The 57671-nt window shown below is 65.7% G+C and carries 40 protein-coding genes (2 of these 40 only partly in view); 28 read left to right on the top strand and 12 right to left on the bottom strand.

Going from position 1 to position 57671, the window contains the following annotated elements; translation table 11 throughout:
- Positions 1-794, top strand: the 3' portion of a protein-coding gene (gene hisG, locus CH274_RS08920) for an ATP phosphoribosyltransferase (protein ID WP_032398069.1). Its footprint begins 58 nt before the window's first position; the window shows 794 of its 852 coding nt (coding positions 59-852); the start codon falls outside the window, past its left edge; it ends in the stop codon at positions 792-794.
- Positions 795-863: 69 nt separating this feature from the next.
- On the opposite strand, the gene CH274_RS08925 is transcribed toward hisG, so the two are convergent.
- Complete coding sequence (locus CH274_RS08925) at positions 864-1676, bottom strand: thioesterase family protein (RefSeq protein WP_094629986.1); 813 nt, start codon at positions 1674-1676, stop codon at positions 864-866.
- Positions 1673-2512 (bottom strand): RecB family exonuclease, encoded by an 840-nt coding sequence (locus CH274_RS08930; RefSeq protein ID WP_094648007.1) that lies wholly within the window; start codon positions 2510-2512, stop codon positions 1673-1675. The genes CH274_RS08925 and CH274_RS08930 overlap by 4 nt, the downstream gene beginning before the upstream one ends.
- A gap of 358 nt (positions 2513-2870) precedes the next feature.
- Here CH274_RS08930 and CH274_RS08935 point away from each other — a divergent pair, with 358 nt between their 5' ends.
- Positions 2871-3737, top strand: a complete 867-nt coding sequence (locus tag CH274_RS08935; protein ID WP_045199744.1) for a tRNA (adenine-N1)-methyltransferase — start codon at positions 2871-2873, stop codon at positions 3735-3737.
- Between the two features lie 34 nt (positions 3738-3771).
- Here the strand turns inward: CH274_RS08935 and CH274_RS08940 are convergent, their stop codons facing one another.
- Complete coding sequence (locus tag CH274_RS08940; RefSeq protein WP_094657288.1) at positions 3772-4257, bottom strand: hypothetical protein; 486 nt, start codon at positions 4255-4257, stop codon at positions 3772-3774.
- A 184-nt stretch (positions 4258-4441) separates the two neighbouring features.
- Here CH274_RS08940 and arc point away from each other — a divergent pair, with 184 nt between their 5' ends.
- From arc to prcA, 5 genes are all read left to right on the top strand, one after another.
- The gene (arc, locus tag CH274_RS08945; protein WP_045199741.1) at positions 4442-6205 is read left to right on the top strand and encodes a proteasome ATPase; all 1764 of its coding nucleotides are present in this window, start codon (positions 4442-4444) and stop codon (positions 6203-6205) included.
- 82 nt (positions 6206-6287) lie between these two features.
- The gene (dop, locus tag CH274_RS08950; protein ID WP_032398070.1) at positions 6288-7787 is read left to right on the top strand and encodes a depupylase/deamidase Dop; all 1500 of its coding nucleotides are present in this window, start codon (positions 6288-6290) and stop codon (positions 7785-7787) included.
- 194 nt (positions 7788-7981) lie between these two features.
- Complete coding sequence (locus tag CH274_RS08955; RefSeq protein WP_094657158.1) at positions 7982-8176, top strand: ubiquitin-like protein Pup; 195 nt, start codon at positions 7982-7984, stop codon at positions 8174-8176.
- Positions 8173-9114, top strand: coding sequence for a proteasome subunit beta (prcB, locus tag CH274_RS08960; RefSeq protein ID WP_032398071.1), 942 nt, complete (start codon positions 8173-8175; stop codon positions 9112-9114). The genes CH274_RS08955 and prcB overlap by 4 nt, the downstream gene beginning before the upstream one ends.
- Positions 9111-9884, top strand: coding sequence for a proteasome subunit alpha (gene prcA, locus CH274_RS08965; protein WP_094657159.1), 774 nt, complete (start codon positions 9111-9113; stop codon positions 9882-9884). Before prcB ends, prcA begins: the two co-directional genes overlap by 4 nt.
- Before the next feature lie 33 nt (positions 9885-9917).
- Here the strand turns inward: prcA and CH274_RS08970 are convergent, their stop codons facing one another.
- Entirely contained in the window at positions 9918-11387 is a 1470-nt protein-coding gene (locus CH274_RS08970; protein ID WP_094657160.1) for a bifunctional phosphatase PAP2/diacylglycerol kinase family protein, read from the bottom strand.
- A 98-nt stretch (positions 11388-11485) separates the two neighbouring features.
- On the opposite strand from CH274_RS08970, the gene pafA reads away from it, so the two are divergent.
- The 7 genes from pafA to CH274_RS09005 all read left to right on the top strand — a co-directional run bounded on the left by pafA (position 11486) and on the right by CH274_RS09005 (position 20130).
- Positions 11486-12844: a Pup--protein ligase gene (gene pafA / locus CH274_RS08975; RefSeq protein ID WP_179275671.1), complete on the top strand. Its 1359-nt coding sequence runs from the start codon at positions 11486-11488 to the stop codon at positions 12842-12844.
- A gap of 61 nt (positions 12845-12905) precedes the next feature.
- Positions 12906-13898, top strand: coding sequence for a helix-turn-helix transcriptional regulator (locus tag CH274_RS08980; RefSeq protein WP_032398075.1), 993 nt, complete (start codon positions 12906-12908; stop codon positions 13896-13898).
- Positions 13895-14890 carry a helix-turn-helix transcriptional regulator gene (locus tag CH274_RS08985; protein ID WP_094629982.1) on the top strand — a complete coding sequence of 332 codons (996 nt, stop codon included), beginning with the start codon at positions 13895-13897 and terminating at the stop codon, positions 14888-14890. Before CH274_RS08980 ends, CH274_RS08985 begins: the two co-directional genes overlap by 4 nt.
- Positions 14891-14976: 86 nt before the next feature.
- Positions 14977-15243: a Sec-independent protein translocase subunit TatA gene (gene tatA, locus CH274_RS08990; protein WP_032398077.1), complete on the top strand. Its 267-nt coding sequence runs from the start codon at positions 14977-14979 to the stop codon at positions 15241-15243.
- A gap of 110 nt (positions 15244-15353) precedes the next feature.
- The gene (tatC, locus tag CH274_RS08995; protein WP_094657162.1) at positions 15354-16325 is read left to right on the top strand and encodes a twin-arginine translocase subunit TatC; all 972 of its coding nucleotides are present in this window, start codon (positions 15354-15356) and stop codon (positions 16323-16325) included.
- Positions 16326-16352: 27 nt separating this feature from the next.
- Positions 16353-19127: a DEAD/DEAH box helicase gene (locus tag CH274_RS09000; RefSeq protein ID WP_094657163.1), complete on the top strand. Its 2775-nt coding sequence runs from the start codon at positions 16353-16355 to the stop codon at positions 19125-19127.
- Positions 19128-19221: 94 nt separating this feature from the next.
- A complete protein-coding gene (locus tag CH274_RS09005) occupies positions 19222-20130 on the top strand; it encodes a DUF4333 domain-containing protein (protein WP_094657164.1) in 909 nt (302 codons plus the stop codon).
- A gap of 19 nt (positions 20131-20149) precedes the next feature.
- On the opposite strand, the gene CH274_RS09010 is transcribed toward CH274_RS09005, so the two are convergent.
- On the bottom strand, positions 20150-21127 hold the full coding sequence (locus tag CH274_RS09010; protein ID WP_032398473.1) for a 5'-3' exonuclease: 978 nt from the start codon (positions 21125-21127) through the stop codon (positions 20150-20152).
- 27 nt (positions 21128-21154) lie between these two features.
- Here CH274_RS09010 and CH274_RS09015 point away from each other — a divergent pair, with 27 nt between their 5' ends.
- Together CH274_RS09015 and CH274_RS09020 are read left to right on the top strand one after the other, a co-directional pair.
- Entirely contained in the window at positions 21155-22297 is a 1143-nt protein-coding gene (locus CH274_RS09015; protein WP_045195192.1) for a M24 family metallopeptidase, read from the top strand.
- Positions 22294-22872 (top strand): nucleotidyltransferase family protein, encoded by a 579-nt coding sequence (locus CH274_RS09020; protein ID WP_094657289.1) that lies wholly within the window; start codon positions 22294-22296, stop codon positions 22870-22872. The genes CH274_RS09015 and CH274_RS09020 overlap by 4 nt, the downstream gene beginning before the upstream one ends.
- Before the next feature lie 18 nt (positions 22873-22890).
- Here the strand turns inward: CH274_RS09020 and CH274_RS09025 are convergent, their stop codons facing one another.
- The gene (locus CH274_RS09025) at positions 22891-23304 is read right to left on the bottom strand and encodes a TIGR03618 family F420-dependent PPOX class oxidoreductase (protein WP_045195190.1); all 414 of its coding nucleotides are present in this window, start codon (positions 23302-23304) and stop codon (positions 22891-22893) included.
- Positions 23305-23349: 45 nt separating this feature from the next.
- Here CH274_RS09025 and CH274_RS09030 point away from each other — a divergent pair, with 45 nt between their 5' ends.
- Genes CH274_RS09030 through CH274_RS09040 form a run of 3 tightly spaced genes read left to right on the top strand, consistent with a single transcriptional unit; the run spans position 23350 to position 26098 of the window.
- Entirely contained in the window at positions 23350-24108 is a 759-nt protein-coding gene (locus CH274_RS09030) for an SDR family NAD(P)-dependent oxidoreductase (RefSeq protein ID WP_256993505.1), read from the top strand.
- Positions 24081-25355 (top strand): precorrin-6y C5,15-methyltransferase (decarboxylating) subunit CbiE, encoded by a 1275-nt coding sequence (gene cbiE, locus CH274_RS09035; protein WP_256993506.1) that lies wholly within the window; start codon positions 24081-24083, stop codon positions 25353-25355. Before CH274_RS09030 ends, cbiE begins: the two co-directional genes overlap by 28 nt.
- Positions 25316-26098 (top strand): cobalt-precorrin-6A reductase, encoded by a 783-nt coding sequence (locus CH274_RS09040; RefSeq protein WP_094657165.1) that lies wholly within the window; start codon positions 25316-25318, stop codon positions 26096-26098. Before cbiE ends, CH274_RS09040 begins: the two co-directional genes overlap by 40 nt.
- On the opposite strand, the gene cobJ is transcribed toward CH274_RS09040, so the two are convergent.
- The 3 genes from cobJ to cobG form a co-directional block, all read right to left on the bottom strand.
- Entirely contained in the window at positions 26081-27574 is a 1494-nt protein-coding gene (gene cobJ, locus CH274_RS09045) for a precorrin-3B C(17)-methyltransferase (RefSeq protein WP_094647905.1), read from the bottom strand. The two genes, CH274_RS09040 and cobJ, sit on opposite strands and share 18 nt — an antisense overlap.
- Positions 27571-28197 (bottom strand): precorrin-8X methylmutase, encoded by a 627-nt coding sequence (locus CH274_RS09050; protein WP_094647904.1) that lies wholly within the window; start codon positions 28195-28197, stop codon positions 27571-27573. Before CH274_RS09050 ends, cobJ begins: the two co-directional genes overlap by 4 nt.
- A gap of 68 nt (positions 28198-28265) precedes the next feature.
- Complete coding sequence (cobG, locus tag CH274_RS09055) at positions 28266-29396, bottom strand: precorrin-3B synthase (protein WP_094657166.1); 1131 nt, start codon at positions 29394-29396, stop codon at positions 28266-28268.
- Positions 29397-29628: 232 nt separating this feature from the next.
- On the opposite strand from cobG, the gene cobN reads away from it, so the two are divergent.
- From cobN to CH274_RS09070, 3 genes are all read left to right on the top strand, one after another.
- On the top strand, positions 29629-33231 hold the full coding sequence (gene cobN, locus CH274_RS09060; RefSeq protein WP_094657167.1) for a cobaltochelatase subunit CobN: 3603 nt from the start codon (positions 29629-29631) through the stop codon (positions 33229-33231).
- Between the two features lie 18 nt (positions 33232-33249).
- Positions 33250-33630: a PPOX class F420-dependent oxidoreductase gene (locus tag CH274_RS09065; RefSeq protein WP_032398086.1), complete on the top strand. Its 381-nt coding sequence runs from the start codon at positions 33250-33252 to the stop codon at positions 33628-33630.
- 83 nt (positions 33631-33713) lie between these two features.
- Complete coding sequence (locus CH274_RS09070; RefSeq protein ID WP_032398478.1) at positions 33714-34139, top strand: VOC family protein; 426 nt, start codon at positions 33714-33716, stop codon at positions 34137-34139.
- A 16-nt stretch (positions 34140-34155) separates the two neighbouring features.
- Here the strand turns inward: CH274_RS09070 and CH274_RS09075 are convergent, their stop codons facing one another.
- From CH274_RS09075 to CH274_RS09085, 3 genes are read right to left on the bottom strand one after another with little or no spacing between them, the layout of a single operon-like run.
- Positions 34156-35532, bottom strand: coding sequence for a metallopeptidase TldD-related protein (locus tag CH274_RS09075; RefSeq protein ID WP_094657168.1), 1377 nt, complete (start codon positions 35530-35532; stop codon positions 34156-34158).
- Positions 35529-37055: a TldD/PmbA family protein gene (locus CH274_RS09080; RefSeq protein WP_256993508.1), complete on the bottom strand. Its 1527-nt coding sequence runs from the start codon at positions 37053-37055 to the stop codon at positions 35529-35531. The genes CH274_RS09075 and CH274_RS09080 overlap by 4 nt, the downstream gene beginning before the upstream one ends.
- 11 nt (positions 37056-37066) lie before the next feature.
- On the bottom strand, positions 37067-37834 hold the full coding sequence (locus CH274_RS09085; RefSeq protein WP_094657170.1) for a TSUP family transporter: 768 nt from the start codon (positions 37832-37834) through the stop codon (positions 37067-37069).
- 17 nt (positions 37835-37851) lie between these two features.
- Between CH274_RS09085 and CH274_RS09090 the strand changes: the two genes are divergently transcribed.
- The 6 genes from CH274_RS09090 to CH274_RS09120 all read left to right on the top strand — a co-directional run.
- Entirely contained in the window at positions 37852-39015 is a 1164-nt protein-coding gene (locus CH274_RS09090; RefSeq protein ID WP_094657171.1) for a sensor histidine kinase, read from the top strand.
- A gap of 16 nt (positions 39016-39031) precedes the next feature.
- A complete protein-coding gene (locus CH274_RS09095) occupies positions 39032-39688 on the top strand; it encodes a response regulator (RefSeq protein ID WP_094647900.1) in 657 nt (218 codons plus the stop codon).
- Positions 39689-39769: 81 nt separating this feature from the next.
- Positions 39770-40306, top strand: coding sequence for an FxsA family protein (locus tag CH274_RS09100; RefSeq protein ID WP_094657172.1), 537 nt, complete (start codon positions 39770-39772; stop codon positions 40304-40306).
- A gap of 17 nt (positions 40307-40323) precedes the next feature.
- Entirely contained in the window at positions 40324-41919 is a 1596-nt protein-coding gene (locus CH274_RS09105; RefSeq protein ID WP_256993509.1) for an amidohydrolase, read from the top strand.
- 19 nt (positions 41920-41938) lie between these two features.
- Complete coding sequence (lnt, locus tag CH274_RS09110; RefSeq protein WP_094648001.1) at positions 41939-43501, top strand: apolipoprotein N-acyltransferase; 1563 nt, start codon at positions 41939-41941, stop codon at positions 43499-43501.
- Positions 43502-44167: 666 nt separating this feature from the next.
- Positions 44168-57671 carry the 5' portion of a non-ribosomal peptide synthetase gene (locus CH274_RS09120; protein WP_094657173.1) on the top strand. 13271 nt of this gene lie beyond the right edge of the window, so the window shows 13504 of its 26775 coding nt (coding positions 1-13504); the start codon lies at positions 44168-44170; its stop codon lies beyond the right edge, outside the window.

Consider the following 57671-nt stretch of genomic DNA (forward strand, 5'->3'; position numbering starts at 1 on the left):
TCAGTGAAGCCGGCTACCGACGCCGAAGCGACTCGAAGGACCTGACGGTTCTCGATCCGGCGAACGGCGTCGAGTTCTTCTTTCTCCGCCCCAAGGACATCGCGATCTACGTCGGATCCGGGCAATTGGATCTGGGTATCACCGGACGCGACCTGGCGCTCGATTCCGGTGCCGCGGTCGAGGAACGGCTGGCACTCGGGTTCGGCCGATCGACCTTCCGCTACGCCGCACCCGCGGGCAAGCAGTGGGCACCCGAGGACCTGGGCGGACTGCGCATCGCCACGTCCTATCCCAACCTGGTGCGTAAGGATCTGGCCGCCAGAGGACTCGAGGCTACGGTCATCCGCCTCGACGGTGCGGTCGAGATCTCCATCCAGCTCGGTGTGGCCGACGCGATCGCCGACGTGGTGGAGTCGGGACGTTCGTTGCGTCAGAACAATCTCGTGGCCTTCGGCGAATCTCTCTGCGATTCGGAGGGTGTGTTGATCGAACGAGCAGGCGCTCCGGGCACCGACTCCGCACGCAAGCAACTCATCGCCCGTGTCCAGGGCGTCGTCTTCGCGCAGCAGTACCTGATGCTCGATTACGACTGCCCCAAGGCGATCCTCGACGAGGCCGTGAAGATCACCCCGGGAATCGAATCGCCGACCCTCGCCCCGATGGTCGACGACAACTGGGTTGCCGTGCGCGCCATGGTTTCTCGCAAGGTCCACAACAACGTCATGGATCAGCTCGCCGAGCTGGGTGCCAAGGCGATCCTCGCGTCCGACATCAGGTCCTGTCGAGCATTCTGAGTCCGGGTAGCCGACGGGTCGTGTCGCGCGTTGCGTGCGCGCCGCGGGTGCCCCGATCGTTGTCGCTCGTCAGGTGCGACGCCGAACCAATACCGTCTGCGCGATGCGCCCGACCGGTCCCAGTTCATCGCTGAGCGTGCCTGCACACATGGCGATACCGTCGGGACCGGTGGAGGTCTCCGCCGAGACTCCTACCCATTCACCCTGCGGCACCCTGAACACGTGCACGGTCAGGTCGGTGTTCAAGAACGTCCATTCGTCGATCGGCAGTTTCGCACCGATGCCGTTGGCGATATCCGCAATCGAGAAGAGTCGTTCCAGGGGTGTCATCGATTCACCCTGCACGAGAACGGGTGTGGGCCTGGCCCAGATCTCACCCGGTCCGTCGGCTCCGAGTCCGGTGAGGATCTTGAACTCGACGGCGTCGAGATAACCCGACGACCAGGTGCCACCGAAGGTGTAGTCGACACCGTCGCTCACCGGTCGCATCACCGGATCGCCCGAGTGAGCCACGTCGTCCGTCGGCGTGGTGCGCATACGCCATGCGCTGCCCCGGGCGACAGCGCGCGCAGTTCCCGAGGCACCGGCCGCCCAGAGTTCCGCCACGACGAGCTCGATGTTGGTACCGGGACGCTCCGTCCATGCTCGGATCTCGATGTCGCCGACCGGAACCGGTCCGAGGATGTCCACGGCCACCCGACTGATCCGGGTGTCCTCGCGCGCGTCGACGCGCTCGAGTGCACGGACCAACAGGGCGGACGGCGGTGCCCCGTGCTGCATCGTCGGTGCCCACAGGCTGACGGTGTGCTCGGTGGCGGTGACCCTCTCGTGGCCTTCACTGCCGACACCGGCGGGGACGAAGAAGGCGTTCGGAATCGTCACTGCTCGGACACCGTAGAAGCCTGGGCCGTCTGCGGCCAACCCGGATACGGCGGGGGAGTGCCGCCGAACTCGGGGCACAGGGCCTGGTGGTCGCACCACTTGCACAGTGCGCCCTTCTTGGCGCGGAAGTCGCCGGTCTCGCCTGCGGCCAGAATCGCTTTCCAGATGGCAGACAGCATGCGCTCGAACCTGCGCAGCTCGTCTTCGTCCGGAGCGTAGGTCAGTTCCTGCTTGTCGGCCAGATACATCAATTTCAGTTGCGCCGGAACGACGCCGCGCATGCGCATGATCATCAGGGCGTAGAACTTCATCTGGAACAGCGCCTTGGACTCGGTGAACTCCCGCGGAGCCCGGCCCGTCTTGTAGTCGACGACGCGGATCATGCCGTTGGGTGCGACGTCGATTCGATCGATGAATCCCCGAAGCGGCGTGCCGTCGTCCAGATCGATCTCCACCCGTTGCTCGCAGGACTCGGGCTCGAAGTGAGTCGGGTCCTCGAGTTCGTAGTATCCGGCGACCAGAGCCCGAGCGCGATCGAGAAAAGCCGTCCGCTCGTCGGCAGGAACCAACGACTCGATGGCGGGCGACTGGGCAACCACTCGCTCCCACGCCGGATCCACCAGGTCGCGCGCAGTCGTCGGCACTCGGTCCTGCGCAGGCAACGCGTAGAGAGCCTCCAGTGCGGCATGCACCACAGTTCCCTTGACCTGAGCTTCGGTGGAGACCTCCGGAATGCGGTCGACCGCGCGAAAGCGGTAGAGGAGAGGACACTGCTTGAAATCGCCTGCGCGGGAGGGCGACAACGCCGGCGTGCTGCGGGGGCTCGGCACCGCCAGCGGCGGTCGCGCGCTGTCGCCGAGGTCGAGTAGAGGCAAGTCGATGGGCGTCGACACGGAAATACTCACGACTGCGAGACTATGCCGTTGGTCCGACATCTTCGGTCAAGGCCGTAGTCTGGCACGTCGAGTCGTCCCAGGTGTCGGACCAACAGGTCGGGCGTCGAACAGAGCAACGAAAGCAGGTTCCGCTGTGCCGTCCGGTGATGCTGTGTCCTTCGGTGATTCCGCGTCCGCGGCGAGCGACGGTTCCGAGGTCGACGCGATCGTCGACGTTCCGGCTCCAGGTGCAGACGAGGTGGTCACCGCGACCGTCGACGAGATCGAACTCGACGACGCTACGACGATCGACGACGGGATGCCCGTCGAGCCGGTACCGACCGGACCCGCCCGCAGCGGTCCGTTCCGCGTCGGAGACCGAGTCCAGCTCACCGACGGCAAGGGCCGTCACTACACGGTGGTGCTCGAGGCGGGCAAGGAATTCCACACGCACCGGGGCGGGATCACCCACGACAAACTGCTCGGGGCCGACGAGGGCAGCGTCGTCACGTCCGTCAACGGCACCCCCTACCTCGCGCTTCGGCCGCTGTTGACCGACTACGTGCTGTCGATGCCGCGTGGCGCGCAGGTCATCTACCCCAAGGATGCAGCCCAGATCGTCCACGAGGGCGACATGTTCCCCGGAGCCCGCGTACTCGAGGCCGGTGCCGGATCGGGCGCTCTGACGTGCTCGCTGCTGCGTGCGGTGGGTACGGAAGGAACGGTCATCTCCTACGAGATCCGCCAGGACCATGCCGACTACGCGATCAAGAACGTCGAGACGTTCTTCGGCGAGCGGCCGTCCAACTGGCACCTGACGGTGGCCGACGTGGATCGGTTCGGTGTCGATCGACCGGGGGAGCAGGTGGATCGGGTGGTTCTCGACATGCTGGCCCCCTGGGACGCACTGCCCGCCGTATCGAAAGCTCTCGTTCCGGGCGGAGTGCTGTTGGTCTACGTCGCGACGGTGACGCAGCTGTCCAAGGTCGTCGAAGCCCTACGCGCACAGGAATGCTGGACCGAACCCCGTTCGTGGGAGTCGATGGTGCGCGGGTGGCACGTCGTGGGACTGGCGGTTCGGCCCGAGCATCGGATGCAGGGGCACACCGCATTCCTCGTGAGTGTTCGACGCCTCGCCGAGGGCACTGTCACGCCGAAGCCGCAGCGTCGATCCGGCAAGGGATGACGATCGGCGTCGGCGAGGATTCCGACCTCTCGGTCTAGGCGCAGGGAGCCTGTCCCATAGCGAGAATCTGGCAGGTGCTGGCATCGGAGAGCTTCCAGTCGCCATCGATCAGCACCCAGGTCTGAGGGGACGGAGCTGCCGTTCCCCGAGGGGTGGCGATCGCGACGTCGGCGGTCGACGTCTCGCCCTCGACCGTCGGTTCGGCGACCTCGAACGTGATCGCGCCGTAGTTCGCCAGGGCCGCGGTCATCGTTTCGAGGTTGGTCAGGCGTGCCTGCCCGTTCTCGACCGACGCCGCCTTCGTCGCCGCGTCGACGTTCGGGGCCACCAATTGCAGCAGAGATGCTTCGAGTTCACCGGATGTCGGCGGCGCGACGGCGGGCGCATCGGCTGCCGGAACGCTGCTGTCGGCGGCCGACGTCGAATTGTGATCGGTCTGATCGGATTCATCGGCCGAGCTGCACCCGGCTACCGACATCACCGCCGTCGCGAGCGCGACAGCTACCGAGAAATTACGCATCTTCACTGGTGAAGCCCCTGATTCCGTGGTCGGTCCGCCGTTTGGTCAGGTGAGGCTAACATGAATTCGACCGACGCTCGGCGCGGTCGAGACGCAGTGCTCACACGTCCCGATCGTGGTGTCGGTCCGCACATTCGGGCCGGTGCCGGTAGCGTTGATAGATCGTCACTGGGAGGAGTCGCTCATGAGCTCAACAGACAATCCGGATGTGGCCGCGGCCAGAGCCGAACTGGACGCCGTGCGAGCCGAAGCTGCTTCGCTGCGCCGTCAACTGGGGGAGTCCCCCGAGCAGGTACGCGAACTCGAAGGTCGCGTCGATTCACTGTCTCTGCGCAACGCGAAACTGATGGACACCCTCAAAGAGGCGAGACAGCAGCTCATCGCGCTCCGGGAGGAGGTGGATCGCCTCGGCCAACCACCGAGCGGCTACGGCGTTCTGCTGAGCGTGTTCGAGGACGGCACGGTCGACGTGTTCACCTCGGGACGCAAGATGAGGCTGACGTGTTCACCGAACATCGAGGCCGATTCACTCGCACCGGGACAGACGGTGCGACTGAACGAAGCGTTGACCATCGTCGAGGCCTGCACCTTCGACCAGGTCGGCGAGATCAGCACTCTGCGTGAGCTTCTGGGCGACGGGTCGAGGGCACTCGTCGTCGGTCACGCCGACGAGGAACGAGTCGTGTGGCTGGCCAAGCCGTTGATCGACATGGTCAACGACGAGGGTCCGATCGACCCGGACGAACCGTCCCGCAAACTTCGCCCCGGCGACTCCTTGCTCGTCGACACCAAGGCCGGCTACGCCTTCGAACGTGTCCCCAAGGCCGAGGTGGAGGACCTGGTCCTCGAAGAGGTGCCGGACGTCGGATACGAGGACATCGGTGGCCTCGGGCGACAGATCGAGCAGATTCGCGACGCCGTCGAACTTCCGTTCCTGCACAAGGATCTGTTCCGCGAGTACTCCCTGCGTCCGCCCAAGGGTGTGCTGCTCTACGGCCCTCCCGGTTGCGGAAAGACGTTGATCGCCAAGGCCGTTGCCAATTCGTTGGCCAAGAAGATCGCCGAGGCCCGCGGGCAGGACGCCAAGGAAGCGAAGTCGTTCTTCCTCAACATCAAGGGCCCCGAACTGCTCAACAAGTTCGTCGGCGAGACCGAGCGGCACATCCGCATGATCTTCCAGCGCGCACGGGAGAAGGCGTCCGAGGGCACCCCGGTCATCGTGTTCTTCGACGAGATGGACTCGATCTTCCGAACCCGCGGTTCGGGCGTCTCGTCCGACGTCGAGACGACGGTCGTTCCGCAGCTGCTCGCCGAGATCGACGGCGTCGAGGGGCTGGAGAACGTCATCGTGATCGGTGCCTCCAACCGTGAGGACATGATCGACCCCGCGATCCTGCGGCCCGGTCGCCTGGACGTCAAGATCAAGATCGAGCGGCCCGACGCCGAATCGGCACAGGACATCTTCTCCAAGTACCTGACCGATTCGCTGCCGGTCAACGCCGACGACGTCGCGGAGTTCGCTGGAGACCGCGCAGCCTGCATCCGAGGGATGATCGACCGCGTCGTCGAGCGCATGTACGCCGAAAGCGACGACAACCGCTTCCTCGAGGTGACGTACGCCAACGGCGACAAGGAGGTTCTGTACTTCAAGGACTTCAACTCCGGGGCCATGATCCAGAACATCGTGGACCGCGCGAAGAAGTACGCCATCAAGTCGGTACTCGAAACCGGAAACAGCGGTCTGCGGATTCAGCATCTCTTCGACTCCATCGTCGACGAGTTCGCCGAGAACGAAGACCTGCCGAACACCACGAACCCGGACGACTGGGCTCGAATCTCCGGCAAGAAGGGCGAACGGATCGTCTACATTCGCACGCTGGTCACCGGCAAGAACGCCAGCGCGAGCCGGGCGATCGACACCGAGGCCAACACCGGCCAGTACCTGTAGCTTCGTCGAACACCACTTTCGGGGCGCGTCCGCACAGGGCGCGCCCCGAAAGCGCTCTTCGGTCGACGTCTAGGCTCGACACATGCAGCGCATCATCGGTATCGAGGTCGAGTACGGCATTTCTTCGCCCACCGAACCCACCGCCAACCCGATCCTGACGTCGACCCAGGCAGTGCTCGCCTACGCGGCGGCCGCCGGAGTTCCCCGGGCCAAGCGCACGCGCTGGGACTACGAGGTCGAATCGCCCCTGCGTGACGCTCGCGGCTTCGACCTCGGACGCTTCAGTGGCCCCGCACCGGTGATCGACGCCGACGAGATCGGCGCAGCCAACATGATTCTCACCAACGGTGCTCGCCTGTACGTCGATCACGCCCACCCCGAGTACTCGGCTCCGGAGGTACGTGACCCGCTGGACGCAGTCATCTGGGACAAGGCAGGCGAGCGCGTGATGGAAGCCGCAGCCCGCCATGCGTCGAGCGTCCCGGGAGCGCCGCGCCTGCAGCTGTACAAGAACAACGTCGACGGTAAGGGCGCGTCGTACGGCACTCACGAGAACTACCTGATGTCGCGCGAGACGCCGTTCTCGGCGGTCATCGCGGGTCTGTCGCCGTTCTTCGCCTCGAGGCAGGTCATCACCGGGTCCGGACGCGTCGGAATCGGCCAGTCCGGCGACGAAGCAGGCTTCCAGCTCTCGCAGCGGGCGGATTACATCGAGGTGGAGGTGGGCCTCGAGACCACCCTCAAACGCGGCATCATCAACACGCGCGACGAACCGCACGCGGACGCGGACAAGTACCGCCGCCTGCACTGCATCATCGGCGACGCCAATCTCGCCGAGATGTCGACCTACCTCAAGGTCGGCACCACAGCGCTCGTGCTCGACATCATCGAAGCCGGCGTCGACCTGTCCGATCTGCAGCTGGCCAGGCCGGTGACCGCAGTCCATCAGATCAGCCACGATCCGACGCTGCGCAAGGCCGTCGCTCTCGCCGACGGCCGCGAACTGACCGGGCTTGCGCTGCAGCGGATCTACCACCAGCGCGTTGCCAAGTTCGTCGCTGCCGAGGGCAGTGACGATGCGCGCGCACTCGACGTGCTCGACAAGTGGGCCATGGTCCTCGACCTTCTCGAGCGGGATCCGATGGAGTGCGCCCATCTGCTGGACTGGCCCGCGAAACTGCGCCTGCTGGAAGGATTCCGCCAGCGCGAGGGGCTCGGGTGGTCGGCTCCGCGGCTGCATCTGGTCGACCTGCAGTACTCCGATGTTCGGCTGGACAAAGGCCTGTACAACCGGCTGGTCGCTCGTGGGTCGATGGATCGACTGGTCACCGAACAGCAGGTGCTCGATGCCGTCGGCACGCCGCCGGAGGACACGAGGGCGTACTTCCGCGGCGAGTGCCTGCGCAAGTTCGGGGCAGACATCGCTGCGGCGAGCTGGGACTCGGTCATCTTCGATCTCGGCGGTGACTCCCTCGTTCGTATCCCGACCCTCGAGCCACTCCGGGGCACCAAATCGCACGTCGGTGCGCTGCTCGAGTCGGTCGACAGCGCCGCAGAGCTCGTCGATCAGCTCACCAACTGACGCACCCCGGGACCGACGCCGACCAAAGGCGGTGTCTTGTCGACCGGCGGAGTCGGTCAGTCGGTAGGGTAAAGGTCCGTGCACTTTCGGCGGAACGTTCGGTTGCACTTGCACATCCACGACGGTGCACCTCGGATCGACCGGTGAGAGTGCAGTAGATCTGTTTTCTCGATACACGGAGGAGGTCGGCGACTATGGCACAGGAGCAGACACGGCGCTCTGGCGGCGGCGACGACGATGAGGTTCCCGGCGACGCCGGAGCCGGTGGTCAGGAACGACGCGAGAAGCTGGCCGAGGAGACCGACGACCTTCTCGACGAGATCGACGACGTGCTCGAGGAAAACGCCGAGGACTTCGTCCGCGCCTACGTTCAGAAGGGCGGCCAGTGACGGTGGATCGTTCGGACCCACGGTCGGCAGGCGACGGAACGGCGATCCCATTCGGGACGAGCAGCTCGTCGTTCTCCGATTATCTTCGTCGGCACGCCCCTCATCTGTTGCCCGAGAGCGGTATCGCGGCGGATCTGGCGACCAACACCGCGAACGGCGGCTCGGACAAGTCCGGGATCGCTCCACACGGGACGACGATCGTTGCACTGACCTACGCAGGCGGCGTTCTGATCGCGGGTGACCGGCGAGCCACGCAGGGCAATCTGATCGCCAACCGCGACATGCAGAAGGTCTACGTCACCGACGACTACTCCGCCGCGGGTATCGCCGGAACCGCGGGCATCGCGATCGAGCTGGTTCGGCTCTTCGCCGTCGAACTCGAGCACTACGAGAAGATCGAAGGCGTGCCGCTCACGTTCAACGGCAAGGCGAACAAGCTGTCGTCGATGGTGCGAAGCAACCTCGGTGCCGCGATGCAAGGGCTCGCCGCCGTCCCGTTGCTGGTCGGATTCGACATCGACATCTCGGACCCGGATCGAGCCGGACGCATCGTCTCCTACGACGTGGTCGGCGGGCGATACGAGGAGCGTTCGGGTTACCACGCCGTGGGATCGGGATCGTTGTTCGCCAAGTCCGCGCTCAAGAAGCTCTATCGCCCCGGAATGACCGAGGAGGAGGCGATTCGCGCAGCGGTGGAATCGCTGTACGACGCCGCCGACGACGACTCGGCCACAGGCGGTCCTGACGTCACCCGCGGGATCTACCCGACGGCAGTTGCCATCACCAGTGTCGGGGCGGACGACGTTGCACACGAGAGGATTTCGGCTGCAGCTCGGTCGGTTCTCGCGGAGCGGACGGAGAGTGCAGCGCATTCCGGCGGTGCCGAGCACCACACTCGGGCCGGCCAGCAAGTGAGCGAAGGGGGTAGCGCACCATGACGATGCCGTACTACGCATCTGCCGAACAGATCATGCGCGATCGTTCGGAGTTGGCGCGCAAGGGAATCGGCCGCGGCCGCAGCGTCATCGTGCTGACGTATGCGGACGGGGTCCTCTTCGTCGCCGAGAACCGTTCGACCGCGTTGCACAAGGTGAGCGAACTCTACGACCGGATCGGCTTCGCGGCCGTGGGCAAGTACAACGAGTTCGAGAACCTGCGCAAGGCCGGTATCCAGCACGCCGATATCAAGGGCTACACCTACGATCGGCGCGACGTGACCGGCCGTTCGCTTGCCAAGACGTACGCGCAAGCACTCGGCACGATCTTCACCGAGCAGCTCAAGCCGTACGAGGTCGAGATCTGTGTCGCGGAGGTGTCGCACCAGGACGAGCCGATCGCCACGCAGCTCTACCGCATCACCTACGACGGATCCATCGTCGACGAGCAGGATTTCGTCGTCATGGGCGGGACGACCGAGCCGATCGTGGCCGCACTGAAGGACACCTACCGCGCCGGGCTGGACCTGGCAGACGCGGTACGTGTGGCCGTCGACGCACTCACGGCAGGCCCGACTGCGCCGCCCGCGGCGGGCGGCGAGCCGGAGAAGAAGGTTCTCGAGGTGTCGGCGCTCGAGGTCGCGGTGCTGGACCAGGCGCGGCCGCGACGAGCGTTCAGACGCATTGCCGGGGCTGCGCTGGAGGACATGTTGCCGGCGCCCACTGCGGCGGTCGAGACGGGACCCGACACCGAAGGTGCACCGCCGTCCTGACCGATGGTTCCGACACTCGTTCGGCCTCGCGCGCTATCGCTTTCGGTAGAGCGCGAGGCCGTTCTTGTCACTGGTGAACTCGAACCTTCGTCCGTCGCCCACCACTTCGCCGTCGGCCGCGAGGGCAACGGGGGCACCCTCCACCTCGACGGTCAACTCCTTCACCGCTCGACGGACGTAGGCGGGCGAGGACCCGAGGGTGCCGGTCAACGTTGCCCACAGCAGTCTGGTTCTGGACGCTTTCGGCTCGGACGGAAGAAACCGGACATCGAGGGTGCCGGTGTGAATACTGCTGCGAGACATGGGTACTTGGTCGGCCGGTACATAATTGCCGTTGCCGACGAAGAGCATCCAGACCGACTGCTCGGTGCCGTCGAGCCCGATGTTCAGTGGTTCCGCAGCCGCCAGGACCCGCGTCATCGCGATGGCGGCCGCGGGCCATTTGCCGATTCGACGTTGCAATTTCTGACGTAGCCGAACCGAGTCGGGGTAGCCACCGAACGTTGCGGTGTTGACGAACGACACACTGCGGCCGTCGACGGACACCTCGGCGATGTCGACCAGTTCGGCGGTGCCCGCTTCCACGGCGGCAGCGGTGTCCTGCACGACGGTCAATCCGGTGTCGCGCGCGAAATGGTTGAGGGTGCCACCCGGAAATGCTGCGAGCGGTAATCCGTTGCGCACCGCGGATGCGGCGACGCTGACCACGGTTCCGTCACCACCGCAGACACCGAGGGCACGTGGGGACGTGCTCCGAATGCGCTGCTCCAGTTGCTCGTTGAAGTCCTGATCGGGATTCGGCACGAACAGATCGGCATCGGGAAGTGCTCGACGGATCGCGTCGGGCACCGCGTCCGAATCGGTGCCCGACCCCGGATTGACGAGTACCAGTAGCCCCCGGCCGCCCGGCAGTGGCTCGACCTGGACCGGGGAGCCGAGATCGGCAGGCTTCTCCGATCGCACGGCCCACCACCGACGAGTGGACAACGCGATGGCCGAGCCGAGAGCGGCGCCGGCGATGACGTCCGTCGGCCAGTGCACGCCCACGTGGACCCTCGAGTAACACACCGCGGCCGCAACGGGTGCCAGCAGCACGCCTGCGACCGGGGATTCGATCGCCACCGCTGTGACGAACGCAGCCGCGGACGCCGAGTGGCCCGAGGGAAACGACGACGACACCGGCGGAGCCAGAACCTGACGCAGGACGGGAACGGACTCGGAATCGGGACGAGTCCGCGGGAACATTGGTTTGAGCAGCCCGTTCGCCACGGAGCTCGCACCGGCCAGCGCCACCAGCCCCCGGACGCCGCCGCGTCGGGCCGGACCACCTGCGGCCACGAGAAGCGCAGCCGCCCCGAGCCACAGACGACCGTGATCGGCGGCGTTGCTCAGGGCACGCAGTCCACCGTCCGCTCTGCTCTGCCGCAGGGCGGCGCTTCGTGCCACCAGGGACAGATCCCACGCGTGGACGGCCGTCGCGATCGGGGTGCGCGTGGATGTCATGACGCCCAGCCTAGGCACGTGCGACGGCATCCTCACGGACGGACGACATCGGGGCGCTCCGACACATCGATCCGCGGGTTGCGTTGTAGTGTCGAAGTGTGCAGCGACGAATTATGGGCATCGAGACAGAGTTCGGTGTCACATGTACTTTCCACGGACATCGACGGCTGAGTCCGGACGAAGTGGCTCGCTATCTGTTCCGCCGGGTCGTTTCGTGGGGTCGCAGCTCGAATGTGTTTCTTCGCAACGGAGCCCGCCTGTACCTCGACGTGGGCTCGCATCCCGAGTACGCCACCGCCGAATGCGACAGTCTGTTGCAGCTGGTCACCCACGACCGCGCAGGCGAGCGGGTACTGGAAGACCTGCTGATCGACGCCGAGCAGCGCCTGGCCGAAGAGGGCATCGGGGGCGATATCTATCTGTTCAAGAACAACACCGACTCGGCGGGTAACTCCTACGGCTGCCACGAGAACTTTCTCGTCCAACGCGCCGGCGAGTTCTCCCGAATCTCGGACGTTCTGCTGCCGTTCCTGGTCACGCGTCAGTTGATCTGTGGCGCGGGCAAGGTGCTCCAGACGCCCAAGGCTGCGACGTTCTGCCTGTCGCAGCGCGCCGAGCACATCTGGGAAGGCGTCTCCTCGGCCACCACTCGTTCGCGGCCGATCATCAACACGCGCGACGAGCCGCACGCCGACGCCGAGAAGTACCGCCGGCTGCACGTCATCGTGGGCGACTCGAACATGGCCGAGACCTCGACGATGCTCAAGGTCGGTACGGCAGCCCTCGTTCTCGAGATGATCGACGCGGGCGTGTCCTTCCGAGATTTCGCGCTGGACAATCCGATTCGCGCAATCCGCGAGGTCAGTCACGATCTCACCGGACGTCGCCCCGTTCGACTCGCCGGGGGACGACAGGCCAGCGCCCTCGATATCCAGCGCGAGTACTACTCGCGAGCCGTCGAGCATCTCAAGACGCGCGAGCCGAACACTCAGGTGGAGCAGATCGTCGACCTGTGGGGACGAACGCTCGACGCCATCGAGACACAGGATTTCGCGAAGGTGGACACCGAGATCGACTGGGTCATCAAACGCAAACTGTTCCAGCGTTACCAGGACCGTTACTCGATGGAGCTGTCCGATCCCAAGATCGCTCAGCTGGACCTGGCCTACCACGACATCAAGCGCGGTCGCGGAGTGTTCGATCTGTTGCAGCGCAAGGGTCTGGCCAAGCGAGTCACCGAGGACGAGCAGATCGACGAGGCCGTCGATCTGCCGCCGCAGACCACCAGGGCCAAGCTGCGCGGAGAATTCATCACGGCCGCTCAGGAGGCGGGTCGCGACTTCACCGTCGACTGGGTACACCTGAAGTTGAACGACCAGGCTCAGCGAACCGTGCTCTGCAAAGACCCGTTCCGATCGGTCGACGAGCGAGTGGAACGGTTGATCGCGTCGATGTAGTGCCGGACGCAGTCGGGTCGTTACCGCTGCGTCCACCGGTGAGCAACTAGGCTCGACTGTCGTGGCCACCACCAAAGTCGAACGCCTGATGAATCTGGTCATCTGTCTGCTGTCGACACGTCAGTTCCTGACCGCGGAGTGGATCCGCGAGAGCGTTGCCGGATACGACGACTCCACCAGCCACGAAGCGTTCAGCAGAATGTTCGAGCGAGACAAGAACGAACTGCGTGACCTCGGTGTCCCGTTGGAAACCGGTACCGCCACCAGGTTCGGCGGCGTCGAGGGCTATCGCATCAACCGCGATGCCTACGAACTTCCCGACATCGACCTCACCAGCGAGGAATCGGCCGCCGTCGCAGTCGCGGTCAAACTGTGGGAATCGCCGGAGCTCACCTCGGCGGCACAGAGTGCGTTGCTCAAACTCCGCGCCGCCGGAATTCAGGTCGACCAGAACGAGTCCGCCGCAGCGGTGACCGCGGTTCCCGCCCGTACCCGAGGCTCCGAACCCGCGCTGGGTGCCCTGCTGGCCGCGATCGACGACGGAAAGTCGGTACGGTTCCAACACCGCCCGTCGTTGACCGAGCCGTTCACCACCCGAACCGTCGAGCCGTGGGGCGTCGTGACGTTTCGCGGCCGCTGGTATCTGGTGGGGCACGACGTGGACCGCGACGACACCCGCACGTTTCGCCTGTCCCGAATCGGCGACGAGGTCAAGTCGTTCGGCACCCCGCAGAGCGTCCGCAAGCCCGACGGTGTCGATCTGCAGGAGATCGTCCGCCGAGTGGCGGGCACGTCCTCGGTATCGGGCACGGCCCGAGTGTGGCTGCAGGACGGAAGGGCGCTGGAATTGCGCAGAATGGGAACGGTGGTGGGCGTGCAGAGTCTCGGCACCCGAAGCGGCACGGTCGTCGAGGTGCCCGTGCGGTCCTGGGATTGGGTCTCGCGGTTGATCGCCGGTCACGGCGCGGATGCGGTGGTTCTCGAACCCGCGGAATTGCGCGCCGACGTGATCTCGACCCTGCAGACAGCGGCCGACGTGGAGAACCAGCGATGAGCGCGAGACTGTCGGTTCGGCTGGCCAGGTTGCTCAACATGGTGCCGTTCTTCATGGCAAATCCCGGCTTGAGTGCCGAGGAGGCAGCGCGTGAGCTGGGGGTGTCGACCGCGACGTTGATGGCCGATCTCAATCAGCTCTGGATGTGTGGTCTGCCCGGTTACGGTCCGGGTGATCTCATCGATCTGTCGTTCTCCGAGGAGAGCATCGATGTCACGTTCTCGGCCGGAATCGATCGACCGCTGCGCCTGACGTCGACCGAGGCGACGGCCCTGTTGGTGGCGCTTCGATCCCTGACGTCCATGCCCGGCATGGTCGACCCGTCCGCCGCTCAGCGCGCTATCGCGAAGATCGAGACCGCAGCGGGCTCGGCTGCGGCCAACGTGCCGCTCTCGTCGGATCACGACAGCGCAGGTGCCGAGGAGGGACCGGTCTCGAGTACCGTTCGTTCTGCGCTGCGTCACCGGCATGCCCTGCAGCTGACCTACTACTCCGCATCGCGGGATGTCGTCACCGAACGGACCGTGGACCCGATCAGGACGGTCGTCGTCGACGACAACAGTTACGTCCAGGCGTGGTGCCGAAGCGCCGAGGGAGTGCGGCTGTTCCGATTCGACCGCATCGACTCGGCAACCGAACTCGACGAACCCGCCGCGCCTCCGGAATCGGTGCAGGACGAGGACGCCTTCGAGATCTTCAACGACGATCCCTCGCTTTCGCAGGCGCGGCTGAAGGTGTCGCCCTCCTTCACCTGGATTCTGGACTACTACCCGATGACGCAGGTCGCCGCGGATGCCGACGGTTCCATCGTGGTCACGATGAGGTTCGCGACGCTGCAGTGGATGACTCGATTGACCTTGGGCTTCGGCGGCGGCGTCACGGTACTGGCACCTGAATCCTTGGTGAACTCCGTCCGCGATCGTGCCCGCTCGGCCCTGGATGCGTATGCCGAGCTCGATGCCACCAGCGCGGACGGCACCGTCCCCACGTGAACACGGGGCAAACCGACACCCGCTGCTGCCGGAGGCGATGCCCGCGGTCGGGTACGCTCGCTTCATCTGATCTGTAGGAGGTTCGCATGGGATTCACCAGTCCTTGGCACTGGGCCATCGTTGCGGTGGTCGTCATCATTCTGTTCGGTTCCAAGAAGCTGCCCGAGGCTGCTCGCGGACTCGGCCGGTCGTTGCGCATCTTCAAGAGCGAGGTGAAGGAGATGCAGAACGACGGCAAGTCCGACGCCGACACCGCGACGGCGCAGCAGCCGACCGCTCCCGCTCAGCTGCCTTCGCCTGCGCCTGTCGTGCAGCCGAACACCGAGACCCAGCACGACGCGAAGTCTGCCTGAGCGCACGGCCGCTCAGCACACCTCCGGTGCCAGGTGGCACCGAAGGTTCACTGCTGTCGGTGACGGCTCCGCGCCGTCGTCCGACCGAAGAAGGCTGACCGTAGAACACCATGCGCATTCCGTTCGATCCGCGGCGTAGCAAGCGCCGAGTCAATCCCGACGGCACGATGTCGTTGGTCGATCACCTGTACGAGCTGCGAACCCGGCTCCTGTGGTCGTTGGTCGCCGTCGCGCTGACGACTGCTTTCGGGTTCTTCTGGTACTCGCACACCATCGTCGGCGTCGAGAGCCTCGGCGACCTCCTACGGGGTCCCTACTGCACGCTCGATCCGAGCCTCCGCGCGAATCTGAGCAACGACGACCAGTGTCGTCTGCTCGCGACCGGGCCGTTCGATCAGTTCCTGTTGCGATTCAAGGTCGCGTTCACCGCCGGTGTCGTCCTGGCCTGTCCCATCTGGCTGTATCAGATCTGGGCGTTCATCACCCCGGGTCTGTACGCGAACGAACGTCGATACGCGGTCTCGTTCGTGACCGGAGCCGCGGCGCTGTTCGTCACCGGAGCCGTCCTGGCCTACTTCGTGGTGGCCAAGGGCCTGCACTTCCTGCTCTCGATCGGTGACAACGTCCAGATCACCGCGCTCAGCGGTGACCAGTACTTCGGATTCCTGATCAACCTCCTCATCATCTTCGGCGTCAGCTTCGAGATTCCGTTGCTGGTCGTCGCCCTGAATTTCGTCGGCGTACTCACCTACGAGCGACTCAAGGCGTGGCGTCGAGGTCTCATCTTCGGGCTGTTCGTCTTCGCGGCCATCGCGACTCCGGGGCAGGACCCTTTCTCGATGCTGGCCTTGGCCTTGGCGTTGACGGTGCTCTTCGAGATGGCAGTGCAGATTGCGCGGATTCACGACAAGCGTAAGTTGCGCAAGAGAAGAGACGAATGGGGTGATGTGTCAGATGACGAAGCAACGCGCATCGACGGCGCAAGTTCGATCGAGTCACCGGATGCCGTCGCTCCGACACCGCCGTCCAGCGGCTTCGGTACCGCGACCCGAGTGCAGGCACAGTACGACGACACGATCTGACCGCGGCCGAACCGTCGGGTCGATCGCATGACCGAGCCGATCGTCGATACGGGGACGAGCCCCCGACCCACCCAGCTGCAACGCTTTTCGTCCGAACTCGGTTTCCCGCTCGATCGGTTCCAGGTGGACGCGTGTACGGCACTCGAGAACGGTCACGGCGTTCTGGTCTGCGCCCCCACCGGTGCAGGCAAGACCGTCATCGGCGAATTCGCGGTGCACCTGGCGCTCGCCGCCGGGCGCAAGTGCTTCTACACCACCCCGATCAAGGCGCTCAGCAACCAGAAGTTCGCCGAGCTGACCGCGCGGTACGGGCGTGACACGGTCGGGCTGCTGACCGGAGACTCGTCGATCAACCCCGATGCCCCCATCGTCATCATGACGACCGAAGTGCTGCGCAACATGCTCTACGCATCCTCGGACGCATTGCGAGGTCTCTCGCACGTCGTCATGGACGAGGTGCACTACCTCGCCGACCGTTTCCGAGGCGCGGTGTGGGAAGAGGTCATCCTGCACCTGTCCGACGACGTTCGACTGGTCAGCCTCTCGGCCACGGTGAGCAACGCCGAGGAGTTCGGTGCCTGGATGAGCACGGTCCGCGGAGACACCTCGGTCGTGGTCGACGAGAACCGCCCGGTACCCCTGTCGCAGCACATCATGGTGGGTCGCCGATTGTTCGATCTGTTCGACACGCGAGCCCAGTCGGCCGACGGCAGTCAGAAGATCGTCGTCGATCGGGAACTCGTACGACACGTCAAACAACGTCAGTCCCTCGACTCGATGGACCGCTGGCATGCACCACACAGCAGAGGCCGCGGCGGTCGGGCAGGCGGTGGAGGTCGCGGTGGCGGTCACGGCAGCGGAGCGAACAACCGCCCACTGGCCCGACCCGATGTGATCGCCAAACTCGACGAAGAAGGTCTGCTCCCGGCGATCACATTCATCTTCAGCCGCGCAGGCTGTGACGGCGCGCTGACCCAGTGCATGCGTTCGCGGCTGGTGCTGACCACGCCCGAGCAGGCCGAGGAGATCCGGTACATCGTCGAGAAGCACACCTCGGAGCTGCCACGCGAGGACCTGGAGGTCCTGGGCTTCTGGGAGTGGCGCGACGCACTCGAGCGTGGATTCGCCGCTCACCACGCCGGGATGTTGCCGGTCTTTCGACACACCGTCGAGGAGTTGTTCGTCAAGGGCCTGGTCCGGGCGGTCTTCGCCACCGAGACGTTGGCTCTCGGGATCAACATGCCTGCTCGAACCGTCGTGCTCGAGAAGCTGGTCAAGTTCAACGGTGAGACACACGCCGAGTTGACGCCGGGGGAGTACACCCAGCTGACCGGCCGGGCCGGACGGCGCGGTATCGATGTCGAGGGGCATGCCGTCGTGCTGTGGCAGCCCGGCACGGAGCCGACCGAGGTCGCCGGTCTGGCGTCGACCCGCACTTTCCCGCTGCGCAGTTCGTTCGCGCCGGCATACAACATGTCGATCAACCTGATCGAACAGTTCGGTGCGGCCGATTCGCGTCTGTTGCTCGAACGGTCCTTCGCCCAGTTCCAGGCCGACCGGTCCGTCGTCGGGATGGTGCGCGGCATCGAGAAGAACATGCAGACGATGGAGGCGCTCGGGGCACGCCTCGGCGGCCCCGACGGCGAGTATTTCGAGTATGCGCGGCTGCGTGAGCGGCTCAAGGATCGTGAGAAGACCCTCGAACGCCAGAACAGGTCCGATCGACGGGACAAGGCAGTCGATTCACTCCGTGCCTTGCGGCGCGGCGACGTGATCTCGGTGCCGACCGGTCGCCGCAGCGGTCTCGCGGTGGTCCTGGAGGCGGATGACGACCGGGCCGATCCGCGGCCGCTCGTACTGACCGAGGACAAATGGGCCGGGCGGCTTTCGGCAGCGGACTTCCCCTCGCCTGCAACGTCTTTGGGCACCATGCGCCTTCCGCGCTTCGTCGATCATCGCACCGCCAAGACCCGGCGCGATCTCGCGGCCGCCCTGGTCACACGCGGAATCTCGCAGCCGTCGGACCGAGTCCGCCGCAAATCGACCGCAGCGGACGACAAGGAACTGGCCACGCTTCGGAGAGCCATTCGATCGCATCCGGTGCACGCGCGCCCCGATCGCGACGAGCTCGGCCGCACCGGTGAGCGCTACAACCGGCTGGCTCGGGAGACCGAAACGATGCGCCAGAAGGTATCGGCGACGACGAACTCCCTCGCCCGAACGTTCGACCGTATCCTGGCGTTGCTCGCCGACCGCGGGTACGTGACGGCAGGCAAGGATCCGAAGGTCACCGACGACGGCGCACGTCTGAGTCGGATCTATTCCGAGTCCGACCTCCTGGTCGCCGAATGCCTGCGCGGCGGCCTGTGGCAAGGCCTTTCTCCGGCAGAGTTGGCGGCGGTGGTCTCGGCGGTGGTCTACGAGTCCAGGTCGGAGGGCGATATCACTCCGCACGGTCCGACGGGTCCGATTCGACACGCGCTGACCGAGACGGTGCGGGTGTGGCACGAGTTGAGGTCCGACGAAGTTCGGCACAAGCTTCCGCCGACGAGAGAGCCCGACATGGGATTCGTGAAGGCGATCTACAAGTGGGCGTCGAACCATTCGTTGGTCGATGCTCTTGTCACCGCGGGCGACAACGGCAAAGCACTGTCGGGCGGAGACTTCGTGCGCTGGTGTCGGCAGGTGATCGACCTGTTGGATCAGGTTCGGCTCGCGGCCCCGGAGCCGGAACTCTCGCGCACTGCGGCGCGGGCGATCGCGGCTCTGCGCCGCGGTGTGGTCGCTGTCGATGCCGCATGACAGGAGCGAATCGGACTGCCGGGTCGGTACAGCGGAGAGTCGTACGGGCGAGATACTGTACCCCCGACGAATCCGAATTTTCAGTGGAGGCGAGATGAGCGGCCCATACGGTCCGACCGATCCGGACAACAGCTGGTCGCGCAAGCCCGATCAGCAGGACGGTGCCGCGAACGACACGCCGGAGACGCAACCCGGCGGCCCCTCGGCCGATCCACCGACGCCGTCGGCGTGGGGTCAGTACGGGCAGCCGCCGGCCACGCCGTACGGGCAGAGCCCGCAGCAGCCCGGCGGCCAGTACCCACAGGGCCAGTACCCATCTGCCGGCTACCCGCAGGGTCAATACCCCCAGGCCCCGAACGCGCAGGGCGGCTACCCCCAGGCCCCGAACGCGCAGGGCGGCTACCCCCAGGGCCAATACCCCCAAGGCACGAATCCGCAGGGCGGCTACCCCCAGGGCCAGAACCCCACCGGTCAGTATCCGGCCGGTCAGCAGTACGGCGCGCCCTATCCCGGTGCCGGCGTGCCTGCTTCGGGCGATGCGGCCTACCAGAACCCCTACGCACCACAGCAATTCGGTGGTGGGCAGTACGGACAAGGGCAGTACGGACAGCCGCCGCAGCAGCCCTGGAATCCCAACCAGCCGTATCCGAATCAGCAGTACCCGAATCAGCAGGGGCCAGGGCAGGCCGGATCACAGTCCAAGAAGCCTCTGATCATCGCGGGTGCCGTCGTCGCCGTGGTCGCCGTGATCGCTGTGGTGTTGTTCTTCGCCTTCGGCCGCACGACCACCCTCGATACCGCGGCGGCCGAGGAGGGCATTCGCACGGTCGTCACCGAGTCCTACGGGGCGTCCGACGTCTCCGGTGTGTCCTGCCCCCAGAACATCGAGGTCAAGGCAAAGACCAGTGTCGATTGCACCCTGACGGTCGACGGTGCGTTCAAGACGGTGACGTTGACCTTCCTCGACGACGACGCCAACTACGAGGTCTCCCTACCCAAGTAGTCCCGCGTCGGTCGGCCGTTCAGGCTGTCGAGGCCGTGGCCGCCATCGCAGCGACGAGGCGGGCCACGGCGTTCTCGATACCGAGGGCTTCGGCGAGTGTGTTCAGCGCGTCGAGATCGGCGGGCTCGGCCGGAATCTCGTCGGATTTCGACAGGACGACATCGGCGTCGGTGACAACTCGGACGACGGGGAGCGCGGCGTCCAGGTACTCACTCGCATTGGCCAGCTTCGCCCGGATGCCCTTGGCCATGTCCGATGCCGGGTCGAGGGCCGCAGCGCGCAACGCAGCGACGGATTCGTAGTTCAGCATCAACGTCGACGCCGTCTTCTCACCGATTCCTTTGACACCGGGCAGGCCGTCCGAGGCATCGCCGCGCAGCAGGGCGAGTTCCGCGTACGCCGCACCCGCTCGATGAAGCGGAACACCGTAGCGCTCGGAAACCAGTGCGGGATCGAACAATTCGGCCTTGGCCAAACCGCGTCCCACGTACAGAACGCGCACCTCGTTCGGTTCGTCCGCGGCGACCTGAAGTAGATCCCTGTCCCCGCTGACCACGACCACCGGGTCCTGACGCTCGCGTGCTGCCAGGGTTCCCAGCACGTCGTCGGCTTCGAGACCGTCTGCGCCTGCGGTCGCGATCCCCAATGCGGCGAGCACATCCATGATCATGTCCACCTGTGGTGTCAGTGTCTCCGGAACTTCTTCGCTCTCGGCGACCTCCGGGGCAGCGTCGGCAACACGATGCGCCTTGTAGGACGGTACGAGGTCGACGCGGAACTGTGGGCGCCAGTCGAGATCGAGGCACACAGCGAGTCGGCTGGGTTCGGTGCGCGCAATCAACGCCGAGATCATGTCGAGGAAGCCGCGAACGGCATTGACGGGTCGCCCGTCGGGGGCCGTAATCGACTCGGGCAGTGCGTAGTAGGCCCTGAACCACAGGCTCGCACCGTCGAGGAGCAGCAACGGAGACTTTCCGGGGGCGGTCATGGGGCTCATCTTGCCGTACGGCATTAGCCTGAAGGTATGAGTGTCGATTCTTCGGTCAGTTCCTCACGTTTCTCCAGCGATGTCTACGCGTCCAGACTCGCCCGCGCGGCTCGCCTGACGTCGGAAGCAGGCTTGGATGCCCTGTTGATCACCCCGGGTCCCGATCTGCAGTACCTGATCGGATCGAAGGCCAGCTCGTTCGAGCGTCTCATCGCTCTGGTCGTTCCGGCAGACGGCAGCACCCCGACGGTCGTGGTTCCGCGGCTCGAGCTCGCCGCACTGGGTGATTCCGCGGCGCAGGAGCTGTCTCTGACGCTCGTCGACTGGGTCGACGGTGTCGATCCGTACGCACTGGTGGCAGCGGCAGTTCCCGGCGGAACGAGAACAGCCGTCGCCGACGCCATGCCTGCCCTGCATTTCGTGCCGTTGGCGGGTGTCTTCGGCACGGTCCCGGTGCTGGCCACCGACGTGCTTCGCGAACTTCGAATGGTCAAGGATGCGGCCGAGATCGACGCGTTGCGCCGCGCCGGGTACGCCATCGACCGCGTGCACGCCCGGATGGGCGAGTGGCTTCGAGTAGGCCGCACGGAAGCGGAGATCGCCTCGGACATCGCGGCCGCGATCGTCGAAGAAGGCCACACAGCACCGGAATTCATCATCGTCGGGTCCGGGCCTCACGGTGCCGACCCGCACCACGAGGTCTCCGATCGAGTCGTCGAGGCAGGCGACATCGTGGTGATCGACATCGGGGGACCCGTTGCACCGGGATACAACTCCGACTCGACCCGCACCTACAGTCTCGGCGAGCCCTCGGCAGAGATCGCCGAGCAGTACGCGGTACTCGAGCGGGCCCAGCAGGCAGCTGTCGATGCGGTGGTGCCCGGCGTCACGGCGCAGTCCATCGATGCGGCAGCCCGCGACGTGCTGGTCGACGCCGGTCTGGGCGAGGCGTTCCTGCACCGGACCGGGCACGGGATCGGCCTGTCGGTGCACGAGGAGCCGTACATCGTTGCCGGCAACGACATCACGCTGACCGAAGGAATGGCGTTCAGCATCGAGCCGGGAATCTACTTCCGCGGACAGTGGGGTGCGCGCATCGAGGACATCGTCGTCGTCACCGCGGACGGGTGCGAGTCGGTCAACCTGCGGCCGCACGGCCTGGCCGTCCTGCCGGCGTGACGAATCGAGGCGAGCCCGAGTTCGTCTCGATCGTTCGATCCAATCCTGCTGTCGCCGAGATACTTCGACGTGCACCAGAACTGAAGCTTCCCGGGTGGTACCTGACGGCGGGTGGCCTGTTCCAGACGGTGTGGAACCACCTGGCCGGTAGGGACCTTCGTGCGGGTATCCGGGACTACGACTTCTTCTACTTCGACGACTCCGATCTGTCCTACGAATCGGAGAACGAGGTGATCGAGCGCGCGGCATCGGTGTTCGCCGACCTCGGTGTGGACGTCGAAGTACGCAACGAGGCGCGGGTACACCTGTGGTACGAGCAGCATTTCGGCACTGCGATCGCACCATATCGAAGCACCGAGGATGCGATCGATCACTTCGTCTCCACGACGTGCTGCTTCGGCATCACCACCGACCAGGGCGGTACGGACGTCGTGTACGCACCGCACGGATTCGAGGATCTCTTCGCGGGAATCGTGCGGCCGAACCCGCGGTTGCCGATGCGGCACGTGTACGAGGCCAAGGCTGCCCGGTGGACGACCGAATGGCCGAACCTGTCCGTGCTTCCCTGGCGGTGAAAGCAGACGGGACGCCCGCTACCGGTCGAGCAGCGAACGGCTACCCAGTACCCGCTGGACCTGTATCTCGATGACGACTCGGGTGGGGTTCTCCCTGGGTACGCGGTAGCGCTGCGCATAGCGGTTCTCCGCATCGACGACCGATTCACGATCGTTTCGGACCGACGCGGGGCCCTCCAACGTCAGCCAGCGGGCGCCGTCGATCTGGGTGACGGCGGCGTAGGCGCCACGGCCGGCGTTGATCGCCTTCTGCGATACGTCGTTGGTGATGACCCGAGCGCAGCGGGATTCGGCATCGTAGGTGAACCCGACGGCGACCACGTGCGGGGTTCCGTCGGGTCGCAGTGTCGTCAGAGTGGCCAGATGCCGCTCGGCAAGGAACTCGAATGCGTCGTCGGCGAGGGCAGTCGCGTCTGCGGGAATGGCGGCCATGCCCCGACTGTAGTGAATGCGATTTCATCGGCAAGACTGGTCGGCGTGAGCAGACGAGCAGAACCCGCGGCCGGAACGCTGTTGCTGTTGGGTGGGCGCAGCGAGATCGGACTCAAGGTCGCCACCCGACTCGCCTCCGGCCGAACCGTCGTACTGGCAGCTCGGCGCAGCAGTGACCTCGATGCCCAGCAACGACGAGTGCAGCAGGCAGGTGCGGACGCCGTTCACACCGTCGAGTTCGACGCGAACGCGATGGACACCCACGCCGAGCTCGTGAGCCGGATTGCCGAGCGATACGGTCCGATCGGGATCGTGGTGTTGGCGTTCGGCATCCTCGGGGATCAATCGCGCGCCGAGAACGACGCTCAGCACGCTCTCGAGGTCATCACCACTGACTTCCTGGCTCAGGTTTCGGTGCTGACGCATGCGGCGAAGTTGCTCCGAGCGCAGGGGAGCGGCGACCTGGTCGTGTTCTCGTCGGTGGCGGGAGTTCGAGTGCGGCGCGCCAACTACGTGTACGGGTCGGCCAAGGCCGGTCTCGACGGGTTCGCCGGCGGACTGAGCGATTCCCTGCACGGCAGCGGGGTGCATCTCCTACTCGTTCGTCCGGGATTCGTCATCGGTTCCATGACCGAGGGGATGACACCCGCGCCCATGTCCAGTACACCGGATCAGGTCGCCGACGGCGTGGTCACCGCGCTGGGCAAGCGTCGGGCCACCGTGTGGATCCCCGGCACTCTGCGACCGGTGTTCTTCGGCATGCGTCTACTGCCGCAATGGCTCTGGCGCAGGATGCCGCGCTGATGGTGGCACCGGTGCCCAACCCGATCGTGGTCGTCGGAATCGGTGCCGATGGCTGGGACGGACTGTCTGTCGGTTCCCGCACGGCGATCGAGCACGCCGATGTGGTGTTCGGCTCGGCCCGCCAGATCGCGGAGGTGCGAGAGCACTGCACCGAGACCAGGACGTGGCCCAGTCCTTTGGTGCCGAATCTACGGCCGATGCTCGACGCCTGCGCAAGTGCTCGCGTCTGCGTGCTGGCCAGCGGGGATCCGATGTTCCATGGCATCGGGGTCACGCTGGTGCGGGAGTTCGGTGCCGATCGCGTACGAGTCCATCCGGCGCCGTCCTCGGTGTCACTGGCATGCGCGCGACTGGGCTGGGCACTACAGGACACCTCGACGGTGTCCCTGGTGAACACCCCGGCCGAGACGGTGTTGCCCGAGCTGGCCGACGGTCGTCGGATACTGGTGTTGAGCCGGGGCAGCAGTACGCCGGGCGAGATCGCGGCTGTGTTGTGCGCCAACGGCTTCGGATCGAGTGACCTGACCGTCCTCGAGCAGCTCGGCGGACCGGCCGAGCGGGTCGTCGGCGGAATCGCCCGAGAGTCGACGTTCGAGGGCGTCGACCCACTCAATGTCGTTGCACTGCTGTGTGTCCGAGATCCCGACGCGCCCCGCCACACCCGCATTCCCGGCCTCGCCGACTCTGCGTACACCGGAGACGGCCAGATGACCAAGCGGGAGGTTCGAGCACTCACTCTCAGCGCGTTGGCACCGGCACCCGGAGAGTTGCTGTGGGACATCGGAGGCGGCTCGGGAACCATTGCCATCGAATGGATGCGGACCGACCGGTCCTGTCGCGCAGTGACGTTCGAGAGCTCGCAGGCACGCCGTGAGCAGATCGAGACCAATGCACTGTGCCTGGGAGTTCCGGGGCTCGTGGTGCACGGCGATGCCCCGGAGAGCTTCGCTGCGGTCTCCGACTCGGATTCGGTGCCGGATGCGGTGTTCATCGGTGGCGGGTTGACCGGGGCCGACATGCTCGAGGCGTGCTGGAATGCGGTGCGCACAGGTGGGCGGGTGGTCGCCAATTCGGTCACCGCAGAATCGGATTCGTTGTTGCTGACCGCGGCGGCGAAGTACGGCGGAGAGCTCCGCAGGTTCCAGATCTATCGCGGTGAACCGTTGGGCGCGTTCACGACGTGGAGACCGCAGCTGCCGGTCACGCAATGGTGTGCGACAAAACAGTGGACTGCGACCGAACGGTGAGAGTCCTGATTCTCGGTGGTACGACGGAGTCGCGGGCACTCGCGGTCGCTCTGGGCGCGGTGCAGGGGATCGAGACGATCACCTCGTTGGCCGGACGGGTTGCCGAGCCGATTCTGCCCGTCGGACGGACGCGAATCGGTGGCTTCGGTGGTCCGGACGCCCTTGCAGTGTGGCTGCGAGACAACGCAATCGACGTGGTGGTGGACGCGACACATCCGTTCGCCTCCACCATCGGTGCACACGCCGAGCAGGCCACGCGGGAAGCGTCGGTCGCGCTGCTGGTTCTGACTCGGCCACCGTGGACCGCGGGAGAGGGTGATCGATGGACCTCGGTAGCCTCACTGCCCGACGCGGCGTCGGCGATCACCCCCGGAAGCAGGGTGTTCCTCACGACCGGCAGGCAGGGTGTTCATCATTTCGCGAGTGTCGATCACTCGTGGTTTCTGGTCCGAGCGATCGACCCTCCGACCGGCCCGGTCCCGCCGCACATGACACTGCACCTGAGCCGTGGGCCGTTCGACGTCGACCACGAGGCGATGATGCTCGCGGACAACCGAATCGACCTGTTGATCACCAAGAACAGCGGCGGCGACATGACGCGGGCCAAGCTCGATGCTGCCCGAGCGGCATCGATTCCGGTGATCGTGGTCGACCGTCCTGCGCGCACCGGTTCGGCTCCGACGGTGTTCGACATCGCCGCCGCCGTGGACTGGCTGACGAATCGATTACGCTCCACCCTCTGACGGGTACCGGCGGGAGGTGAACACTTTCGGTCCGCTTCCCGTCTCGACCACCGTCGTCATCGACGATCCGATGATGAGCAGGCATCGCATGTCGATCGACTCCGGGTCGAGTTCGCCGAGAGTGACGGTGCGAACGGATTCCTGCGCGCTGCCCACTGCGCGTCCGATGACCACGGGGGTCTGCGACGAACGGTGTTCGAGCAGAATGTCTTTCATCGCCGCAACCTGCCACGTTCGTGATTTCGAGGCCGGGTTGTAGATTGCGATCGCCATGTCGGCTCCGGCTACCGCCGAGAGCCGTGCTGCGACGACGTCCCAGGGTTTGAGGCGGTCGGAGAGGGAGACGACGGCGTAGTCGTGGCCGAGCGGTGCGCCCACTCGACTGGCGACGGCGTTGGCGGCCGTCATTCCGGGCACCACCCGTACCGGTACCGAGTTCCACTGCTGCTCGGCTGCCACTTCGATCACGGCGGTGGCCATCGCGAACACCCCCGGATCGCCGGAGGAGACCACGGCCACTCGGCGACCCTGTTTGGCGAGATCGAGTGCGAAGGCGGCGCGTTCGGATTCGACCTTGTTGTCACTGGCGTGTCGAACCTGTCCGGGTCTCGGAGGTACCCGATCGATGTAGGTGACGTAGCCCACGAGATCGGTGGCGGCGGCCAGTTCGGCGCGCACCTCGTCGGTCGTCCATGCGTCGTCGCCTGGACCGAGGCCGACGACGACCACTTCTCCGGTGCCGGTGCGCGTTTCGGCTCGGTTGGACGGGCTCGGCACGACGATCATCGAGAAGTAGGGCACGTTGTCGGCGTCTGCGGCGTCGAGTACTCGCTGCTGGGGCGTGCTGGCGCGTTCGACGTAGCGCGCCTCACCCAACCGGCCGGAACGCTCCAGTGCCTCGAGCACCGTGGGGTAGGTCCGGCCCAGCTTCATGATCACGGCCGCGTCGGTGCCGCGCAGTCGGCGCGTGAGTTCGTCCGCGGGCAGCGTGCCGGGAAGCACGGTGAACACTTCGTCTCGCTCCACGAGCGGAGTTGCCAGCGCGGCCGAGGCCGCACTGACCGACGTCACGCCGGGCACGACCTCGACCTCGAAGCGGTCGGCCAATCGCTTGTGCATGTGCATGTAGGAGCTGTAGAACAGCGGATCGCCCTCGGCGAGAAGCACTACGGAGCGTCCCGCATCGAGATGGGCCGCCAGCCGTGCGGCAGCGGATTCGTAGAACTCGTCGATCGCACCCTGATATCCACCGGGGTGCGCCGTGGTCTCGGTGGTCACCGGATAGACCAGATGTTCCTCGAGCTGCCCGTCCCGCATGTACCCGGCCGCCAGTCCGCGGGAGATGCTGCGACCGTGCTGCGCACTGTGGAAAGCGACCACATCGGCCTCGGCGATCACACGAGCGGCCTTGACCGTCAACAACTCCGGATCGCCGGGACCGACGCCGACACCCCACAGTTTTCCGGTAGTGGTCATTCCTGCTCGCTCGCGATGGCATTGACGGCCGCGACGGTGATCGGACTGCCACCCCGTCTGCCTCGAACGACCAGATACTCGACGCCGAGGTCCGCGGCGATCAGGTCCTCCTTCGACTCGGCCGCCCCGATGAATCCGACCGGGCCGCCGACGATGGCCGCCGGCTTCGGCGCTCCGGCCGCGAGCATCTCCATCAGGTGGAAGAGCGCAGTCGGTGCATTGCCGATCGCGACGACGGCACCGTCGAGCTTGTCGCCCCACAACTCCAGCGCCGCAGCGGTTCTCGTGGTGCCCATCCGCTTCGCCAGCTCCGGCACCCGCGAATCGGACAAGGTGCACAGCACCTCGTTGTCGGACGGAAGACGACGACGGGTGATACCGGCGGCAACCATGTTGGCGTCGCACAGAATCGGCGCGCCCGAGTTCAGTGCCGCGCGAGCGGAGGCCACGACCGCGGGGGTGTAGCCGATGGTCTCGGTCAGATCGATCTCTCCGACCGCGTGAATCATGCGCACGACGACCTGTGCCACGTCCGGTGCGAACCGAGACAGATCTGCTTCGGCTCGGATCGTCGCGAACGATTGCCGATAGATCTCCGCGCCGTCGCGGACGTAGTCGTGCATGCGTTTCACGATAGGGGAGAGGGACCCCTCAGCAGAAAACCGGTCGCACCTGGGGTGAAGGCACCCACTCAGGACACGCGGTAGCCGATTCCCGTCGCGATGACGTCGGTCACCTCGCCCTTGGGCCGTCCACAACGCCGTTCGCACCCGGACCAGTGTTGCCGCTCGTCGCGCGGCGTCATCCGGGCATCGACTGCCGCGGAGAGGTCGGCTCGCACGTCGGCCAACGACTTCTCGCACCCCGGCGATCCGGTGCACGCACTCACCCGAATCCACGGAGATGCCGCGTCGAAGATCAGTCCCATCGGGGCGAGCACGCGGACGACCTGTTCGGCCGGTTCCTCGTCCAGGTCGCACACTATCAGCGATCGCCACGGCGTCATGATCAACGGACGGTCGATGGCGGCGAGGAACTCGGCGAGCCGCGCCCCGAGAACACCGTTGGCCAAGCCTGCGGCCAGCACCACCAGACCGTCGTCCTGGTCGAGCCATCCGATCGGTGGCACCTCCACGGGTGCGGGCAACGTCAGGGCGGGGCCGGCCGAGAGCCCGAGACGGTCGATGATCTGCGCCGGGCCGTCATCCAGTTCGGCCACCCGCCACTGGGACTGCCGCAGTTCCACGAAGGCACCGGCGCAGTCCAGCAGCGTCGAGACGACCTTGTCGCGGTCCACGCGAACGCCGCTGTCCCGGCCCGCCAGCAGCACGGCGAACGAACCGTCGGGCTGGGCGTAGGCACCGAAGTCCGGTTCCAGTCCGCACAGGTCGCCGCGGCCGTCGTCGAGCGCGAAGAGCGTTCGCCCCGGCAGTTCGGCCAGGTCGGCTCGTGCGCACAGGCCTTCGTCCAGCGCGCCGATCAGCGCGCGCACGTCGGTGAGGCCGCCCACCCGGCCCGACAGTGGAGAGGCGAGTATGTTGCGGACCCTCTCGTGCGTCGAGGACGGAAGCAATCCTGCGTCGGCCAGCCTGCTCGCGAAGCCGTCCGGATCCGACACCGCGCGCACCTGGATGTTGCCCCGCGAGGTCAGTTCCAATGTGCCGTCACCCAGCTCCGCAGCGGCCTGCGCCAGCACCTGCATCTGGCCCGGCGACACGACTCCGCCCGGCAGCCGAACTCGTGCCAGCGGCCCGTCCGCGGCCAGATGGGTCGTCAGCGCTCCGGGGCAGCCGTCGGGCACCGACCTCTCTGGCGAACTCATGGTCACCAGGCTACAAGCGCAGCGGGTGGCCCGATTCCATGCTCGCCCCGGTAGCATTCGATGTCCACGGCTCAGGCCGAGAGGAAACCGGCGAGAATCCGGTACGGTCGCGCCACTGTGACGCCCCATCCAGTCCCTCGGGACGGGGCAGGAGTCAGACCCTCTCGCCGACGAGTCGAAGACCGACACACCGATTTCCAGGGGCGCGAAACCCCCGAGGAGGGCGTTACCCGTGTTCTTGCTGCTGTCCACATCGGACACCGATCTGCTCAGTGCCCGTGCCAGTGGAGCCGACTTCACCTGGGGAAACCCTTCTCGCCTTCTCGCCGAGGACATACCGGCGATAGCTGCGACGGCAGAGCTGATCATCGTGCGCATCCTGGGGTCTCGTCGATCCTGGGAGTCGGGCATCGACGCCGTCCTCGCCACCGGACTGCCCGTCGTCGTACTCGGCGGCGAGCAGGCACCCGACGCCGACCTGATGGAGATCTCGACGGTCCCCGCGAACGTCGCCGCGCAGGCGCACAACTATCTGGCCGAAGGTGGGTCCGACAACCTGCGTCAGCTGTACAACTTTCTCTCCGACACCGTGTTGCTGACCGGGCACGGTTTCGACGCCCCACGACACCTCCCGACGTGGGGTCACCTCGAGCGCCACTGCGCGAGCTCCGACGGTCCGACGGTGGCCATCCTCTACTACCGCGCCCAGCACCTGGCCGGTAACACCACGTACATCGACGCTCTCGCCACCGCGGTCGAGAACGCCGGTGCCACCGCGCTCCCGATCTACTGCGCGTCGCTGCGCACCGCGGAAGCCGACCTGCTCGACACGCTGAAGTCGGCGGATGCCCTGATCGTCACCGTTCTCGCCGCGGGAGGCACCAAACCGGCCGGAGCGTCGGCAGGCGGGGACGACGAGGCCTGGGACGTCGCCGAACTCGCTGCCCTCGACGTCCCGATCCTCCAGGGACTGTGTCTGACGAGTTCGCGCGCGACGTGGTCCGAGAACGACGACGGACTCTCCCCGCTGGACGTGGCCACGCAGGTCGCCGTCCCGGAGTTCGACGGCCGGCTCATCACGGTTCCGTTCTCGTTCAAGGAGATCGACGACGACGGGTTGACGACGTACGTTCCGGACCACGAGCGTGCTGCTCGGGTGGCGGGCATCGCGGTGCGGCACGCCCGGCTGCGGCATATTCCCGCTGCCGACCGCCGCATCGCGCTGATGTTCTCGGCCTATCCCACAAAACATGCGCGGATCGGCAACGCCGTCGGTCTCGACACTCCGGCGAGCGCGATCGCGCTGATGTCCGACATGCGCGCCGCCGGCTACGACCTCGGACCGCTCGACGGCCCGGATTCGGTGCCCGGTCTGGCGGCTCGCGACGGTGACGCACTCATTCACGCGTTGATCGCCCGCGGCGGCCAGGATCCCAACTGGCTCACCGACGCCCAGCTCGAGGGCAATCCCATTCGCATCTCGGCCGCGCAGTACGGCCGGTGGTTCGAGCAGCTTCCCGCAGATCTGCGCGACGGCGTGATCGAGCACTGGGGCCCGGCGCCGGGCGATCTCTACGTCGATCGGTCTGCCGATCCGAACGGTGAAATCGTCATTGCAGCAATGCAATTCGGCAACGTGGTGATCATGGTGCAGCCACCTCGGGGATTCGGCGAGAAGCCGGTTGCGATCTATCACGACCCGGACCTGCCGCCGAGCCATCACTATCTGGCGGCCTACCGGTGGATCTCGGCCACCGAGGCCGACGGCGGCTTCGGTGCGGACGCCATGGTTCACCTGGGCAAGCACGGCAACCTGGAATGGCTGCCGGGCAAGACACTCGGTATGTCCGCCTCCTGCGGAACCGATGCGGCGTTGGGCGACCTGCCGTTGATCTACCCGTTCCTCGTCAACGATCCGGGGGAGGGCACGCAGGCCAAGCGTCGCGCGCACGCCACTCTCGTCGATCACCTGATTCCGCCGATGGCGCGTGCGGAGAGCTACGGTGACATCTCCCGGCTCGAGCAATTGCTCGACGAGCACGCGAACATCTCGGCACTCGATCCGGCCAAGCTGCCTGCCATCCGCCAGCAGATCTGGACGCTGATGACCGCGGCGCAGATGCACAAGGACCTCGGACTGGAGGAGCGCCCCGACGAGGAAGTGTTCGACGACATGCTGTTGCACGTCGACGGCTGGCTGTGCGAGATCAAGGATGTGCAGATCCGCGACGGCCTGCACATTCTCGGCCAGGAACCCGTCGGCGATGCCGAGGTCGAGTTGGTTCTGGCCATGCTGCGTGCTCGGCAGATGTGGGGCGGGGAGCAGACGGTTCCAGGTCTGCGCGAGGCGCTGGGTCTGAGCGAGGACGGAGACGAGGATCGCACCCGCGTCGACAGTATCGAGGCCGTCGCCCACGGATTGGTCGCGGCGATGCAGGCAACTCAGTGGGATCCCGCAGCGGCCGCGCGAGTGGCGGGCGAGCACGGCGGGGTGGTTGCACAGATTCTCGAGTTCGCCGCAGCCGAGGTCGTTCCGAGACTGCGCGGGACCTCACGCGAGATCGCCCAGGTACTGCACGCGCTCGACGGCGGTTTCATCGCGGCAGGGCCCAGCGGTTCACCGCTGCGTGGGCTGATCAACGTTCTGCCCACCGGCCGCAACTTCTACTCCGTCGATCCGAAGGCCGTGCCGTCGAAGTTGGCGTGGGAGACCGGTCAGGCGATGGCGGAGTCACTGCTCGCTCGCTACCGCCAGGACCACGGCGAGTGGCCGAAATCGGTCGGGCTGTCGGTGTGGGGCACGTCGGCCATGCGGACCTCCGGCGACGACATCGCCGAAGTCTTCGCACTGTTGGGCGTGTCACCGGTGTGGGACGAGGCGTCGCGCCGAGTCACTCGGCTCGAGGTGATCGATCTCGTCGAGCTCGGCCGTCCCCGCATCGACGTGACGGTCCGCATCAGCGGGTTCTTCCGTGACGCGTTTCCTCATGTGCTCGCATTGCTCGACGATGCGGTTCGGATGGTCGCCGCGTTGGACGAGCCGGCCGATCAGAACTACGTTCGAGCGCATGCTCAGGCCGATCTCGCCGAGCACGGTGACGAAAGGCGTTCCACCACACGCATTTTCGGATCGAAGCCGGGGACGTACGGTGCCGGGTTGCTGCAGCTGATCGACAGCAAGACCTGGCGCAGCGACGACGACCTGGCGCAGGTCTACACCACCTGGGGCGGCTTCGCGTACGGCCGTGGTCTCGACGGCGTTCCCGCCTCGGACGACATGCGCACCGCCTACAAGCGCATTGCCGTTGCCGCCAAGAACACCGATACGCGTGAGCACGACATCGCCGATTCCGACGACTACTTCCAGTACCACGGAGGCATGGTCGCAACCGTGCGTGCGTTGACCGGGAAGTCGCCCGAGGCGTACATCGGTGACAGCACGCGGCCGGAATCGGTTCGCACGCGCACGCTCTCGGAAGAGACTGCGAGAGTGTTCCGCGCCCGGGTGGTGAACCCGCGGTGGCTCGAGGCGATGCGCAGGCACGGGTACAAGGGCGCGTTCGAGATGGCGGCGACCGTGGACTATCTGTTCGGCTACGACGCGACGACCGACGTGGTGCAGGACTGGATGTACCAGAAGCTGGCCGAGACGTACGTGCTCGACGGGCTGAACCAGAAGTTCATGCAACAGTCCAATCCGTGGGCGCTGCACGGTATCGCGGAGCGGCTGCTCGAAGCGGCCGAACGGAAGATGTGGGCCGAGCCGGACAAGCAGGTTCTCGACGGGTTGCGCAAGGTGTATCTGGAAACCGAGGGCGAGCTCGAGGGCGAATAGCGACGTATTCTGACCAGTATGGCTGCCACCTTCGAAGACATTGCCAAAGGCAAGTACGTACTGCTGACGACGTTCAAGAAAGACGGCACCGGGGTTCCGACTCCGCTGTGGGGTGCTCTCGACGGGAATCGGCTGCTGGTCTGGACGGTGGCCGATTCGTGGAAGGTGAAACGGATTCGCCGCAACCCCGCAGTCACGCTGGCACCGTGCGACATGCGCGGTAACCCTCAGGGCGACGCGGTCGACGCACGGGCCGAGATTCTCGACGCGGCCGAGACGGAGAAGGCTCGCTCGGCGATCGCGTCGAAGTACGGACTCATCGGATGGCTCACGGTCAAGGGAAGTGTGCTGCGACGGGGCAAGAGCGGTTCCGTCGGATTGGCGATCACCGCCGCCTGAGTTGCGAGCGGTGCCATCGTTCGCATGCGCGGTTCCGAATGCTTCGTGAGGCAGCTTCCCCTGCTGCCGGAATGGAGCACCACGTGCCAATCGCAGTGACCGATTACAACCATGTTCGCCTCACCGTCAGCGACATCGAACGGTCCCGGTCGTTCTACGACTCGGTGTTCGGCTTCGACGTCGCGTACGCCTGGGACCCCGACGCGGACGAAGAGACCAAGAAGGCGCTGTGGTTCCTCTTCGGCGGCGTCATCTACAAATTCGGTGGTGGCCTGCTCGGTCTGCGCCCGGTCGCACCGAGCGACGACACATTCGCCGAGGACCGTTGCGGACTCGATCACCTCAGTTTCACCGTCGACACCCGCGCCGCCCTCGAGGACGCCGTGAAGACACTCGACGAGTTGGGTATCGCGCACGAGGGCATCAAGGACGCCGGGCCCGGACTGTCCATCGTGGAGTTCCGCGACCCCGACAACATCGCACTTGAGCTCTCCGGCCCCGACAAGTAGGTCGCGCTACCGAGCCCTACTGCGCGGCGCTCACCGACGACATGTGAAAGTCGGGGATGCGTAGCGGCGGCATCGCCGTGCGAGTGAACCAGTCCTTCCACTCGCGCGGCAGTGTCGCCTCCGTTGCGCCTGCCTCGGTGACGCGTCGCAACAGATCGAGCGGGCTCTCGTTGAAGCGAAAGTTGTTCACTGCGCCGGTGATCCGACCGTCCTCGATGGCGTAGACCCCGTCTCTGGTCAGCCCGGTGAGCAGCAGCGAGGTGGGATCGACCTCTCGGATGTACCAGAGAGTGGTCAGCAGCAGGCCCCGCTCGGTTGCGGCAACCATCTCCTCCAGCCGAGTATCGGTGCCGCCGGTCATGACGAGATTGTTGCCCGGCACCGCGACGGGTGCGCCGAACTTCTGCGCGGCGGCACGCGGGTAGGACAGGGCCGCGACCGAACCGTCGCGCACCCAGTCGACCCGCTCGATGTCCATGCCGTTGTCGAACACCGATACCGCATCACTCGACGAGCCGGCGATCACGAACGGCGCGTACTCGAGTCCGGATGCGCGTGGGTCGGAGTACAGCGTCAGCGGCAGGTCGGTGAGTTTCTCACCGACTCTCGTTCCCCCGGCCCGCGAGAGAGCGGTGCGGCCTTCCTGCGCTCCGCGGCCTTCCATGGTCCACATCAGGTAGATCATCAGATCGGCCACCGCCGACGGGGGCAGCAGAGTCTCGTACCGACCGGCGGGCAGTTCGACGGTGTTCCGGGCCCAGCCGAGTCGGGTGGACAGTTCCGCCAACATGGTTCGGACCGAGACGTCCCGGAAGTCGGTTGTTCCTGTGCCCACCCAGGCGCTCGCCCCGGATCGCTTGCCGTTGATCTCCACCGATCCGGTGGGTTGGGTGAACGTACGGCGCACACCGGTCGAGGTTCCGAGCCAGACGTTGTCGACGGTGTGCTGCGCGAATCCGTACAGCGTGTCCTCGCCGTCGAATCCGACGTTCAATTCCGTTGCCAGCGAACCGAACACGTCGATCGACGTGTGCGTCGCACTGCGGTCCCAGTTCTCCGATCCGGAGGCGGACCCGACCGAATCCGAAGGCAGCAGCGGCATCGCGTCTTCCGCGGTCTCTGCCGATCGTGCTGCCGATTCGCTCGCCCGCACCACCGCCTCGATGTCGTCCGGGTCGACACTCGTCGACGACACGGTACCGACTCGAGTGCCGTCCGCCCCGCGCACGATCGAGATGACCTCCCAACGACGCGAGGTGGCGATTCCGTTGGTGGTCATGGAGTTTCCGGCCCACCGCAACGTTGCGTCACTGGAGTCGGTGACGATCACGATGGTGTCGTCGACACTCGCGTGGGCGAGTGCACGTTCGATCACGAGCTGCGGAGCGATCATCGGCCTGCCTCCGATCGGGTGTTGAGGACGTTGACGCCGCGGAACAACGCGACGGGGCAGCCGTGGCTGACGGCGGCAACCTGCCCGGGTTGGGCCTTGCCACAGTTGAATGCGCCGCCGAGTCGCCACGTGGACTGTCCACCGAGCAGTTCCATCGAACCCCAGAATTCGGTGGTGGTCGCCTGGTACGCCACATCACGCACCTGGCCGTCGAGCACGCCGTTGCGGATTCGGTAGAAGCGTTGGCCGGTGAACTGGAAGTTGTACCGTTGCATGTCGATCGACCATGATTTGTCGCCGACGACGTAGATGCCGTCCTGCACCTCACCGATGACGTCGGCTGTGGATCGATCGGTGTCGGGGTCGGCCTGCAGCGACACGTTCGCCATACGCTGGATCGGCACGTGATGCGCAGAATCGGCGTACGAGCACCCGTTGGACCGCTCGAGACCCAGTTTCGGGGCGAACACTCGGTCGAGTTGGTAGCCGACCAACATCCCGCCGCGCACCAGATCCCATTTCTGCGATGCCACTCCGTCGTCGTCCCAGCCGATGCTGGCCAGACCGTTGACCTCGGTTCGGTCCGCGGTGACGTGCATGATGGGCGATCCGTAGCGCAACGTACCCAGCTGGTCCGGAGTCGCGAACGAGGTGCCGGCGTAAGCGGCCTCGTAGCCGATGGCCCGATCGTATTCCGTTGCGTGCCCGATCGATTCGTGAATGGTGAGCCACAGGTTGGTCGGATCGATGACGAGATCCGTCGGTCCTGCCACGACCGACGGTGCCTTCACCTTCTCGGCCAACCATTCGGGTATTTGCGCAAGCTCGTCGGCCCAGTCCCAGGTGCCGTTCTCACCCAGGTACTCCCAGCCTCGTCCGACCGGTGGCGCGAGGGTACGCATGGTCTCGAACGCACCGGCGGATCGATCCACGGTGGTGGCCTCGAACTGAGGATGGAGTCGCACCCGCTGCTGAGTGATGCTGCTGCCGGCCAGATCCGCGTAGAACGACTGCTCCTTGACCTGCAGAACCGAGGCGGTGACGTGGTCGACGCCATCCGACGCGGCCAGCCGGGACGAATACTCCGCGAGCAGTGACACCTTCTCGGCGGTGGGTACCTCGAAGGGGTCGATGTCGTACTCCGACACCCACGTTGCGTTCGAGTACACCGGCTCGGCAGCGAGTTCCACGCGTTCGCGATTGAGTGCGCGCAGCGCTGTGGCCACCTCGACTGCGCTCCGGGCCGTGGCTGCGGCAGCGTCGGTGCCGAGCTCGGCGTGCGATGCGAAACCCCAGGTCCCGTCGACCACGACCCGCACGGCGAGACCGATCTCCCCGGCGTCGACGGCGGATTGAACGGAGCCGTCGCGCAGCGAGATCGACTGAGTCGTCGAGCGCTGCACGCGAACATCGGCGTGCGTTGCCCCGGCGGTCCGTGCCGTGCTCAGGGCGGCGTCCGCGAGGGCCTGCAGGGGCAGAGCCAGGAAGTCGGCGTCGACCGACCGATCCGATTGTCTCGTCACGCCTGAAGACGCTAGCCGAATTGTTGCCATCCGAGTCGGACGACCATCCCCACCACCACGACGAGCAGGACGATTCTCACGAATCCGGCACCGCGGGCGACCGCTGTACGCGACCCGAGAACGGCACCGAACACGTTGCACACCGCCATGACCGCTCCGAGTTGCCAGTAGACGCTGCCGGTGACCGCGAAGAAGGCGAGGGCACCGACGTTGGACCCGACGTTGATCACCTTGGCCATCGCGGCGCTGCGCACGAACTCGGTACCGAGCAGCGTGGCGAAGGCGATGATGAGGAACGTCCCGGTGCCGGGCCCGAGAATGCCGTCGTAGAAGCCGATTCCGGCGGCTGCACAGCCGATGACGATCATAACCTTGCGATGGGTCGGCGGCGACGGTGCCGCCGTTCGGCCGATGGTCGGACGGCAGGTGACCAGTACGGCCACACCGACGAGAACGACCATGATGATCGGGATGAACAGCTCGCGATCGATCAACGACACCGCAGCAGCGCCTGCGGCCGAGGCCACGGCGGCAAGGACGGCGGCCGGAATCAGCACCGGCCAGTTCAGCGGGACCTTCCGCGAAAAGGTGACGACGGCGGCGACGGTACCGAACACGGCAGTTGCCTTGTTCGTCGCCAGCGCCGCCTGCTGCGTCAGCTGAGGGGCGACGAGAAGGATGGCGGGCAGCAGGATGAGACCACCTCCGCCCACCACGGCGTCGACCCAACCGGCGGCCGTGGCAGCGACCATCAGCAATCCCCAGTCGGCAGCAGTCATACGGCAAACTCAATCACATGCGTCGATTCAGTCTGTGGCTCCGTGGGCAGCCGTTCGTGGCCGACGCCCTGCTGGCGGCCGGGCTGTTCGTCCTCGACATTCTGGTGTTCGTCAGCTCGGTCGACGGTCTCAACGCACCGTTGTTCCTGGTGTTCTCGGTCGTGCTGACGATTCCCGTTGCATGGCGGCGCCGTCTGCCGCGCTCGATCGCAGCGCTCACTCTCGTCACCGCGCTCGCCTCCGACACAGCAGGCAGCCTGGCGGGCGATGCGTACAACGGTCACCCGGCCGCTCTGGCCCTGCCGATCATGCTCTACACCCTGGTTGCGTACGTCGGTCGAATCCAAGCCGGCATCTATGCCGTCGCGCTCGCTGCGTACACCGCCGCGAGCCTGTACCTGTTCGACCAACCGGTCTTCACGACGCTGTTGTTCAGCGCGCTGATGTACGCGCTGTCGTGGGTTGCGGCGGAATTTCTCGGTGCCCGCAGGGCATACGACGAAGCGACGCAGGCCCGTCTCGTCGTGGCCGAGTACGACAGGGACAGACGCGCCGAAGAAGCGGTGATCTCCGAGCGCACGCGCATCGCACGCGAGCTGCACGACGTCATTGCCCACAGCGTCAGTGTCATGGTGGTCCAGGCCGACGGTGCCTCGTATGCGATCAGACGCAACCCCGAGCGTGCAGAGCAGGCCGTTGCCAACATCTCCGCCACGGGCCGGTCGGCGCTCGCGGAGTTGCGTCGAACGGTCGCGTTGCTGCGGACGTCGCCCGACTCGGACGACATGCCCCAGTACGGGACAGCGGGACTGGCGCGTGTCGTCGAGATGATGGGTCGGGCCGGGTTGAACGTCGAACTCGAACAGACCGGAAATCTGGACGACATCAGCCCGGCGATCAGCCTCGGAGTTCATCGGTTGGTCCAGGAATCGCTGACCAACGTTCTCCGGCACGCCGGCCATGCGCCGCGCGCCGTCGTCAAGGTCGTGCGCGAGGAGGAGGCGGTCACCGTCGAGATTTCCGACAACGGCACCGGCTCGGGCGCACCGACGTCCGCGGACGGCGGTGGGCACGGACTGCTCGGAATGCGTGAGCGAGTAGCGGTGCTTCGAGGAACCCTGCATGCGGGTCGGACGCCACACGGCACTTGGCTCGTGCGGGCGACGCTGCCGATCGAGTGAGGGCTAGGTTGGGTCGGTGTCGATCACCGTTGTCGTCGTGGACGACCAGGAACTCATGCGCATGGGATTGAACATGGTGCTCGAGGCACAGGACGACATCGAGGTGGTGGGGGAGGCGGCCGACGGGGCAGGTGCCGTCGAAGCCGTAGCGAGACTGGCACCGGCGGTGGTGCTGATGGACGTCCGGATGCCCGGTGTGGACGGCGTGACCGCTACCCGCACCATCACCGAATCCGGTTCGGACGCCAAGGTTCTGGTGATGACGACCTTCGATCTCGACGAACACGTCCTCGGTGCACTCAGGGCGGGGGCCAGTGGATTCCTGCTCAAGGACACTCCACCGGAGGACCTGGTCTCCGCGATTCGCAGCGTGGCCGCAGGCGACGCCGTCGTCTCACCGAAGGTGACCAAGCGCTTGCTCTCGAGGTTCGTCGCACAGACTCCGTCGACCACCGACGCCTCCGTTCTCGACGCTCTCACCGGCCGTGAGCGCGAGGTGCTGGTGCACCTGGCGACCGGCTTGTCCAATGCGGAGATCGCGACCGCACTGCATCTGTCCGAGGCGACGATCAAGACCCACATCGGCCGCATTCTGACGAAATTGGGTGTCCGTGATCGAGTCCAGGCGGTCGTGCTGGCGTACGAAACCGGACTCGTGCGGCCGGGTTCCTGAGAATCTCCCGGCAAACCGGTCACACCGGGAGCGATTTCGATGCCCCGCGCGTTGTACCGATGAAGCGAAGAAAGGACCGTCATGCTCGCTCTGTTCGTACTCTATGTCGTGGTCGAGGTCGCAGCGCTGGTCGCCGCGGGAAGCGCACTCGGTGTGCTCTGGACAGTGGTGTTGCTGATCGGCGGATCGCTGGTCGGGTCACTGCTGGTGCGATCGCAGGGCAGACGCGTGTTGGACGGTCTGCAGAGGGCATCGAGAGGCGAACGATCGGCCGGCGGAGCCGTGGCCGATGGAGCTCTCTTCGCCGCAGGGTCGGTCGCGATGTTCGTGCCGGGTCTGGTGACCACGGTGATCGGATTGCTCTTGATGATCCCGCCGACCAGGTGGCTGCTACGCCCGGCGGTGATGTGGGCCGCCGCACGCTGGTTGCCGCAGGTTGCGACCGCGACCCGGCGCATGCGCCCCACCGTCATCGACGGTGAGATCCTCGACGATGACGTCGACAGGAGTACTCGCGCGCCGAATGCATCCGGTTCTGCGCTGATCCTCGAGGGACAGGTGATCGAGGCGGACCGGTTCGATCCCGCCGGTGGGGATTTCCGGAAGCCACACCGGTAGGGGCAGACTGGTCGTTCGTGACCACCGAATTGTTCTGCGGCGGACGGATCTACAGTCCGATGGCTTCCGACGCCACCGCCATGGCCGTGACCGATGGAATCGTCAGTTGGATCGGTGAGGATCGCACCGGGCGAGCGCTCCACCCAGGGGTCCGCATCACCGATCTGGCCGGGTCCTTCGTGGCACCGGCGTTCGTGGACACTCACGTGCACGTCACCGACCTGGGGCTGTCGTTGGTCGGACTCGATCTGTCCGACTGCATCTCGCTCGAACACTGTATGCGGGTGCTCGCCGACCACGCATCGTCGTCGTCGGACGCTCTCGTCTGGGGACACGGGTGGGACGAAACCGAGTGGCCCGAACGTCGCGCACCGTCGACAGCCGACCTCGATGCGGCGGCGCCCGGGCGCCCGGTGTATCTCGCTCGCGTCGATGCGCATTCGGCAGCCGTCTCGACGCCGTTGCGCGTTGCCGCCGCCGGTATCGAATCGACCAGCGGCTTCGCGGGGCAGTCTCCGCTCACCGCTGCCGCGCATCACCTCGCCCGGCTGACCGCGCGGTCGATGATGACGGCCGATACCCGGGATCGGGCTCGAACGGCTGCGCTCGACAGTGCTGCGGCGCAGGGAATCGCCGCTGTCCACGAATGTGCCGGGCCGATCGTGTCGGGGATCGACGACTTCCGTGCACTGATGTCCACCCGACACGGAGTGGAGGTGCGCGGATACTGGGGCGAGCTGGTCGAGACGGCCGAGCAGGCCCGACAGCTTCTCGAGAGCACCGGTGCCCACGGGTTGGCCGGCGACATCTTCGTCGACGGCTCGCTGGGGTCGCGGACCGCATGGTTGTCGTCGCCGTACGCCGACGATGCCGGATCGGGCGTGTCGTACGAGAACGTCGATGCGATCGCCGCACACATCTCGGCGTGCACGACGGCAGGAGTGCAGGCTGGTTTCCACGTCATCGGTGACGCGGCGATTTCGGCTGCCGTCACTGCATTCGAGCAGGTGGTGGCCGAACTCGGAACTCCTGCCGTCGCCGCGTGCGGGCACCGGCTCGAACATCTGGCCATGGTCGCACCCGAACAGGCCGACAGATTGGCGTCGTGGGGCGTGATCGCCAGCATGCAACCGATGTTCGACGCACTGTGGGGCGGCACGGAAGGGTTGTACTCGGCACGGCTCGGCGCAGACCGGGCGTCGGCGCTGCATCCGTTCGCGCGCTTGGCGTCGGCGGGGGTGTCGCTCGCGTTCGGGTCGGATGCGCCGGTCACCCGACCCGATCCGTGGGCGACGGTCAGGGCGGCGGTCGATCACCGCACGCCGGGCAGTGCCATCTCGCCCCGGGCAGCGTTTTCGGCCTCCACCCGCGGAGCATGGCGCGCGGGCGGAGTCCGAGACGGATTGGCAGGGACATTGGTGCCGGGGGCTCCCGCGTCCTTTGCGGTGTGGGAGGTCGACGAGCTCGTCGTCCGAGCACCCAAGGACAGCGTGCAACGGTGGTCGACGGACCCACGCGCGGGGGTATCCCCCTTGCCCGGTCTCGACCCGTCGTCCACGGCTCCACGGTGCTCGATGACCGTGCATCGCGGACAGGTCATCCATGAGAACTGAGTCCGCTTCGGGTGTCGAGATGGTGGTGTCATCGGCGGAGCGGCTGCGCCGGGCCGCACTGTCCACTGCGCTCTCAGTTGCCGGTGGTGCGCTGATATTCGCGAGCTTTCCGCCGCGAACCCTGTGGTTCCTGGCACCGCTGGGTATCGCGCTGCTGGCCCTCGTTCTGACCGGCTTCGGCGGCCGTGGCTCGGTATCGCTGAAAGCGGGATTCGGCTACGGCTGTGCCGCCGGCCTGGGATTCTTCGTTCCGCTGCTCCCATGGATCGGTGTGTACGTGGGACCGATGCCCTGGCTGGCGCTCGCCCTCGCCGAATCGGTCTTCGTCGGCCTGTTCGGAGTGCTCGGGGTGTTGGCGGCACGGAGTGCATGGTGGCCGTTGTCCATGGCATTGGCCTGGAGCCTGACCGAATGGCTCAGATCGAGTGTTCCCTTCGGTGGCTTTCCGTGGGGTCGACTGGCATTCGGACAACCCGAGGGCTGGCTGCTTCCCTTGGCGAGCATCGGGGGTGCACCGTTGCTCGGTTTCGGGGTGGCGCTGACCGGAACCGGAGCGGCTGCTCTGCTGTTCGCGGTCGGTCGACGAGGAGGAGTGCGTTCGTACCTCGGACCGGTCGCCGCAACGACGGTGGCGTCCATCGTGGCGCTGATGCTGCTACCGACGCTGCACAGCAACGCTGCACCGGAGGGCGACGAACGGACGGTGACGATCGCGGCGGTCCAGGGAAGCGTTCCGCGGCTGGGTCTGGATTTCAACGCACAGCGGCGAGCGGTGCTGGACAATCACGTGCGGGAGACGATGACGTTGGCCGCTGACGTCGAGGCCGGCAGGCAGCCTGCTCCGGATCTCGTCGTATGGCCCGAGAATGCGTCCGATATCGATCCGTTGAGAAATGCCGACGCTGCGACTCTCATCACAGAGGCGTCGGTGGCCGTGGGGGCTCCGATTCTCGTCGGCACGGTACTGGTCAATGCCGATGGCACGAACACCAATTCGGTGATTGCGTGGAACGGTACCGATGGGCCCGGTGAGCGGCACGACAAGAAGATAATTCAACCGTTCGGCGAATACTTGCCATTCCGAAGTTTCTTCCGCTTGTTCTCGGAATATGCCGACCGAGCGGGTTATTTCGTCCCAGGCGACGGAAATGGAGTGGTACGCGCCGGGGGAATAGCGGCCGGAATAGCGACGTGCTACGAAGTCGCATTCGATCGCGCCCTCGAGGAATCGGTCCGATCGGGCGCAGAGTTCATCGCCATACCCACCAACAACGCGACCTTCGGTGACACCGAAATGACCTACCAACAACTCGCGATGTCCAGAGTGCGCGCCGTCGAGCACGGGAGAACAGTTGTGGTGGCGGCGACGAGCGGCGTCAGCGCGATCGTGTCGCCCGACGGACACGTTCTGCAGCAGACGCCGCTGTTCACCCCTGACGTGCTGGTGTCCAGTGTCGTACTGCGACAATCCCTCACCGTCGCGACACGAATCGGCGTCGGATCGGAACTGGTGCTGTGTCTGGCAGCCGTCGGAGCACTCGGCGCAACGCTTCTGTCCGGGCGCCGCCGTTCCGCCTCGTGAAACAATCGCCGAGTCGGTGAACAGTGGGTTTTTCGCGTCGCCGAGTCGGATACGAGTAGGGCAAAGGCGTTCGACCCGGCACGCGGAGTCATTCGATCGACCGAATAGCATCTGTTCGAGTAGCACTCGCGGTCACTTCTGTAACAGGCTGGAGACGGCGATCGATGGTTCTTATGATTACCGTCCAAAAGAACCCTGCCGATGTTGTATCTTTGTAAGCCGCTGGGATGCTCGACGCGGGATTTCCGGGCTCGACTTTCAGTGGATGACCGACAGTCTCGCGTTGGTATGTGAGCGCTGCACCGACGCCGACAGTGTCGAGCGTGTCGTACGCCTGGCGGGGAGGGGAGTTCGTGTCGTACAGGACAATGGATTCGAGAGTCACCACACACTCATTCGTAGAACTCGCGGTTTGTTCCATCCGGTAGAACCGGGTTCTCTCCCTGTTTCAATCCGATCGGTGATGCGCGACGAATTGATACAGAGCCATATCACCACCGAACGTGTGTGAAACGACACGAACGCAGACCAGAACGGAAGCCAGAATTGCTCAATCGCGCGCACAGGCCGCCGCGGCTCGACACTCCCAACCGACCCGAGGGCTCCGAGTCGATCGACTCGACGTCGGCCTTCGTCGTCGTGACCGTGCCGCCGAAGGGCATCTGAATGCGCGCCGCAATCACCGGTGGGTCTCAGACGCCTCCGACCGGCCCCGGCTTCGAGAACGGGTTCCCGCTGTCGTCCGCTCAGCGTGGCATGTGGTTCGCTCAACAGCTGGCTCCTGACGTCCCGGTCTGTATCGCGCAATACGTCGACCTCCGCGGCGATCTTGACATCGCCGTTCTCCAGGACGCGTCGGCTCTCGCAGCACACGAATTTCAATCCGCCTACCTGAGACTGGCCGAGGTGGACGGCGAACCGGTCCAGATGGTCGATCACTCCATCGATCAGTCCGTGCACTACCTGGATCTGCGCGGCGAAGACGATCCCATGACCTCTGCGCTGGCCTGGATCGACGAGAACTACGTCCAACCTGTCGACGTGGAACACGATCCACTCGTCGAGAGCTGGATCATTCAGGTCGAGGACGATCGCAACCTCTGGTACAGCAAGATTCATCACGTCGCACTCGACGGTTACGGTGCGATGACGCTCGTCAATCGAACCGCAGCCTTGTACACCGCGGCCGTCGAACACGTCGAGCCTGCCCCCAGCAAGGCGGCCGAGCTTCGGCGGCTCTACGAGCTCGATCAGGAATACCGGACGTCGTCTCGCTTCGAGACGGACAAGGAGTACTGGACCGCTCGCGCCGCGGACATCCACGACGGAGCCACCCTGTCCAACACTGCCGGGCGCACGATCGCCGCCAGTAAGTTGCGCAGCGTCGCTCTCCCCGACGATGTCGTCACCGAGCTCGAAGCGTCCGACGCGACCAAGGGCGGAACCGCGGCCGCGGTGTTCATCGCCGCCTTCGGCTGCTACCTCTCGCGGATGACCGGGCGGGAGGACGTCTCGGTCAACATCCCGGTGTCCGCGCGCACCACCGCGCTGCTTCGCCGATCCGGTGGGATGCTCGTCAACGTCGCACCCATTTCGATCCATGTACCCCAGGACGCGACCGTCGGCGAGCTGGTTCAGCAGGTCCAGCTCGAATTGATGGGGGCCCTGCGGCACCAGCGTTTCAGCATCGAGGACATTCGGCGTGAGCTTGCGGCTTCGGGCAGCGACAAGCAACTGTCCGGCCCGATGGTCAACATGATGCTGTTCCATCAGCAGATCGAACTCGGCTCGATCGTCGGCGAATTCAACATCGTGACCTCGGGTCCTGTCGAGGACCTTCTGGTCAACGTCTATCAGAGCGGTTCTCCGGCAAGGACGTTCGTCGATTTCAGGGCCAACCCCAACCGGTACGACGACGACGATCTCACCGCACACCATTCGAGTTTCGTCGACATGGTGCAATCCTTCATCGCGGCCGGACCCGATGTCGCCGTTGTCGACGTACATCCGGACAGCGCACGCGAAGGCCAACGTCGACGTCGCGCCGCAGCCCAGCTCGCCTACTGGACCGACCGGCTCGCCGATGCCCCCGATCTCCTCGATCTTCCGACCGACCGTTCGCGCCCCTCGCGCATCGGTCATGTTCGCGCATCCCACGAGGTGACCATCGGATCCGAATCGTGGTCCGCAGTGGCTCGGTTGGCCGCCGAACGTTCCACGACTCCGTTCGTGGTGCTCGAATCCGTTCTCGCCGTGTTGCTTTCGCGACTGGCCAACACCGACGACGTGTCGATCGCCGTGCCTGCGGGTGACGGCAACACCGTGGTGCTGCGGTCCCGACCCGACGTTCGGCACTCGTTCGCCGATTTCGTCGATGCGTCCGGGACCGACTTCGATGCTGCGATGGCGCACGGGGAGACGTCGTTCGAGGACGTCGTCACGGCCCTCGGTCTGCCGAGCTCGGAGTCGTACAGCCCCCTTGCCCAGGTTGCGCTCCGGTTCGGTCCGTCCGCGCTGCCGCGTGACGGGGTTGGCATGGATCTGGTTGTCACCGTCGACGAGTCCGACGATGTCGCGGTCGCTTTCGAATACGCCACAGAACTGTTCGATGCCGCGAGCATGGCTCAGCTCGCCCGCCGCCTCGTTCGCGTGCTCGACGCTGTGATCGGCGAGCCGGATCTGAGGATCGGCGATGTGGACCTGCTGTCCACCGCCGAACGCGCTCGCCTGGCTCCGGTTCGTGGGCCGCGGTCTGTGGCGGGTGTGGTGTTGCCGGAGTTGTTGGCTGATGCTGTGGGTGTTGCTGGTGTCGGTGGTGTTGCGGTGGTGTCGGGGTCGCGGTCTGTTTCGTATGGTGAGTTGGATGCGGCGTCGTCGCGGTTGGCGCGGATGTTGATGTCGTGTGGGGTGGGTCCGGGGTCGTTCGTGGCGTTGGCGTTGTCGCGGTCGGTGGAGTCTGTGGTGGCGGTGTGGGCGGTGGCGAAGGCCGGTGGTGCGTTCTTGCCGGTGGATCCGAAGTATCCGGTGGATCGGATCGAGCACATGTTGGTCGATTCGGGTGCTGTGGTGGGTGTGACGTTGGGTGCCGATGTGGGTGTGTTGTCGGGTGTGGGTGGGGTGTCGTGGGTGGTGCTCGATGATGCCGATGTGGTGGCGGATCTGGCGTTTCGGTCGTCTGCTCCGGTGTTGGATGCCGAGCGTTCGGGTGTGTTGCGGCTCGATGATGCGGCGTATCTGATCTATACGTCGGGTTCGACGGGTGTGCCCAAGGGTGTGGTGGTCACTCATCGTGGTGTGGGGAACTTGGCTGCCGAGGAGCGGGTTCGGTTCGGTGTGGGTCCGTCGTCGCGGGTGTTGGCGTTTGCGTCGCCGAGTTTCGATGCCTCGATTCTCGAGTTCGTGTTGGCGTTCTCGGGTGGGGCGACGATGGTGATTGCTCCGCCGTTGGTGTTCGGTGGGGTGGAGTTGGCGTCGTTGTTGGCGCAGGAGCGGGTCTCTCATGCGTTCGTCACGCCTGCGGCGTTGGCGTCGGTGGATCCGGTGGGGTTGGAGTCGGTCGAGGTGGTGGTGACCGGTGGTGATGTGTGTGCGCCGGAGTTGGTGGCGCGGTGGGCGCCGGGTCGGCGGATGTTCAATGCGTACGGTCCGACGGAGGCGACGATTTTCTCGTCGATCTCGTCGGCGTTGGTGGTGGGGGAGTCGGTCGATATCGGTTCGCCGACGATCGGTTTCGCGGAGGTGGTGTTGGATTCGCGGTTGAATCCGGTGCCGGTGGGTGTGGTGGGTGAGTTGTATCTGGCGGGTCCGGCGTTGGCTCGTGGGTATCACGCGCGGTTGGGTTTGACGGCGGAGCGGTTCGTGGCCAATCCGTTCGGTGGTGCGGGTTCGCGGATGTATCGCACCGGTGATGTGGTGCGGTGGAATGCTTCGGGTGCGTTGGAGTATGTGGGGCGTAGCGATTTCCAGGTGAAGGTGCGTGGTTTCCGGATCGAGTTGGGTGAGATCGATTCGGTGTTGGCTGCGGTGCCGGGTGTCGATTTCGTGGTCACCATCGGTCGTGAGAGTGCTGCTGGGGCAACGGTGTTGGTGTCGTATGTGTTGCCGGTGGCCGGTGCCGGGGTCGAGGCGGATGCGTTGCGCGAGCATGCCGGTTCGGTGTTGCCTGCGCATATGGTGCCCTCGGCGTTCGTGATGCTCGAGTCCATTCCTCTCACTCCCGCAGGCAAACTGGACCGAAACGCACTCCCCGAACCCGAACTCGGTTCGCAGGGTGCATTCGAGGCCGCGGAAACGGAGTACGAGGCCGCAGTGGCGACCGTGTTCCGCGACGTTCTCGAGGTCGACCGGGTCGGCGTGACCGACAGCTTCTTCGATCTCGGCGGAAACTCCCTCGTGGCAACGCGTCTGATCGCTCGGGTCAACTCGGCTCTCGGAACCGATCTGAAGGTGCTGGACCTCTTCGAGGCGTCGACCGTGAGGACCCTGTCCGAACGGGCCGAGGCCAAGGGCGCATCGCTGCATCGCCGTCCGGCGCTCGTCGCCGTGGACCGGCCCGATTCGATCCCGCTGTCTCTCGCACAGCAGCGGATGTGGTTCATCAACCAGTTCGATGTGTCCTCGCCCGCGTACAACATCCCGCTCACCGTGCGACTGACCGGTCGACTGGACGTCGATGCGATGGCTGCGGCCGTCGGCGACGTTCTGTCCCGGCACGAGTCGCTCCGCACCGTGTTCCCGACCGTGGGCGATCTGCCGAACCAGGTCATCACACCGGTCGAGGACGTCACCGGATCGACGCTGCCCCTCGATGTGGTCGACGTCGACGCCGGCTCGGTCGATGCGCTCGTCCGTGCTGCCGCGACAACAGGATTCGACGTCACGGTCGATCTTCCCTTCCGTGCCGTGCTGTACAGGACCGGTTCGGAAGACTTCGTACTCTCCATCGTCGTCCACCACATTGCGGCGGACGGTGCGTCGATGGCACCGCTGGCCCGAGACGTGATGGTCGCCTACGGTGCCCGATCCGCCGGTTCGGCTCCGGTGTGGGAGCCACTCGCCGTCCAGTACGCGGATTTCGCGTTGTGGCAGCACGCCGTTCTCGGCGACGAGAGCGATTCCACCTCGGTGGCGTCGCGGCAGATCGAATTCTGGCAGTCGGCTCTGGCGGATCTGCCGGACGTATTGCCGATGCCGCTCGATCGTCCGCGTCCCATCCGGCAGTCGATGCGCGGCAGCGTCACCCCGTTCACGATTCCGGCCGACGTAGCCGCACGATTGAGTTCGGTTGCTGCCGAACATGACTCGACCCTGTTCATGGTTGTTCATTCGGCGCTTGCACTCCTGCTCGCGCGGCTGAGCGGAACTCAGGACATCGCTGTCGGTACGCCGATCGCCGGTCGAGGCGACGCGGCCCTGGACGACCTGGTCGGCATGTTCGTCGGTACCCTCGTTCTGCGAACACAGGTCGAGCCGCAAGCAACCTTTACCGAACTGCTCGCCGACACTCGTCGCTCCGACCTCGCCGCCTTCGACAACACCGACATCCCGTTCGAGCGTCTGGTCGACGTACTCGATCCGGTGCGGTCGACCGACCACTCGCCGCTGTTCCAGGTTCTGCTCGAGTTCCAGAACAATGCAGCTGTCACGTTGGAGCTGCCCGATCTCACCGTTCGGTTCGAGGAGATCGGCACCGATACGGCAAAATTCGATCTACAGCTGCGTGTGGATCAGGAGCCCGTCGACCCGTCCGGTGCACTGTCGGCGTCGTTCACCTACGCCACGGATCTGTTCGATCCCGAAACCATCGACCGGTTCGTCGATCGCTTCCTGCGGATCGTGTCGACCATCGGAACGTCGACGGACGTACGCACCGCAGACATCGACATTCTGTCCGCCGCGGAGCGGGAACTCGTCCTGTTCGAGTGGAACGACACCGCACGTCTGATCGAACCTCCGGTCCACCAGCAGATTCCGGCCGGCGGCGCCGACATGACGCTCAGCAGTCTGTTCGACCGACAGGTACAGCGCAGTCCGTACTCGACAGCGCTCGTGTTCGAGGACGAACACATCACCTATCTCGAACTGGACGAACGCGCGAATCAGCTCGCGCGTCATCTCATCTCGCTCGGCGTGACACCCGAATCCCATGTCGGCCTGGCGATTCGCCGGTCGATCGATCTGCTCGTCGGCATGTACGCGATCGTCAAGGCCGGTGGTGCCTATGTACCGATCGACCCGGACCATCCCGTCGAGCGGTCGTCCTACGTCCTCTCCAGCGCCCAGCCCGTGTGCATCCTCACCACCAGTCGCGACTGGATCAACATCCCGGTCGCAACTCCGGTCCTGGCCGTCGATCTGCTCGACGTCTCCGATCGCGACCACTCCACGATCACCGACTCGGACCGACTGGGAAGACTGCACGGCTCGAACACCGCATACGTCATCTACACCTCCGGCTCGACCGGTCGGCCCAAGGGTGTCGCAGTCACGCACTCGGCCATCGTGAACCGGCTGCTGTGGATGCAGCACGAATATCACCTCGAGCCTGCGGACACCGTTCTGCAGAAGACTCCGGCGACGTTCGACGTCTCGGTGTGGGAGTTCTTCTGGCCACTACAGGTCGGTGCCAAGCTCGTCGTGGCCGAACCCGACGGACACCGCGATCCCGTGTATCTGTCCCGCATCATCGCGCAGGAGCACATCACCACGGCGCACTTCGTGCCGTCGATGCTCGCGGTGTTCGCAGCCGGGGCACGGGCTGCGGAATGTGTCTCGCTCCGACTGGTCTTCTGCAGCGGCGAGGCGCTTCCACCTGCCACCGCGGCGCAGTTCGCGCAGTTCTCACTCGCGGAACTGCACAACCTCTACGGTCCGACCGAGGCGGCAGTCGACGTCAGCTACTACCACGTGACCGGGCGCGAGTCCGTCTCGATTCCCATCGGCGCACCGGTGTGGAACACGCGTCTGTACGTGCTCGACGCGTCGTTGCGACCGGCTCCGATCGGTGCTCCCGGCGAGCTGTATCTCGCCGGTGTGCAACTCGCTCGCGGGTACGTCGGCCGAGGCGACCTGACAGCGGATCGCTTCGTCGCGGATCCGTTCGGCGAGCCGGGCGAGAGGCTCTACCGCACAGGTGATCTGGTGCGCTGGCGCGCCGACGGCGAGCTCGAGTACATCGGCCGCACGGACTTTCAGGTCAAACTGCGAGGGCTCCGGATCGAACTGCCCGAGATCGAAGCGGTTCTCCTTCGATCCGAATCGGTCGCACAGGCGATCGCACTGGTGCACAAGGACCCGAACACCGGTGAGACCCTCGTGGCCTACGTGGTCGGTGCGCCCGGCCACGCCGTCGATCCCGCGCACCTGACGGCCGAGGCCGCGCGCCGCCTCCCGGGGTACATGGTGCCCTCACACGTGGTGGTACTCGACTCGCTGCCGGTCAACGCCAGCGGCAAGCTCGACCGGAAGGCATTGCCTGCGCCCGAATTCACTGTCGCTGCATCGGAATTCTTCGGGCCCGAGAACCCGGTCGAGGAGATCGTCGCCGGAGTCTTCGGCGATCTGCTCGGTATGGCCCAGGTCAGTGTCACGTCGAGCTTCTTCGAAATCGGCGGCAACTCGCTGATCGCGATGCGGTTGGTCGCGCGAATCAATGCGGCACTCGGAACCGATATCGGTATCAGGGATCTGTTCGACGCCCCCACCGTGCGAGCGCTGTCGGCAGGCATCGAACTCGGTGAGCACGACGCTGCAGCCGCCCCTCGGCTGGTCCCGCAGGAGCGACCGGATGCAGTGCCCCTGTCGCTGGCCCAGCAGCGGATGTGGTTCATCAATCAGTACGACACCGAATCGGCTGCCTACAACGTCGCGTTCGCCATGCGCCTGAGCGGCGCGCTCGATGTCGATGCGATGCACTCGGCCATCGCCGACGTGCTCGGTCGACACGAGTCGCTGCGCACGATGTTCCCGCTGACCGACGACGCTCCGGTGCAGTCGATCCTCGACGTGGAATCTGCACTGCCGGATCTGACTCCGATCCTCGCGAACGACGAGCGCCACGTTCTGGAGTTGATCGCCGACGTCGCAGGCTCGGGCTTCGACGTCGTGGCCGACGTTCCGCTGCGAGTTCGACTGGTTCGGGTCAGCGAGAACGAGCATGTGCTCGTGATGGTGGTGCACCACATCTCCTCCGACGGGTTCTCGAGCGCCCCGCTGGCCCGCGACCTGATGGTGTCCTACAGTGCCCGCGCCGCAGGGCATGCACCCAGCCAGGAACCGTTGCCGGTGCAGTATGCCGATTACGCGCTGTGGCAGCGCCGGTTCCTCGGCGCGGAGTCCGATTCCGAGTCGTTGATGGCCAAGCAGCTCGCCTACTGGGTCGAGACACTGTCCGGCAGTCCCGAGGTTCTGACGCTGCCGACCGACCGCCCGCGTCCCGCGGTGGCTTCCCTGCGCGGCGACAGCGTGACGTTCGAGATCGACGCCTCGGTTCATGCCCGCCTCGCTACTGTTGCCGCCGAACACAATTCGAGCTCGTTCATGATCGTGCACGCGGCCCTTGCCGTACTGCTGGCCCGACTCTCGGGTACCGAGGACATCTCGGTCGGAACGCCGATCTCGGGCCGAGGAGACGCCGCACTCGACGAACTCGTCGGCATGTTCGTCAACACCCTCGTTCTGCGCACTCAGGTTCCCGGCTCGATGCGGTTCGAGGACCTGCTCTCGGACGTTCGCTCCGTGGACCTGGCCGCGTTCACGCATTCGGATGTCCCGTTCGAACGGGTGGTGGACGCGGTCGATCCCGCGAGGTCGACTGCCCATGCGCCGTTGTTCCAGGTGATGCTCGAGTTCCAGCAGACCGACCGACCGACCGTGACGTTGCCCGGACTGTCGATCGAGAGCATCGAGCTACCCAACGACATTTCCAACTTCGATCTGCAGTTGACGATCTCGGAGGAATTCGACCCGTCCGGCGCACCGGTCGGCATCGAAGCCGGATTCCGTTACGCCACAGAACTGTTCGACGCGGATACCGTCCGAGTTCTCGCCGATCGCCTGGTACGAATCCTCGACGCCGTGACCGCCGTGCCGTCCATCCGAGTCGGTGACATCGAGATCTTGTCTGCCAACGAGTACGACTCGCTGGCTCCGGTTCGGGGGCCGCGGTCTGTGGCGGGTGTGGTGTTGCCGGAGTTGTTGGCTGATGCTGTGGGTGTTGCTGGTGTCGGTGGTGTTGCGGTGGTGTCGGGGTCGCGGTCTGTTTCGTATGGTGAGTTGGATGCGGCGTCGTCGCGGTTGGCGCGGATGTTGATGTCGTGTGGGGTGGGTCCGGGGTCGTTCGTGGCGTTGGCGTTGTCGCGGTCGGTGGAGTCCGTGGTGGCGGTGTGGGCGGTGGCGAAGGCCGGTGGTGCGTTCTTGCCGGTGGATCCGAAGTATCCGGTGGATCGGATCGAGCACATGTTGGTCGATTCGGGTGCTGTGGTGGGTGTGACGTTGGGTGCCGATGTGGGTGTGTTGTCGGGTGTGGGTGGGGTGTCGTGGGTGGTGCTCGATGATGCCGATGTGGTGGCGGATCTGGCGTTTCGGTCGTCTGCTCCGGTGTTGGATGCCGAGCGTTCGGGTGTGTTGCGGCTCGATGATGCGGCGTATCTGATCTATACGTCGGGTTCGACGGGTGTGCCCAAGGGTGTGGTGGTCACTCATCGTGGTGTGGGGAACTTGGCTGCCGAGGAGCGGGTTCGGTTCGGTGTGGGTCCGTCGTCGCGGGTGTTGGCGTTTGCGTCGCCGAGTTTCGATGCCTCGATTCTCGAGTTCGTGTTGGCGTTCTCGGGTGGGGCGACGATGGTGATTGCTCCGCCGTTGGTGTTCGGTGGGGTGGAGTTGGCGTCGTTGTTGGCGCAGGAGCGGGTCTCTCATGCGTTCGTCACGCCTGCGGCGTTGGCGTCGGTGGATCCGGTGGGGTTGGAGTCGGTCGAGGTGGTGGTGACCGGTGGTGATGTGTGTGCGCCGGAGTTGGTGGCGCGGTGGGCGCCGGGTCGGCGGATGTTCAATGCGTACGGTCCGACGGAGGCGACGATTTTCTCGTCGATCTCGTCGGCGTTGGTGGTGGGGGAGTCGGTCGATATCGGTTCGCCGACGATCGGTTTCGCGGAGGTGGTGTTGGATTCGCGGTTGAATCCGGTGCCGGTGGGTGTGGTGGGTGAGTTGTATCTGGCGGGTCCGGCGTTGGCTCGTGGGTATCACGCGCGGTTGGGTTTGACGGCGGAGCGGTTCGTGGCCAATCCGTTCGGTGGTGCGGGTTCGCGGATGTATCGCACCGGTGATGTGGTGCGGTGGAATGCTTCGGGTGCGTTGGAGTATGTGGGGCGTAGCGATTTCCAGGTGAAGGTGCGTGGTTTCCGGATCGAGTTGGGTGAGATCGATTCGGTGTTGGCTGCGGTGCCGGGTGTCGATTTCGTGGTCACCATCGGTCGTGAGAGTGCTGCTGGGGCAACGGTGTTGGTGTCGTATGTGTTGCCGGTGGCCGGTGCCGGGGTCGAGGCGGATGCGTTGCGCGAGCATGCCGGTTCGGTGTTGCCTGCGCATATGGTGCCCTCGGCGTTCGTGATGCTCGAGTCCATTCCTCTCACTCCCGCAGGCAAACTGGACCGAAACGCACTCCCCGAACCGGACTGGTCCGCTCAGGTCACGGCCGGTCGCGATGCGGACAACGCGGTCGAGAAGACGTTGGCCGGATTGTTCGCCGAGGTTCTTCGACTGGACCGCGTCGGCGTCGACGATTCGTTCTTCGCTCTCGGCGGCGACAGCATCATGTCGATTCAGCTGGTCTCGCGTGCCAAGGCAGCCGGATTGTCTCTGTCGCCACGAGATGTGTTCGAGCACAAGACCGTTGCGGCACTGGCCGAGGTGGTCGCGTCCGGAGACGGCACTGCACCTCTCGTACTGGAGGAATTGCCAGGTGGCGGTGTCGGTGACGTACCGCTGACTCCGATCGTCGCCTGGATGCTCGATCGGACGGCTGTCCTCGACAAGCACACGCAGACGGCGGTTCTCACCCTCCCGGTCGATATCGAGCTGGATGTGCTCGAGGCAACCGTGCAAACGGTCCTCGATCACCACGACATGCTCCGCGGCGTTCTGCACCGGGGTGAGCACCCCACGATGGAGGTGCTTCCCGCCGGATCGATCGCGGCGAACTCGGTCGTGCACCGCGTGGCGTCGACGACCGTTCGGGGAGAAGGGTTCTCGAAGCAGGCAACGGCCGAGGCAGAAGCAGCAGTCGGCCGGTTGGCACCCGATTCCGGTGTGATGATCCAGATGGTGTGGTTCGACGCCGGCCCCGAGGGGAGCCGTCTGCTCGTCGTCGCCCACCACTTGGTCATCGACGGCGTGTCCTGGCGAATCCTGGTTCCGGACCTCGCGTCGGCATGGGCCCAGATCATCGGCGGGAACACTCCTGAGCTGGCTCCGGTCGGCACTTCCATGCGTCGGTGGTCGCACGGGTTGCGTGAGGTCACCGCCACCCGCGGTGACGAGCTGGCGATCTGGCGCGACGTTCTGGCACAACCGGATCCGCTCATCGGATCACGCGCGCTCGATCGCGAGATCGACGTGTACCGGACGGTGGACAAGATCGAGATGACGTTGTCCACCGACGTCACCGAGGGGCTACTGACAGCACTGCCCGATGCGTTCCACGGCAGCGTCAACGACGGTCTGCTCGCCGCACTCGCGCTCGCCACGGCGGTGTGGCGACGTGGTCGGGGAGTGACCGTGGACGACGCTCTCATCTCGCTGGAGGGTCACGGCCGCGAGGACCACGTGGTACCCGGTGCCGATCTGGGCCGGACCATCGGTTGGTTCACCACGATCTACCCGCTCAGGCTCACCCTCGCCGGTCTGGACCTGGACGACGCACTCGCCGGCGGTGCCGACGCAGCACGACTGATCAAAACGGTCAAGGAGCAGTTGCTGGCGGTCCCCGATCACGGCATCGGTTACGGCATGCTCCGCTACCTGGACGAGGACGGCGCCGCTGCTCTGCGCGACTTCCCGGCTCCCCAGGTCAGTTTCAACTATCTCGGGCGCTACAGCACCGACGTTCCGGACGAGCTGCGTGGACACGGCTGGCTGCCGGTCGACGACTCCGGTGTCGGCGATTCGCAGGACGCCGATCTACCGGTAGCAGCAGTGCTCGACATCAATGCCGTCACCACCGCGACGCCGACCGGCCCGCGCCTCGAGGCGACGTTCGCTTTCCCCACCGGGGTGCTCGCCGCCGCCGAGGTCACCGAACTGGCGGAGTTGTGGCGTCAGGCCCTCACCGCGCTGACACAGCTCGCCCAGCGACCGGGGGCCGGTGGCTTCACGCCGTCCGACCTCGATCTGGTGCGGCTCGATCAGAGTTCCATCGACCACCTCGAACGGGTCTATCCCACGCTGGACGACATCTGGTCCATGACGCCCCTGCAGGCCGGATTGCTGTTCCACGCCGAGCTGTCGGATCAGTCCGTCGACGCCTACATCGTCCAACTCGTGTTGGAGCTGCGCGGAAGCGTCGACGAGGCACGGTTCCGACGTGCTGCTCGAGCGCTCCTGCGTAGACACGCGAACCTGCGGACTGCCTTCGTTCACAACGACGACGGCGAGTCCATACAGATCGTTCACCACGACGTGGACGCTCCCTGGTCGTCGATCGACCTGACCGGACTGGACGCCGACGATCGAGCCGTCGAGCTCGATCGCATCGAACACGACGACCGCGCCACCAGATTCAACATGGCGCAGGCACCTCTGTTGCGCTTCATGCTGATCACGGTGGCGCCCGGCGAGTGGCGTCTGGTGATGACCAACCACCACATCCTGCTCGACGGTTGGTCCACACCGTTGCTGCTCAAGGACCTGCTGACGCTCTACGTGGTCGACGGCGACGAAACCGTGCTCCCGCGGGTTCCCGCCTATCGCGACTACCTGTCGTGGCTGGCCAAGCGTGACCGTTCGTCGGCACTGGCCGCGTGGACCGACGCGCTCGCAGGCTTGTCCGAGCCGACCCTGTTGACGCCGGTCGAGAGCCGGCGCCAGGAGTCGACGTTGGCAGGTCGGTCGCTGGTCTCGCTCGATGTGGAGCAGACGGACCGGCTGCGCAGCGTCGCTCGTGCACGTGGCGTGACGATGAACTCCATGGTGCAGGCGTCGTGGGCCCTCGTGCTCGGCACTCTGACCGGACGCTCCGACGTCGTGTTCGGTGCCACCGTGTCCGGACGCCCGCCGGAGGTCTCCGACATCGAGGCCATGGTCGGTCTGTTCATCAACACTCTGCCGGTGCGGATCGTGCTCGATCCGTCGGAGACACTCGGCGAGTACCTCGAGCGGGTACAGGCCGAACAGGCCGCTCTGCTCGATCACCACTACCTCGGCCTCACCGACATCCAGCGTGCGGTGGGACCGGCCGTCGCCTTCGACACCCTGACGGTGTTCGAGTCCTACCCGATGGACCGCGCGGGATTGTCGGCCGAGACCGACCTCGCCGGGATGCGGGTGCACGACGTGCACGACGGCAGCGACACAGCGCAGTATCCGCTGACCTTGGTCGCCATGGTCGACGATCGGCTGCACATCGAGGCGAAGTACTTGCCGGAGTTGTTCGAGCACAGCGTCGTCGAGGCGACGGTCGACAGAATCGTGCGGGTCCTCGACGCCATTGCCACCGACACCGGTCGACTCGTGGGGTCCCTGTCGTTGCTGTCCGACGACGAACTGGTCCGCTTGGCACCGGTCCAGGGGCCGGCTGCCGAAGCAGTTCGACTGCTCCCGGACATCCTCACCGCCGCTACTGCGGGCAACCTGCACGGCACCGCTCTGTGGAATGACGGGCGCACGGTCGACTACGCCGAGCTCGACGCGCAGTCCTCGGCTCTCGCCCGAACGCTGATCGCTCGCGGTGCCGGTCCGGAAACCGTTGTCGCACTGGCTGTGCCACGTTCCATCGAATCGGTACTCGGAATCTGGGCGATCGCGAAGACCGGCGCGGCATTCCTGCCGATCGATCCGAACTACCCGCGCGATCGCGTCGAGCACATGCTCGTCGATTCGAACGCCTCGCTCGGCCTGACCGTGTCCGCGCACACATCCGCGGTCGAGGGTCTGGGATCCGCCCGGTGGACCGTTCTCG

It is taken from the genome of Rhodococcus sp. 06-418-5 (assembly GCF_002258285.1).
Lineage (GTDB): Bacteria > Actinomycetota > Actinomycetes > Mycobacteriales > Mycobacteriaceae > Rhodococcoides.

Bases quoted from the DNA above. Each gene is read 5' to 3' on its own strand.
- CH274_RS08935 (WP_045199744.1), top strand. From the start codon at position 2,871: ATGCCCGTCGAGCCGGTACCGACCGGACCCGCCCGCAGCGGTCCGTTC.
- CH274_RS08940 (WP_094657288.1), bottom strand. From the start codon at position 4,257: ATGCGTAATTTCTCGGTAGCTGTCGCGCTCGCGACGGCGGTGATGTCG.
- arc (WP_045199741.1), top strand. From the start codon at position 4,442: ATGAGCTCAACAGACAATCCGGATGTGGCCGCGGCCAGAGCCGAACTG.
- dop (WP_032398070.1), top strand. From the start codon at position 6,288: ATGCAGCGCATCATCGGTATCGAGGTCGAGTACGGCATTTCTTCGCCC.
- CH274_RS08955 (WP_094657158.1), top strand. From the start codon at position 7,982: ATGGCACAGGAGCAGACACGGCGCTCTGGCGGCGGCGACGACGATGAG.
- prcA (WP_094657159.1), top strand. From the start codon at position 9,111: ATGACGATGCCGTACTACGCATCTGCCGAACAGATCATGCGCGATCGT.
- CH274_RS08970 (WP_094657160.1), bottom strand. From the start codon at position 11,387: ATGACATCCACGCGCACCCCGATCGCGACGGCCGTCCACGCGTGGGAT.
- CH274_RS08985 (WP_094629982.1), top strand. From the start codon at position 13,895: ATGAGCGCGAGACTGTCGGTTCGGCTGGCCAGGTTGCTCAACATGGTG.
- tatA (WP_032398077.1), top strand. From the start codon at position 14,977: ATGGGATTCACCAGTCCTTGGCACTGGGCCATCGTTGCGGTGGTCGTC.
- tatC (WP_094657162.1), top strand. From the start codon at position 15,354: ATGCGCATTCCGTTCGATCCGCGGCGTAGCAAGCGCCGAGTCAATCCC.
- CH274_RS09000 (WP_094657163.1), top strand. From the start codon at position 16,353: ATGACCGAGCCGATCGTCGATACGGGGACGAGCCCCCGACCCACCCAG.
- CH274_RS09005 (WP_094657164.1), top strand. From the start codon at position 19,222: ATGAGCGGCCCATACGGTCCGACCGATCCGGACAACAGCTGGTCGCGC.
- CH274_RS09010 (WP_032398473.1), bottom strand. From the start codon at position 21,127: ATGAGCCCCATGACCGCCCCCGGAAAGTCTCCGTTGCTGCTCCTCGAC.
- CH274_RS09015 (WP_045195192.1), top strand. From the start codon at position 21,155: ATGAGTGTCGATTCTTCGGTCAGTTCCTCACGTTTCTCCAGCGATGTC.
- CH274_RS09025 (WP_045195190.1), bottom strand. From the start codon at position 23,304: ATGGCCGCCATTCCCGCAGACGCGACTGCCCTCGCCGACGACGCATTC.
- cbiE (WP_256993506.1), top strand. From the start codon at position 24,081: ATGGCTCTGGCGCAGGATGCCGCGCTGATGGTGGCACCGGTGCCCAAC.
- CH274_RS09040 (WP_094657165.1), top strand. From the start codon at position 25,316: ATGGTGTGCGACAAAACAGTGGACTGCGACCGAACGGTGAGAGTCCTG.
- cobJ (WP_094647905.1), bottom strand. From the start codon at position 27,574: ATGACCACTACCGGAAAACTGTGGGGTGTCGGCGTCGGTCCCGGCGAT.
- CH274_RS09050 (WP_094647904.1), bottom strand. From the start codon at position 28,197: ATGCACGACTACGTCCGCGACGGCGCGGAGATCTATCGGCAATCGTTC.
- cobG (WP_094657166.1), bottom strand. From the start codon at position 29,396: ATGAGTTCGCCAGAGAGGTCGGTGCCCGACGGCTGCCCCGGAGCGCTG.
- CH274_RS09065 (WP_032398086.1), top strand. From the start codon at position 33,250: ATGGCTGCCACCTTCGAAGACATTGCCAAAGGCAAGTACGTACTGCTG.
- CH274_RS09075 (WP_094657168.1), bottom strand. From the start codon at position 35,532: ATGATCGCTCCGCAGCTCGTGATCGAACGTGCACTCGCCCACGCGAGT.
- CH274_RS09085 (WP_094657170.1), bottom strand. From the start codon at position 37,834: ATGACTGCTGCCGACTGGGGATTGCTGATGGTCGCTGCCACGGCCGCC.
- CH274_RS09090 (WP_094657171.1), top strand. From the start codon at position 37,852: ATGCGTCGATTCAGTCTGTGGCTCCGTGGGCAGCCGTTCGTGGCCGAC.
- CH274_RS09100 (WP_094657172.1), top strand. From the start codon at position 39,770: ATGCTCGCTCTGTTCGTACTCTATGTCGTGGTCGAGGTCGCAGCGCTG.
- lnt (WP_094648001.1), top strand. From the start codon at position 41,939: ATGGTGGTGTCATCGGCGGAGCGGCTGCGCCGGGCCGCACTGTCCACT.